Here is a 57,671-nt window from a genome sequence, read left to right on the forward strand (position 1 = left end):
ACTCATCCCCTTTTATTAAAATACAAATTAAGTGCAGTAAAAGTGTTTACTTACGGGGTGTCTTTGTGCTACCTGTTAGCAGTCTGAAAGGTTTTTGATATAATAATAATTATTTCCATATTGAGAAATATTAGAATTTTCACTTGAATTATTTTAAATTTTAACTTAAGATTTGTACTTGAAGGAATAGATAACGACGTTCACTAAATATTAATAAATTTGATGCTCAAAGAGGAGGTAATTTTGTGACAGATAATAAGCGGGTATCCTATGGTAATGTTTCTCATGCATTAAATATCTTATTATTTTTTAGAGAACATGAAGAATGTAGTTTGGGTGAGCTGGCAGAAATACTTGATCTTAGAAAAAGTTATTTGTTGAAATTGTTAGATAATTTGAAAGAGAAAGAATTTATTACTCTAGATACCAATACAGGCAAGTACAGGCTAGGGTTATCCTGTTTAGAGTTAGGCAATGCATATGAAGAAAGACTAGATATACGAAAAGTTTCCCATCAAGATCTAGTTCAATTATCGTCAGCAACTAATGAACTGGTTCACCTTGGAGTAATGGACTCTAATATAGTTGTCTTGTTAGAGCGAATTATGAATCAAGAATCAGGATTGCGTTTACAATTCCATCTGTCTTTAACATCGCCTCCTTATACGACAGGACTTGGAAAAGTTTTGTTGGCTTATAGTAATCAAGAAATGGTTGAAAATTATCTATCTACTGCAAACTTGAAACCATATTCTCCTCACACTACTGTTGAACCTAACATTATTCGTGCGGAATTAGAGCAGATAAGGCATAAAGGTTATTATTTATCATTTGAAACATTTGAAAGTGGTGTATCTTGTGTTGCCGCTCCTGTTTTTTCACGTCAGGGTAAAATTGCAGCGGCCATCAGTATTTGTGCACCAACGGTACGGATTATGTCCAATGAGAAAGAGTATGTTAAGCATTTACTTGATACAACTTCCAAGGTATCTTGTAAACTAGGATATAACTCTCAAATTGAAATAAAAGAATCATCACCACATTTGTGATTTTACCCCGAAAAATTAGAACACTCACAGATCCCTAGCAATAATGTTAGCGCCGATGAAAGTGTTTACCGTACCACTAGATTTGCAAGCGTTTGAAGTTGTTAACAATTATTTTCTTCTAGTCATGTCCATAACTTGGGGACAAGAAAAATTCGTGAAGTATCTGTAGTTGGTAGATGGTGCCGTTACCACATTCCCTTTTTAACCTGTTGGTTTATCGTTGGTATGGAAGCAGTAGATTTGTTAAACCACACTAGAGAGAAATTTCAGATTGAATAAAGGGCTTAGCAAATAAAAATACTGGATAGGTTAGGGTGTTTTTACAGTACGATAAACCTGATTTTCTGAATTCATTCCGTTAGCAGGACTTTTTCTTATACCCCGCCACCTTCCATTGTTTTTACTCTTGGAGCCGGGGGCTCTTTTCCGTCTGTATGGGAAACATCAAACACATTCAAATACCGAAAGCTATAGAGAACCTTTGTTCTTTTCTCTCTTTAGTACTTTTTTCATCTTTCTTTTTTCTTCCCTATTACAGGAGCAAGTACTTTAATCGCTTTAGCTCATTTTTGGACATATCTGCCGTATCCTTTCCAATCATGGAACCCTTTTTGAGGATATTGCATATAGATAAGAATCGTATTATTAAAGTTGTAGCTGTGGAATAGGAAAGAAAACACAGCTACTCCTGAATTTCCTTGTCTATTTGTTCTTTGATTTCTTCCAATGCTTTGTTTTTGGCCCTATTTTTCTTTTTCTCCCTAGTTTTTTGCGCTGTGAGCGATCCTCTCCCTTAAAAAGGGGTTTTTTTACATTTTACTGTGGAGAACGAACAAGGTAGGCATAATGATGTTTTAAAGCGCTGTTAAAAAAGTTTTCTGCCCCTTGACTGGCTGGTATACTTGTACGATTCGCAGGCACAAAAGGGTAGAAAAACCAAAATAAAAAGCAGCCGTTCGGCTGCTTTCATTTGTTTTCAGTCTTTCGATCTTCAGGATCGTTTACTCGTGAAGAATTCAATATTACAACAAGGTTCTGCTTTTTGTGTAACTGGCAGTCCCATCATTCGATTCGCTTAAAAGAGGAACGTTTCTTAATTATGTGTTTCTGATATTATGTCACAAAGTAAAGCGATACCTTTTACTATCGTATCTGATCCCAAACACGTTGTATATTTAAGGGACTATATACCGTGTTCCCATTTATCTCCCTATGTATGATAGGGTTTAAAAAACATTGATCCAAATCCAAATCTTTCACAGCTTTTTTTCTCACTATATGATTCACTCCAAGTAAACTTTCTAAGCTTTCTCCGGAATTTTTCATATTCATTCTCCTTAAAAATTGTTCTTTTGAAACGATAAGTGGCCAAAAAGGCTGGGCAATTCTTATTTTATAGGAAAATCTCATTTCATAGAAACAATTTCCATATTCAAAGGATAGTTAATGATATGCGGTCAATCCAATGCAGCATATGATCACATCCCTACCAGGTAATTTGCCACGTGCCTACCCCATCAGATAAATTATTTTAATACAGACAAATGATATGCTCCTAGCCTTACAAATTTTATTTTGTACTTATATGTATCCCTTCATTCTTTCGATAATCCGTGTAGAATAACTGGTTTTGATGACAAAGTTTTTAACATTGATAATTTAACAACGCTGATGGGCTTGCGGAAAACCATCACGTCCTGCTTTACTGATAATGCATCATCATCCTTTCAAAATAGGCATCACTTTATCAATTGCTTTTTGCAGTTTTTCACTATTTTCACTATACATCTGCTTAGCTTCTTTTACTTCGGTTCCAAGAGCAAACAGCTCTAAGTCTGCTTGGCATTTTTTCAGGGTCGAAAGAATTAGGGCTCTATCCTGAGGTGATGGGACTTGTAATTGATCGTCAAACAGGTCTACTGTTAACTCTCCATAGGAGTTAACTTGTCCCAGAAACACATTTTCGACCGTTACACCAAGCTTATCTAATTCAGTGTATAACCAGGCCCGGCTTCGTCCGATCGTGGCAAGCGGTTCATCCATTATAACACCATCCATAATGACAGTCTGAGGCTCTTTGATTGGAGCAATCGCCAAGTTTAGATCCTTTGGTGTTAATGGCTGATTTTCTTTCTTTAGCATGACGGACAAATCTCCAGTCGGCTCTAATACGGCGAATTCTACATCCGCCACTTGATAAACATCCTTCCTGCGAAGCAGCTCCAGTAACTCATCTGTCGTGTATCTTTCCTTTTTCATGTTATCTTCCATGATTTTTCCGTCTTTTATAAAGATAGTTCCTGTACCTTCTACAAAATCACGAAACTTTTTACTTTTTAAGGAAATTACACCAGAGATAAAGGGTATCGCTGCAAAGATAATAACTCCGATGATCCCGTGAAAAATGCTCCGTTCAAGCCCCATAGCAACCTCAGCACCTATACTCCCAATAGAAATACCAGTGACATATTCAAAGAAAGATAACTCTGATATTTGTTTCTTTCCTAACCATTTCGTAATAAAGAATAAAATTACAACAAATAAAATTGACCTTACGGCAATATCTAACCATGCAGGCACTGATTAACACCCCCAGCAAAAATAATATCTCTTAAAAACCTTTATACTGAAATTCTTCCCGTTCCATTTCACCTATTCGCTTTTTTAAATCCGTTACTACCTCATGGACACTCATCATGGTTTCATGGAGTGTACGCTTTGATTCAAAGTCTTGAGTCCTAAGTGCTAAGCTGGATAAATCGGCTTCTGCACCTTTAAGGCTGGCAAGAGTCTGCTTTACATTTGATGCAATCGTCATTTAACATCCTCCTTATCCTTTTGGCTTAAAAATAAGGGCTCCCAGCATTCCAAAAATAATGGCAGCTGAAATACCTGAACTGGTTACTTCAAACATTCCCGTGAGTACACCAACTATCCCGTGTTTTTCTGCTTCCTGCATAGCCCCATGCACAAGGGAATTGCCAAAGCTTGTAATAGGTACAGTAGCGCCTGCACCAGCAAAATCAATCAAGGGTTCATATAATCCAAATCCATCTAAAATAGCCCCTGCTACGACAAGAGAACTTAAGGTATGTCCGGGTGTCAATTTAAACACATCAAACATAATCTGCCCAATGACACAAATCAAACCGCCTACGGTAAAAGCCCAAAAATAGGTCATATGGATGATTGCCCCCCATATTCAATGGATACTGCATGGGCGATACAAGGGATCGATTCGCTTTGCTGAAAAGAAAGTGGAGATAATAAGGCACCTGTGGCCACGACTAACATTCTTTTAAATTCTCCTTTCTTCATGCGATTTAATAAATGCCCATAAACGACGGTTGCTGAACAACCTGGACCACTTGCACCTGCCAGGACTGGCTGACCCTCCCGATAAATCATAAGACCGCAATCCTGGTATTGCTCTTCACTGATGGAAATTCCATGCTTTTTAAATAAATCAAGGGAAACTTCACGCCCTATTTGGCCAAGATCCCCGGTGACGATTAAATCATAATAAGATGGATCAATGTTTCTTTCCGTTAAATGCGCCTCAATGGTATCTACCGCAGCAGGAGCCATGGCCCCTCCCATATTAAATGGATCTGTTAAGCCCATATCAATTACACGGCCAATTGTTGCAGATGTAACACTTGGTCCTTCACCAGAATCACTTAAAAGGGCCGCGCCAGCACCTGTGACTGTCCATTGGGCAGTAGGAGGCTTTTGTCCGCCATATTCAGTTGGATAACGAAATTGCTTTTCAACTGCTGTATCATGACTGGAGGCTCCAGTCAGTATATATTTAGCTCCATTGGTATTAACGATATAAGCAGCTAATGCAAGCCCCTCCATTGAAGTAGAACAGGCACCAAACAAACCAAAATACGGTGCTCCAATTGTCCGGCTAGCGAAACTGGTTGGCGTTATTTGATTAATTAAATCACCGGCAAAGATAAATTGTACTTGATCCTTTTGGATTCCGCCTTTTTCCATCGCTTTCTGACAAGCTTCTTCAAAAAGGACTTTATGTGCTTTTTCATAGGAATCTTGTCCAAGCCATAAATCAGCATGAAGAGTATCAAAGTCATCCGGTATAGCTCCATTGGCTTCAAAGGGTCCCCCAATAGTTCCAGTCGAAATAATGACGGGCTTTTGTTCGAATATCCACGTGCGATGGCCTGCAAGCATTATAAACCACCCCATCTGATTAAAATTGTCTTAATTAAGGCAATGACAAAGGCAGAAAAAACACCGAATAAAATAACCGAACCCGCCAATTTAAATATATTACCGCCTACGCCCAAGACAAATCCTTCGGTTCGATGTTCCATGGCAGGTGATATGACTGCATTGCCAAAACCAGTTACGGGTACCGCTGTCCCAGCTCCCCCAAATTGGGCAATTCGGTCATATACACCAAAACCAGTAAAAAGCATTGTAATAAAAATTAACGTTCCAACCGTCGGGTTGCCGGCCGTTTGCTCTGTAAAATCAAAATAATAAATGTAAAAATCCTGAATAAACTGGCCAATAAGACAGATGAGACCGCCTATTAGAAAGGCTTTTATACAATTTTTCACAACCGGCCTTTTGATTTCGCGCTGTTTTTGCAGTTCCTGGTATTCCTGCTGGACTGGTGAAAGCTGTTTCTTTTGATTATTTGACATGGCTTCATCCCCCACTTTACGTCTGTTCCTTAATAAGACTTTTAAGTTTTTTCAAATCCTTTTTTAAGTTTTTCTTATTCGTTTTGTTTTTTTGCAGTCTTTCTTCAATTTTTTGGAGTTCCCATAACATTTTTTTATCGGACGAAACGACAACCATGTGATTCGGATACATTTTTTCCAAGTCGGATGTTACGGTCTTCTCGATACTTTTTAAGCGAAAACGGTCGAAATTTTCTACCTTTATCGCCGCTAGAAGCTCCTTATCTGTATTCACAGCCCTAACATCCGTAATTTCGTCCTTAGTTATAATCTTTTCTTTAGCGTGGTTAGCGATAGATTGATCGATTGGCTTCCCTGTATGCACTTGCGAAACACTAGACTTTTTATTGTTATTATCCAATTGATTTTCATTACATCCAGAGCTTAGTCCGATAATGATTAGCAATAATATAAGAATTTTAAAATTAGCTATGTTGACTTTCATGAAAATCACCTCATTTTATCCATTCAAAATCGGGAAAAAGGTTGGCCGATATCCAACCAACCTTTTGTATCGTGTTAATGATTATTGTTTGTATTGAGGTTCTTCTTGTTCGATTTGCTGAACACGCGGTGAAATACTGTCCACTAAGGCTTGAGTTTGTTTAGCGGCATCTTGATACAGCTGCTTCGCTTGTTCATTATCTGTACTAAGAGCAAATGTTTCAAAGCTCGCCTGAGCACTTTTTAGTCCTGCCAGAGCTGTTTTAACGTCATTGATGACTGTCATGAATGGCACCTCCTTTGTTTTTTTAGGACCTTTTTAGAATGCTTTAAAAAACGATTTTTATGCTTAAAATTTTCCGGATAAAACCTACTTTGGCTAACCAAGCGAGAATTTATGTCAATTCTTTATTAGGGGTACTTTCCTACGCAAAATCGATACGTTTTGTAAGAGATCCACTTTTCACCCTTATGCATTCTTGATGAGATACTATGTCATAGCGATTTTTGTAAACCAATGCCATTCATTCTTCCTATTACTCTTGAAAGGGAGAGAATATAAATTCTCTCCCTTGTCTTGGTCTTAGCTGGCCATTTCTTTTTTCAATTTAAGTCCCTGCTTTATCCTAATAAAATTTATTTAGGACTTATATGTATGCCTTCACTCTCTCGCCAATCTGCGTATAGGATACGCTTTACACTATCATATCCATTGGCAGTTAATTGGTTATCTAACCACTGTTGATTAAACCCGAGTTCATGTAAATTATCCAATAGAATTTCCCCATCTATAATTAACGATGTTGGGAGGTCTGCTGGACTTTCCGGGAGATTGAAATCTTGTTTTTCTGGTTTTTGATACTTGGATTTTAATAATAAACTTATTTGTCCATTAGCTTCCAATATACCGTATTTGACTTCGCGAATTGAAAAGACATGATTTTGACGAAGTATACTCAATACTTGATTTACATCTAATTTGTTCTTTTTAAGTAATTTTCTGTTCATAACACCATCTCGAATGATGATGTTAGGATTGCCTAATAAGAGAGAACGTGCCGATTTATTTTTTAGAGTCATAAACTCTATTCCCAGCATAAGAAACGTCCACAATCCGATGGCATATAAAAAATGAAAGACCCCTACCTTATCTTGATAAATGGTATTTCCTAATAAATCCCCAAGTACTAACACAAAAACTAAGTGAAACGGGGTTAACTGATTGATGGATGTTCTGCCTGTTATGATAATGATAAAAAATAAAGTTGCAAAACCAACGATGACTTTAATCGTCAGTAAACCAATTTGAACTTCTTCCAATGTTTTTCCTCCAGTTTATATTTTACTTAGCTGTATCTTGAGGTTTCGATAAAGAGGCTAGAGAACTGGCTGCCGATACCGCTGAATATCATACGGAAAGGTCCGAGGATCTAAAGGCAGGTATGCAGTTCTAATAAACGTATTTCCTTATGATATACATTTGTCATTTATATTTATTTAAAAAGCAATTCAAACTCTTTGAACTACCTGTTTTGTATTACCGTTTTTAGTAAATGAACCATCGAAACCCGTGTTCAGAGTTCTTAAACATGGGTTTTCGATTTTTCAAAGAACAAAAAACAGGATACATCAACTTATAATAATGGAGAAAGCAGGCGGGCACCCTGTTCAACAAACCGCTTGGTCAGGGATCGCTGCATTAAGTCTTCAATTCTTAATGGTATAGAATCAGTAAGATCATTCTCGAACTGCTCTGTAAGTTCCCTTGCCACATCAGCACTGTACACGACTTGACACACTTCATAATTCAGGCGAAAGCTTCTCATATCATAGTTTGCTGCGCCTATTTCTGCAATTTCCCCATCAATGATCATCAGTTTTGCATGTAACATTCCTTTATCGTACTGGCAGATTTGGACCCCAGCTTCTATAAGCTCCCCGTAATAGGTTTGACTTGCAAAACCCACGATTTTTTTATCAATATGTCGAGGAACAAGTAATCTTACGCGTACACCACGAGCCACAGCTGTCTTTAATGCCATAATAATATCTGTTTCTGGTATAAAGTAAGGCGTTGATATATCAATGGTTTTGCTCGCTTGTGTTATCAATATAAAGTATGCTTGACGAATAACTGGTGTAGAAATTCCAGGGTTTCCATCCAGTGTATGGATATATGCTTTATGTAATTCTCCTGTCTTTGATTGGGTATTGTCTGTTCTGCCTTCTATAGACAATAATTCAGATCCTAATTCGGCAGACCATCTTGAAAGATCTGGCGGATAGATTTCCTTTGATTTATATTTTTGGATTTCAGTGGTCTTTTTCGTTGCCTCAGATTCTGCTTTTGACTTTATCCGTTCGGGTACAGCGATATTCCAATGAACGTCAAAGATAGTCTGCAAGTCTCCAGTTGCTTCCCCTTCAATTCGCAAATGAGTGTCCCTCCAGAATCCAACGTCCGGCCTTAATCCTGTATATTCATACCCAATGTTCATACCGCCAGTAAAGGATTCCTTACTATCAATAGTGACAATCTTACAATGATCCCGATAATTCCAATTGGACAAAATCCAGGGAAATTTTAAAGGAAATATTGTCCGGCATTCTACCCCGGCTTCTTCCATCTGAAGAATTTTTTGACGTGGAAATCTTTTGCTCCCCCAAGCATCTCTAATAAAACGGACCCGCACTCCATTCACTACTTTTTCTATCAGCAGTTCTGTGATAAGATTACCAATTTGATCGTTCCGATAGATGAAATATTCCAGATCAATGGTTTTTTTGGCTTTTTGCAGGGATTCGATAAGCTGTTCATATTTTGCTATTCCATTGTTTAGTACTTGGACTTTGCCGGTTCGAAGCCCGCCTACAGAAAAATTACTTAAAGCATCTGCGATTATCGATGCAGAATCACTATATCTCTCAGGCAACTTATCAGACTTATTATGAGAAAAGATCAATCTTTTACGACGAATAAGATTGGGATTTGAAATGCTAAGATACAATAAGAAACCAATGATAGGCAAAACAAGAGCGATTACTATCCAATTCAAAGCTTTGGAAGGCCGGCGAACTTCCCAAATGGCTATGTATAAGATAAATACTGTATTCAACAAGTATAGAAAATAAATCCACTCCAACTAAAACTCCTCCTTAGTTTTTCCATTAACATGTACAAACCATGCAGCAAGTATACGTTTGGAATATGGAGGAATTGGTTAGGCAGACTTTTACACATAGTGGTGAGACATCCTATTAAAAATTTTTGTATTTTTTTGTCACAGGAAAATTAATTGTTAGAGATCATTACTTCCATCTAACTAAAATCTTAGATTACTCAGCTGCTGCCAACTCTTTACTGTAATCATAAAAGATCCCCCCATTGGAAAAATACTTATCTTAGAATTTCTTATCTGCATCCAAGAGTTTGTTTATATACTTTATTGCATGCTGGAGAAAGCTAATTTTTTATTGTTCTATTAGAGATGGGTACTTTTTATTAGTTGGTAAGCAAACATCTAACAGGCCGGTTCTCAAAAAAGAGGGTTAGAGAGAAATAGCTATCATAATCAGTAAGTTTTATGTTGGTGGAGGCATAGCAGATATTTTTTCCTCCTCGAGCATAAACATCAGTATAGAGCAACAGGAAAGAGGGATAGCCATGTCCTTTATCGGATTTGAACTGATAGCCAAAAGAGCATGGACGATTTTGCCTGGCCACACTTTTTCGATGTCGATTTTATGGAACAAAAAAAAGATCCCTTCCTCCATCGGAAGAGATCTCTATCATGAACCTGGACTGATCCTCCCTGATAAAAGAATTGCAGCTACCGGGAGGATCCATCATCTGTCTGATCATACAATAAATCACTATGAACCCTTACAAACAGCACCTTGTAAGCTTATTTGCCGTCCTGATTTTCCCCTGGACGATCTTAAGATTGAACTTCTTGCGCCGATGAAAGGGATTATGGAACCCTTTCATCAAACGGCCGTTCTTTTCCTATGGAGCGAGGAAAACAATCTTTTAAGAAAAACAGAGCTCCACCTGGATCCCCAATCATTTGAAAGAATCCCTCCAGATCAATATTTAATCGACCTCTCTTATTTGCTGGGTAAAATTTAATCTTGCTGCATTACACCAATATCGGCGTTAAGAAATAAACAATTAGAAAGGCTGTCAATATACGCATGACGATCCCCAGTACAGCCGCTCCCATTGCCTCCTTTTCACTAAGGTCAGAATTAGCGGCCCATATAACCGGAACCTGACCAAAGATAGTAGACAAAGGCAAACCGGATGAAGCTAATACAAATGATCCAATGACCAATCTCGGATCCAAAGAACCAGCCACTTCAGATAACTGAGCCATAGCCAGCGCCGGGCTAGCCAATATGGAGAGAATTCCGGTCTCAGGATGAATATTTAGAGTTAACAAAACGGCTGATAAGCCAGATTCGAATTTTGACCAAACACCAATATAGTCCAGAACACCTATAGCAGCGAACACGACAGCTGCTGCCGGAATAATCAAAAGGAATAAAAGCTCTGCTCCCTCCCTGGCTGCATTAAACAGAGTGGGTAAAAAGCCAGTCTTTGGCGTAAATTGAGGCAGTTTTGCAATTTGGACAGCTTTCGTATTCCTATAAATGGTTTTAGATAGCAGGAACGGGACAATAATGACAGGCATGAAAACAGCCAGCACAACTACGACAAAGGCATTGGCTCCTACTGCCGTTAAAGCAACCATGCCTAACATAAATGTAGCAAAGGACTGCTGAGATTGAACCATGGTGGCTACCGCTATCTTCTGCTCTGCTTTTGTTGCTCCCGAACGGATTAAAATTGGTCCGGCAATTTTTCCGGCAGCATTAATATCACCAAGAATATTATATATACTTGGAATGATAACAGCCGAATTCACTTTCATCAGCTTTGTAACAGGAATGAATATCCGAATTAGTGCATCTGTAAATCCCAGTCTCTCCAGTACCCGGCCTATAATGACACTGACAATAATGGAAACCCCTACCGTGCCGGTTAAGAATATCTCTACGATGACCGGGAAAACCTGGTCGACAATGGAAGTAAATAACCCGGCTAATGTACCTGGAGTGATTAACAAAACCAGCAGTGAGATAATGACTAAACCCAGACCTACCACTTCGATTTTTGTCCATTTTCGAGTTAAAGGAATCGGGACACTTTTCTCTTCTATTTCAAGATTTTTTTGTACTAAGGATTTAACTTCGCTCATCTACCTGCACTCCTTTTTTATACTGTATGGACAGCCGTTTTTTTCAATAGATAACCCGCAGCCATTTCTTCCGCATATTTCTTTAGATGAGGAGATCCCATTTCATTTAGGGATATGCTTGTCACACGTTCCCGAAAAACCACGACTTCAACATCAGGCAGCAGTCTGTCTAAGGCATAAGCTAAAGGTAAACCATTTTCAAGTATTTCTAACACATGGCAATTTCCGATCATAAAATTTACTCCTAACTCTTTAGCTGTTTCAATAAGTGGATGTCCATCATAAACCCGGCTAATGGAAGCGAGAACAGTGTCAGCCTCCGGGTGTTCCTGAATGGCTTGACGCAAATGTTCAGGGGAAAATCCTGTATGCGGGAAAATGTGTATAATATTGTTCACGGGACTTGTTTCTTCCCCATGAACAATTCTCCCGCGTGTCACTATACTTGTTTCTGACAGAGATGAACTATTTCGTATTTCCTTTTCCGTATGTAACAATTCCTCTTCATCTCTCAGACCCATAAAATTATCCAGCCTTGTTAAGATATCTCCCAGCTTATTCACCTCAGGGATTACTTTCCCTGCATAAAAAATATTTCCGTGTACTCCTCCATAAGAAACCTCTGTCCGGTATACCTGATGGCCGTGCAAAAAAGGAATGCCAGGATGCAGCCCATGGAAAGCTTCATGCAATTCAAATGCAGCGACATTATACAAATCCAGATAGTTTTTCAAGATTACTCCACCCGAATTAGCTGCTTCAGCTATCGGATGATGAGCAACAATGGCATCGACACCAGTAGCGCCGGCAAGTTCGATACATCCTTCTGTCATGGTCATAGCAACTGCTACTTTTTTCACTTCATTTTTCATATCGCCATAAACGAGACCAGGCGTTTCAATGATCTCTTTTCCGGGAATGTTGGAAGATTTCATGATGACAAAAGGATGCTCACCTCTCGTAATGTCATTTAGAGATTTAATCACTCTTCCTCCTGTCAGCTCATCCAGCGCAATCAATACATCTTCTACTGTTTTCATAATGTTGCTGCCTCCTCTATTTTTTTATAAAAAAAACCGTCAGCACGAAACAAACAGACACTAGTCTGAAAGCTTGTACTGACGGTTTTTATGCACTCGTAAGAGTTCAATGGACCAGTCACCAGTATTTAGTTACCTGGAAATATAGGCATTTGTTTCCCGATCCAGGGTAATGATCGTTCCTGAGAGTTCTGTAACGGGATCATAATCCTTTAATATGGAAAGTACCTTCATTCCATATTTTTCTTCCAGGACATTCCTTAAATGTTCCTTATAACTATCTATGATGGCAATGTCAGTCATTCGGGTTACAAAGCGATTAATCTCGTCCAAATGTTTAAGAGATGGAATTCTCTTATGATAGGCGAAAATTAATATCTTATCCCCCAAAAACTCGACTCTTTGACTTTTGACACCAATGTTAAACAAAAGAAGATTGATATTGTTATAGTCCTTGATAAGCTCCTGTTTAAATGGGCCAGCCGTCCAACTCATTCACTCACACCATCTTTTTGAAATTTCAGAATCATTCGATAAATAGAATTTATCATAGTTAATTCTATCTGTAAAGTGTTTATATTGAAATTATTTTACTAGTAATATCAACCTTCAGACACTAGTGCCTGAAGACAGTTTATTTCTCCCTGCTAATCAAGGTTTTTATTGTTACGCTTCATAAGCAGCTTCTCCCCTGATTACAACCATCTTTATACTTTCTAAATTACTCAGGCACTCCAGAGGATTTCCTTTAAGCAAAATCAGATTTGCGCTGTATCCCTCTTTAATTTGCCCAACGTCTCGTCCTAGAATTTTTCCGGCATTAACTGTGGCTGTTTTTAGCACCTTTTTCGCATCTGAAACAATCTCATTCATGGTGTACAATTCATCCAGCAGCGCCCGGTGAGGAGTGCATGGTGAACCCGCATCTGAACCGGCCCCAATTAAAATATTCCGGTTAAAATAGGTTTCAAATGCATTCCGGTGAACGCTGACGATTTCCTCTGCTTTATCTCGTGCATAAGATGGAATTCCTTCCTGTGTTGCAATTTGCTTATAGACGAACAAGGTTGGAATCCAGGCAGTATTCCGTGCTTCCATTAAGGCAGCCAGTTCATCATCCATGTAATGACCATGCTCAATTGTATCCACACCAGCAAGAATTGAATTAAGTATGCCATCACGTCCAATCGCATGGGACGCCACTTTGAGTCCAAAACGATGTGCCTCTTTACAGATGACTTCCTGCTCTTCCAGACTTAGCTCCGCATTGCCGACCTGTTCTCCTTCTATTCTTCCATAGACCCCGCCAGTTGCACTTACTTTAATGACTTCAGCACCCTTAAAAATTTGTTCGCGTACACCCTTTAAAGCCTCATCCTTCCCATCGACAAACCTTGCCCAGAACGGATCATGCCCGCCTGTCATGGTTAAGGTTTTTCCGCTCGCAATCACATCTGGACCTGAAATCAGCCCCCTCTTGATCCCTTTTGCTACATGCAGAGCAATGTCATCAATGGAGCCAATATCCCTGACAGTCGTTATACCGTGCTTGAGATATGTTTGACAATTGGCAACAGCCCTTATAAGCATCTGCTCATAGCCTTCTGTTTCAGAGGTTTGAACTGGATTTAATGAGCCGTCCCACATCATGTGAATATGTAAATCTATTAAGCCTGGAGCTAGAAACCCTTCTTTTCCATCAATGACCTTTACGCCGGCTGGCAGTTTAGATTCACGAATAATTTCCTTGATCAAACCATCTTTTATCCAAAGTGCTAACCCCTTTTTACAATCCAATTCTTCCCCACACAATAGCTGCACATTCGATATCACAAACTCCATCACATGTTCCTCCTATCATTTTAAAAGGAAGAAGTGTGACACTTCTCCCTTTCAAGTTTGATATATATGTTAATAAAGCAGGGACTCCATATCACGCGGATATTCTGTGATTAATCGGCATCCATCAGATGTGATAAGAACAGTATCAGAGTGTCTGAAACCGCCAACTTCCGGTATATAAATCCCCGGTTCAATCGAGAATGCCATTCCTTCTTCAACCACATCATGATGGTCATAACGCAAAAAGGGCTGCTCATGTGCTGATACACCTATTCCATGTCCGGTACGGTGAATCGCATATTTTTCAAGTCCCGCCCTTTCAAACACTTCACGGGCAACTCCATCTACCTCTGAATATTTCACACCTGGCTTAATAAAATCAATCGCACGCTGCTGTGCTTCTATAGCAGCTTGAAATGCCTTTTCCTGTTCTGATGTTGGCTTCCCGACAATGACGGTTCTCTCTAATTCAGCACGATATCCATTTAGGCCAACCTGCCTGCTGTGAATAATGACATCTCCTGCTTCAATTTTTCTTGTGTTGGAAAAGACATGCGGCATAATGCTTCGTTTTAACCCGGAAGGCGACATCACTACAATATCAATAACCGAATCCGGATACTGTGCAGCAGTTGCTTTAAACAGTGCTGCATTTCCCGCTGCATCAATTTCCATTTCTGTTATACCCGCTCGAATTTGCGCTAATGACTTGCTTACTGCCAGGTTCACTAACTGTCCAGCCTGCTCCAGCATGTGAATTTCTTCTTCATCTTTAATAAATCGCATTTGATAAATGAATTGTCCGACATCAACTACCTGATAGCCTGATTCCTGAAGATAAACGAGAACCTCACCTGGAATGAAGGCTAGATCTACACCAATTTTTGAGGAGTCAGGACTTTGTTTTAGCAATGCACGTATATGCTCCATATGCGATGTCTCAGCCCTGCCAGCACAAGGATGTTCATAATAGACTAGGACATTATCTGCCTGTGAATGTTCCAGTGCATGTGTTTCTTCAAGACCAGGAACAATCATAGCTGTCTTGTCCCTTAAATGAAAGATAATGGGACGTGAATAAATTAAAGCCTTAAAATTCGTTAAATAAAATTGATGGTCAGGATTAAATACCAATACGGAAGATATTGCCTGTTCTTTCATATACTCTTTTAATCGATTGATTCGTTTCGTTGAATCCACGTTTACCAACTCCTTTTAAGTCCTATTAGCTTGTATGATCAGTAGTGATGTCTGTTGTGACGTTTTTATTTCTCGTTGCCAAACTGACTATAATGAGTGTTAAGACTGATAAAGGAAGGGCAAACAGGACACTATTCCAATCTAATGGACGGTTAAGACCAATTTCCCAAATCATCGTTGCCGAACCACCCACAATCATGGAGCTGATCACTCCTGCTTTTGTTGCATTCTTCCATAGTACAGTTGCAAGAATGGCCGGAGTCAAGGACGCGCCATACATCGTATAGGAATACATTTGGATGGCCAGTACGCTTGGGAAGAATTGCCCCAATACATAGGCAAGGACTCCTAATACCACGACAATGACGCGGTTGTACCAGAGAAGTTTACTTTCTGACAGCTTGCTTTTACTGGAGCGCCGGATTAAGTCACTGACAATATTCCCTGATGCTGATAGAAGATAGGAGGTAGCTGTTGTGATAATAAAAGCAACGGCTGAACAAAGAATAAGCAATCCGATGACAAGGGGTACACCATCAATCGCAAGGGATAAAATGGCTGTATCAGGCTTGATTTCTGGAAAGAGTACAATGGAAGTAGTTGCTAAGATGATGGTTAAACTAATGACAATAACACTGCCAGCAAAAAAGCCGATAGTGGATTTGCGGGCTACGTTCGGATCTTTCGCTGCGGAGAATCGCTGATACATGTTTTGATCACCCAGAACAAGTAAAAATAATGGCAGGAAGAAACCGAGAAGCTGAGGAAATGATAACCCGCCATTCCAGGATTTATTCACTTCAGGCAAAGATAGAGCTAATCCGTCAAATCCCCCAACAGCATTCAATGCAAAAGGAACCCCGAAAAGAAAGCCAATAATAATTAAAATGGCACTTAGTGCGTCAGTATAAGCAACTGAAAATAGCCCGCCGCTTACAGTTAAGAAGATAACCAATGCACACATAATGATGGCTCCTGTTTCCAGTGGAATGCCTGTAGTTAATTGCAGCACATATGCTCCACCTGTAAACTGGTAGGCTGTTATTCCGACAAAGGCAAAGATGATTATAACGGATGATATATAAAGAGCAGCTTTTCCAAAACGCCTTTCCAAAAGATCTGGAACTGTATAGATTTCAATCTTTCGAATCTTGGAAGCTATAAAATACAAGATGATAGTCCCAAAAATCCCGCCTGACAGATTAAAAATAGCGGCAAACGGTCCGTATTGGTAAATAAAGCTCGCTCCGCCCACAACAGTTCCAGATCCAACAAATGTTGCCAGAAGGGTTCCCATGACGACGAATAGAGGCAGGCTTCGGCCTGCAACCATAAAGTCGTCGCTGTTTTTCACCGACTTTTTTGCGAAATACACACCAATCAACGCCATGAAAACAAGATAAATCACAACTGCAACTAAATAAATGTTCAATAAGCTCACTCCCTTTTCCTATTTTTATATAAGGCTGTGTGGCAGCTTAATGCAGATTTAAAATTGGAACAGTAATCTATGTCTCCTAATTAAAATTGGTATACAAGGGAGACTCAGCAACCGCAGAGCCCCGTTACAGTTAACAGAATCATGACGTTTGAATTGTGAAAGTTAACTGACCAAAACACCATTTTTCATCACAAGCTTATCACCCCGCAAACTATTTAAATCATTCAGAGGATCGCTGTCTGAAATCAGCAAATCTGCGAACTTTCCAGGTGAAATACTGCCTCGCTGAGCTTCGATTCCAAGACATTCAGCCGCAACACTCGTTGATGCTTTTATGACTTCCATTTCTGACATTCCGGCTTCATGCATAATCGCTAATTCATCATAATAATAGCGGGGCGGGGTTAATGGAGAGCCGCAATCAGTTCCCGTTGCAATCTTCACTCCGATTTGAACAGCTTCCTGCAGCATCGAGAAATGCGGCCCCACTACTTGCTTAGCTTTTTCAAGAGCATATGCAGGAATGTCCGGACTGCTTATAAGCTGTCTCATGACAGCCATTGTCGGCACTAAAAAGGTTCCCTGATTTTTCATGATTTCAAGAGCCTGCCGATCTGCGTAAATTCCATGCTCGATTGTGTCAATCCCAACCTCTAAACAATTCATGATCCCTTCAATTCCATCTGCATGTGCAGAGACCTTCTTGTTTTTCTTTAATGCCTCTTCTTTTGCTGCACTCAGTTCTTCTATTGTTAATTGAACTGAGCCGGGTTCTTCCCCTTTTGTATAAATACCGCCCGTTGCCATTACTTTCACGAGGTCTGCCCCTTCTTTCAGTACCCTTCTGGTATTCTTTCGAACTTCGTCAGGCCCGTCCGATTCATAGCCTAAATAATAGACATGTCCCCCTGTCATACAGATAGGTGCACCAGATGCAATAATGGTAGGCCCTGAAAGCAAGCCGGAATCAATGGCATTTCTTACATGCAATACAGTTCGATCCGGTGCACCCAAATCTCTTACAGTAGTGACGCCTAATTTCAGGGTATCCAATGCATGTTTATAGGCTTCCAGAGCGATTCTGTCATTTTCTTCATTTTTTATGACGGATTGCGGGTCTGCGCTGCCATTCCAGACGAGGTGCACATGGCAGTCGATCAGTCCGGGAAGTATATATTTTCCGGTACAATCAATGACTTCAAACCCTTCTGTATCACCTGGCTCCCCTTGCTGGACCTCCGTTATTCTTCCGTTTTCAACCTTGATATACGAATTCTCCAGCACCTCATCATTTAGTCCGTCAATAATGCTGCCGCCTTTTAATATCCAATTCGTGTCTGTTGGCATTTTGAAGTCCTCCTTTTGTTTGATTATTCAAAATCATAACAATAGAAAAATAATTTATCATTGTAACGTGCAAACAAAAAAGAGACAGTAATTTGTCCCCAGTAAACAATTCTATTGGAATTGATTGGCCTTTTGTTTAAATCTGTATATGGAAAAGGCCAGCATCAGCATTGAATAATTGGACGGGTTTTGAATATCCATCTGCATTAATTCGGTTATTTTCTGCAATCTGTACTTTACCGTATTAGGATGCACGAATAATTCACTGCTTGATTTTTGCAGATTAAAAAAGTGTTTTAAATATGTATATAATGTTTCGGTAAAGGACGCATTCTTTTCCAGATCATAGGCAATCAATGGACCCAGTAATTCTTCATCAAAGTTTTGAAATAAATGATGGGATTGTAAATTATAAGCGATTTTTTCGATCCCCATCTCATCCCAAAACACTAATGGTGAATCATGAATCTGACCATGCAGCAGCCCCATTGATGATTGATCAAACATAGCCTTCAATTGGCTGCAATGCTTCACTTCTTCTATCGCACTTACGCCGATGAATATTCCTGGGGAGTCTCTCAGAATAGCCGCTAACCACTCTCTGTCTAATATTGAATCCATCACCCCGACAATTCTTCTGTTATAAATCCATAATCGGGAATTTGTTTCATCCTCTACTAAACTCTCTGAAAGCCTTTGAAGTTTTGACTGAAGTGCTTCAGGAGATGAGGACCGCACCTGGAAAGTACATCTTATTTTCTTTAGGTCCATATAAAAATCTGATAGATTTTTTTCGCCAGATTCTCCTTGAAAAATACTCTCCAGCATTTCTATATCCTTGCTTTTTTGATAGTGGAGCATTGTATTTTTATTATAGGCTGCTAAGCTTAAGGCACGTATTCCGTTCTTAATGACCTCTTCTGAAAACTTATCCGCTGTTCCATCTTGACAAATGATCAGGTAGCCAAGAAAGTTCATCTTAGAAAACAGCGGGGCTACCTTGAAATCCTGGCAAGAACCAGAATGGATTTTCACCGCTATATTTGATTCACGATTGGTAAATCGGGCCTTTAATACGTTCTCTTTATGCTGATTTATGATTAAATTAATCAAATGCTTTATCTCATCTCTGGTTTGCTTTTTCGTTTTCCAAAAAGCAATCAAGTCGAAATACGGGTCTAACACGCACACAACATTGTTTATATATTCTCCTATCACTTTTACAATGGAATTCAAATCCTTTTCCAGGAGAACAATTTCCATCAGCTTTTCATTTAACCTATGTAATTTCGAAGCCTGTTCATTTTCTTTCTTATTTACCAGCTGATTATATTTCTCGTGTATGATATAGTATGGGACCTCTTGGGGGATTTCAAAAAGCGGGAAAGAATGGGCATTGGAGTAGTCAATAAGTTCTTTTGGTATTGCTTTCAAAGCGGCTGTATGAAAACCAATAGCACTTATTCCGATTTCCTGCATCCATTCTAGATGGCTAACCATTTGATTCACATCTTTAAAAGCGTGAAATGTAGTCATAACAAAGCCTTTTTCTTTCATGCGGGAAGTTTTTTCAGTAAGCTCCATGCTTGTTAAGTAGGCAATCTCTTTATTCATATTTTGCCTGCCGCCGCCCACCAGCAAAATATTTTCCCCTTCTAACACATCTGCAAACTCGTTGACTGTAATCATTAAGAATCCCCCCTTTGAAAAAAAACTTATCTATCAATTTCTTATATGTATCCAATAGTTTGCTTATATTATAAAGGCAACTTCTGTTAAATAAAATGAATAAAACTAATGATTTAAACAAGTATGGGGTACATATTGGCTGTACCCCATTATTAAGACATTTACCGAATAAAATACCCCACAAGAACTGACCCGGCACTATACACCAAGAGCAAAGCCATTATGACATTAAACTGATTTCGATACTTCACCAGGAAGGATTGAAAAATAGAACCAAAAACACTCCAGCAAAAGGTACTTAGAAAACCTACAAAAGCAAGGAGGATGGAAAAGAAAATCAGGCTCGCATGGGAAGTGTGATACGGGAGGATGAAGGTGGATATAACGGTAACCCCATATAAAATCCCTTTTGGATTAATAAATTGCAAAAGCATCCCGATTAAAAAGCCGTTATGCTTCCCATCATTATGGTTTGGATCATCCGATTTACTGGTCATGATTTTAAATGCCAAAAACAGCATATACATAACTCCAATGATGGTCATGACCAATTCAACCTTTGGAATGTATTGATGCAGAAATAGATTAAAATAGCTGCAAAGGATCATAATGACAAAGAACCCTGCACCGACCCCTAAACAAAATTGGATCGTATTTCTTAAACCGAACCGGTTGGCGAATAGCATGGCCATAATATTGTTTGGGCCTGGTGTAAAGCTGGTCACAAACACATATAAGAAAAATGATAATAAAGACACAGCTGTTTTCCTCCTCCTCATGTATGCTATAATGTACAGAAAAGACAATATAGCGATTTACTACATATTGTATATTACGGACGTTATATTGTACAGATGAAAGGAATGCAGCAATGGAGGAAATTCATTTAATTCTTGCAAAAAATCTAAAAGCATATCGGGAAAATAAAAAATTAAGTTTAGAGAAGGTCGCCGAATTAACGGGAGTTAGCAAAACGATGATAGGCCAAATTGAACGGGGTGAATCAAGCCCTACCATTACAACGATCTGGAAGATTGCGAACGGTCTTAAGATCTCTTTTACCTCACTGATCAATAATCCCCAGCCGGAGACGCAGCTTGTTTTAAAGAAGGACATTCAGACATTATCAGAAGATTATGGCAGGTATCGGGTATATCCTTACTTTCCTTTCGAAAACGAGAAGCGATTTGAAGTGTATACTGTCGAAATTGACAAAGGAGGTTACCTTAGCGCTGAACCGCATATCGAGGGAACCGAAGAATTGATCGTGGTTTTTGATGGGGAAATAACCATCCGGGTTAATAACGATGAATTTACGTTAAAAAGCGGTGACTCCATCAGATTTAAAGCTGATCGGCCCCATACCTATCATAATTCAGGGAAATCAATGGCACGTGTCAGCATGATTTTATATTATCCGGCAGAATGATTGGCATTGCTATGATTGGTTGCGGTGAACTTGATTACATGCCCAAATTAACAATGACATTATAATTGTCGAATGTAAGGTCCAGCCATATTTCAAACTAAACCTCCGCTGTAAAATAAAAGAAATCAATAATCAATTTTTCAGTCCATTGACTCTCCTTATTTTTCTGGAATTTTGGTATATTAACAGATGAGAATATTTGGAAGGGGAGAAAAGAATGAATGAACTAGTGTTTAAACAGTTTGAGAAGACAAGAGGTTATTTTATTAATAAGATCGAGTCAATATCAAAGGATGTAGCAAGTATCCAGCCAGACGGGTTTAACAACACGATCCATTGGCATATTGGCCATGTATTAACGGTCTGTGAACAGTTTATGTTTGGCTTTCCCCGCAAAACGACCCATATCCCTGCAAACTACATTGAACTATTTGGGAACGGGACAAAGCCGGCTGATTGGAAAGGTGATATTCCTGAAGCAGATGAGATCATTATTCAGCTGAAGGATCAATTGGTCCGAATACAGCAAATTCCGGCAGAACGGTTAAATGAAAAGCTGGATAAACCATTTTTGGGACTTGAAACCTTTGGAGAATTAGCAGAATTTGCGTTGTTTCATGAGGCAAACCATTTGGGGCATATTCAAGCGATGGAACGGGTTATTCATCATACAGGAGTAAAGAACTAAAATAGGAAGATCAACTTTATTTAGTCTTAATAAAGGATGCCCATCGATACTACGAACAGTACCATTGGGCATCCTTACATATCTATATCTTGTCTCTCCTCCCGGAACATCTGTATTTTTCAACGACGAATATCATCTGTATATTATCATTAATAATTCAGTTTTATTTTTCAGTGGTAGAATACAACAGAAATAGAGCATGAGATCCACTCCCATGCTCATCTCTGCCTCAGGCACTCTTACCACCTGGCTGGCTGTGACCTCCAATTGTTTCAGGGTGATGATTGCAGCGTCCTGTGTCCTGCACTCCGTCTGGATGGAGAAAACAGCTTCAAGATATTCGTACATTTCTTTTAATTCAGTATCGAGTCTTCCACCAAGGCCAATAATCTTTTTATTGTGAGCCTGGCGTATGTGGCTGCTGTAACCGGGCCTACAGAAATTGCTTCATCTGTTCCTTCTCCGCCAACAGTCTTCGGGCAAACTTGACTGAAGCATCGGGTCTTCCATTAAGGCCCTTTTTAATTACCACACCTGCCTATATTGAGGAAACATAAACACAACACCTTATTTGAGAATCCAAACAAATTCATATGGCTGTAAAGTGACTTCACTATCCGTTTGTTCACCTGTAAGCAGGTTAGTGCCTATTAGGTCACATGAAAGTTTCACCGGTTCCGCTTTGACATTAACGGCAAACAGTATTTCTTCACCCGTTTCTTTATTGAAGCGTTTCAGTGCAAAGAGATCAGATCCCATGTCAACTACTTCCTGTTCGGCAAACGGTGAGAAGGCGGAATGTGCCTGGCGAATCTCAATCATGTTCTTCAGTCCGCCAAAAATGGATTGTCTGCGCGGACTAGTAGTCAATTCACGTGAAATAGTATTGAAATCGAATTTTTCCCTGTTAATCCGGCGATTGATTCCGGACTCCTCCACTCCGCGCTGGTCATTTTGCGATCCAAGCAGAGAATGATAATAGATCGCAGGGACGCCTATGAAGGAAAGGAGAATGGAATGTGCCGCAAGCATTTTCTGCACCTTCAGTTCATCCGTGAGATCTTCGCCTTTATTCACGAGTGCATCACTATAGTTAATATTTAATTCATAGACTGATTGACTGCCATCGCTATTATTTTTATAGGAGACACGGCCCCCATTTTCAACAACCTTATCGACCAGCAGCTGTTTCTCTTCTTCAGTCAGAATCCCTTCAGTCGGACGCATTCCGATTCCATCATGACTCGCCAGGAAATTAAAGTAGGTAGCTGTGTCGGTAACCTTTCCAATCGTCTTTGCCCATTCTGTCAGCTTGCCGGAATCATGTGTAGTCAACGTATACAGAACAAGCGGCGGCAATGAAAACTGGTAGACCATTTGAGCTTCATCTGTACCATCGCCAAAGTAGCTGATATTTTCCTTGTGCGGCACATTTGTCTCGGTAATAATCTGCGTTCCCGGCTTGAAATGATCCAGCAGTGTACGCCACATTTGGATAATTGTATGGGTCTGCGGCAGGTGCATGCAGCTTGTGCCGGATTCCTTCCATAAGAACCCAATGGCATCAAGGCGGATGCTTGTACCGCCTTTATATGCATACGTGAGCAGGATGTCCGTCATTTCCAGCAGCAGCGGGAAGTATGCGACATTCACATCCACCTGGTCTTCACTGAAGGTGGTCCAGGCTGTTTTTGTTCCATTCTTCCCCTCATATTCATGAAATAAAGGAGAAGTTCTCGGCCTTACGACACTCTTTGTATCGAACTCGGAATCAGAAGGAATGAAATATTGATTATATTCAGGGTCATCCTGAAGGTAGCGCTGGAACCATTCACTTGACTTAGAAATATGGTTCGCCACAAAATCGAACATCAGGCGATAATCCTTTGACAGACTTTCTATGTTGCTCCAATCCCCCAGCTCCGGATGGATTTTCCGGTAGTCGGTTACGGAGAAACCATCATCAGAGGTATAGGGGAACATTGGCAGCAAATGCACATCCGTAATAATCCCCTTAATGTATTCATTTAAAAATCGGTGCAGTGTATCAAGGGTTGGCTGCCCTTTTTCATAGATGCTGTCACCATAGGTGATCAAATAAACATTTTTTTCGGAGATAAGGTCATTTTGCTGCCAAGCAGCTTCAGACCACTTCCGGATAAGCTCTTTGGTCATCTCCATGTATCGTTCTTCATACTTATTACCGTAAATTTGTTTCAATTGGTGCTGAATTGTTTCAAAGAGAACGGCCGTCATCCTTATTCCCCCATTAATTTTAATGTCATATACCCTTTTGCCGGAACGGTGATTGAATGCAGATTAGTATCCAATCCTTCTTTTTCATACAGATCTGTTTCCACTGCTCGTGTAAAATGATCACTTGCGATTGAGCAGGTTTCATCCCTATCGGAAGGATTGAACATTCTGATTAACAAGCTATTATCCTCATACGCCCTCTTGCAGGTGCTGACAAAGATCCCATCATGATCCAGTTCAAACAAGGAAAAAACTTCTGGAGCCTCTTCAATCGGCTGAGGCAGCTCGAAACGCTCGAGTCTTTCCTCAAATGTGTTGTAGGATTGCAGCTGGTATGTGGCATAACGTCCACGATAGTTCTCGACTTCCTCAAACAATACCTTCTCAGAAAAAGCTTCATCAAGGAATACAATTCCATATTCAAACTCCATTTTCAGCTGCATTTGCGCATCAGGAGTATAGACTGTCTTGTTGTTAATCCCAGATGCACGCCCCGGACGCCAAGCCAGATTGTCACGGCCCAGCAGGCCAACACTCCTAAAAAGCGTCAAAGCCAGAGTTCCGGATTTTTTGATCAGTTCATACTCTTTGATTCCCTTCGTGAGTACGGCAAAAGTCGTTTCTTCGTCAGCAGCGACTGCAAAGTTTTCAATTGGATAGTAAGGAACCGGCGCCTCTGCAAAGCCACGTTCTTTCCAATGGGCCAGGTGGGCGTTCTCGGTCGGACGCTCCAGTACGCTGAACGCTTGATCCCCATAGGAAACCGCCGGATTTGCGACAGGTGTATCCAAAAGAACTCGCACACGATGGTCAGATACATGATTATCGATTTCATGGGTCACTCTGACCGTTTTCTCGCCTTTTCGAAGTTCAAAGGCACTGATAATCTTCAGAGCTGTGGTGGCCTTGCCCGTTTGTCTTTCCTCCAGATTTCCTGGAATGAGTGCTTCATGAACCACCATCATCTTTTCCGCCATTTCCGCTTTTTCAACACCAAGAAGGGATGCGTTGTCAATGATATGCTGCTCATCACCCTCGAATGGCGAAAAGTCATAAGAATCACCGGCATCGGCGACATTCTCGAACTTTAGAAAGTCTTTTAGTGCCATGCCTGATTCTTTATTCAGCAATTCAAGCCTGCCGTCATTCAAACGCAATGAATAGAATCCATTTTCAATCTGAGCATCTTGAGAAGGACTCATTCCCGGACTGCCACTTAGCCCTTCTTCAACCAATAAGGTTTTGTATCCCATTGGAGGGACGCCTTCCAGGTCAATTAATACAGCATTGCGGTAATATCCAGGCTGTTCTACTTCCTTCTCACCCTCAGCAGTGACAACAATCATCTTCCCGCCGCTGATGTATTCCTGCTCAGCCACAGAAACGAGAAGTTTATCGCCGTCTAAATCAGTAACAGCAAATTCCTTTTCTTTCGTGAAAATAACACTTTCAACTGGACCGGCATATGGCTTTGCCTGTGTATTAAAGACAATGTTCAGGTTATCTTTCCCAAGCTTTTTACTGATTGCCCGGGTCAGCTGCTTTTTCAAAATATTGATCAGTCCATCCGCAATTCGGCCAACCTTTGTAAGGCGCTGCATGATGTCTGAATTGGTATCATCCGAGTTGCAGCCGCCGATGCTGTCATGAGCATGAACATCAAATAGCTGCTTCCACATTTGATCTAGCCATCTCTGAGGATACTTCAAGCCAAGCGTCAGTCCGATCATGGCGAGCGGTTCAAGCGTGTGAAGGATATTTTGTTCAACCTCATCATTTAGCTTTTTAATGTCATATCGCTGGGAGCGGATGGTATTATGAATGCGTGATTTTTGCGGTGCGATAAGCTCCCCTTCAATCACATTTTCGAAGCTCCCGTTTTCCCAGGCAGCCTTCATGAAACTTTCAAAATCAGAAAGAATGAACTCGTGTACCGGATCCATTTCATTCAGCTTTTCAATCGTTTTCGGGAAATGTTCCCTCACCAGCACCTGGTCCCCTCCTGCAGGCAGCAGCAAATGTCCGGTATTCCCATTCAGATCAGCCAATTTTTCAAGCATAGGCTGCAGGCGTTCTTCGTAATAGCTTTCATCCGCTGCAAGGAATTTTCCAGGGCCATAGCCGAAATACATATTATTCGCTTTGACCGTTTTCCCGTCCGGTGACTTCCAGGTGAAATTCAAGTCTTCTCCCAGCTGATCAGTATAAATCCCTCTCTGCAAAATACTGTTTTCTATTCCGAATCCGGTAAAAATGGAAGGCAAATACGCATTTTGCCCAAAGATGTCAGGCAGATAGCCTACCTCCATACTGTGTCCAAATTCATTGGCAATGCGCGTTCCATATAAAAGGTTGCGGATCATGGATTCCTTATGGACCAATAATGAATCGGTCTGCGTGTACCATGGTCCGATGAATAATCTTTTAGCCGTAACTAGCCTTAGAATCCTCTCTTTGTCTTCCGGATTGATTTGTAAATATTCCTCAATAACTGAAACCTGAGCATCAAATACATAGCCATGATAGTCTTCATCATTTTCAAGTACTGTCATAAGGTGATCAAGATTCTCGGCAAGCAGGACGTTGGAATCCTCTATAGTGAAATACCACTCCCGGTCCCAGTGGGAATGCGGGACCACATATACATATTTTTGTTTTTTCATCAGACTAGCCTCCCTGCAGAATGGTGTATCGTTCTATGAAAGTGATGAAGGTGCCTGTATAAACAGACACCTTTTTCGTTTTTTTACTTAGCTGCTTCTTTTCGTTTGATAAGAGCGAAGCGTATGAAGATATTGCTTAGTGCGATGAATATGGCACCGGCAAGCAATCCGGCGAAATACGCCCAGAAATTTTCGACTAACGGCCAGCCCCAGACGGCAGGCAGCGGATACCATTGAACGGCTCCCAGTGCAACAGCAGTGATAACACCGACGATGGCTCCGATAATGTTAAGCGGAATGGTGATCAGCGGGTTGCGTAGCATGAACGGAATCGCTCCTTCACTAATCGCGATAAATCCCAGCAATAGTGATGTATTACCTGTGACACGAAGATTCTCATCGAAGACTCTTCTGCCAACAACATATTTATCGATAATCGTCGCAAGACCTAAACCAATTGGCGGAATGACAATCGCCAGAACCCTTGCAGTCAGCGGGAAAATCTGATCTGCGGCAAGGCCAATCGCAATCGCACCTGCCGCTTTATTGATTGGTCCGCCAAGGTCAAATGCTGTCGCCGCTGCGATAACAGCGGAAAGGAATAAGGTGCCTGAGCCTTGTGCTGATTCAATATAATTTCTGATGGTTGTATTCAGGGCTCCAAAAACAGGATCCACAAAGTAAAAATTCAGGAAGAAAATCGTCAATACGCTGATAGCCGGAATGATCAGCATCGGTTTCATGGCCTGCAGATTTTTGTGCAGTTTGATTTTTTCATTCAGGAATCTGGAAACATAACCGGCAACCAATCCAAGAATCAATGCTCCAAGGAAACCAGACGGGATTCCATCTTCTACTCCCCAGAACGTGTAGTGAAGGCCTGCTGCGAATGCTCCGCCAATAAGACCTGATACAAGTCCTGGACGTCCTGCCAGTGAATAAGCGACAAACGCTCCGAAGATCGGATACATGAACTTAAAGATCAGTCCCCCAAATTTATCAAGGTGATGCAGGATAACTAATAATTCATTCGAATGCTCAATATATTTTGCATCGTGGATCTCTCCAGACAAGCCAAATGGCATGGCTCCGAGCTTGGCAATCCCGATCATTAAACCAGCCGCAACAATGACAGGAATCATGTAAGAAATACCGGTCAGAATCGCCTGTGACATTTCAGACCATAACCCTTTTTTGTCATCTGAATCCATGCCGGAATCTCCATCTTCACCTGAAGCTTGTACCACACCATCCGGATTGTTCAATGCACGATTGATCATGTCCCCGGCGCTCTTTAAAGGTTCAGCAACCTTTGTTTGTACATAAGGCTTGCCATTGAATCGCTCCATTCCTCTTGGAGAGATATCAGTTGCAAAGATAACAGCATCCGCTTCAGAAATCAGGGCTTTTGTATGCTGGTCCTCAAGCCCATTGGCACCTTGCTTCTCGGTAATGACACGGATGCCCATTTCTCTTCCTGCCTTTTCCAAAGCCTCTGCAGCCATGTAAGTATGGGCAATGCCTGCTGCACAGGCCGTGATGGCCAGTACCGTTTTTGTATACTCTTCTGAATGTGCTTGGTTCTCCTCAACCTGGTCAATTGCTCCCAGGAATTGATCAGCATTATTTGCACTCATTAAACGCTGATAGTAGCTTTCATTCATTAAACGCGTGCTTAACTCAGATAGAAGGCTTAAATGAGTAGATCCTGCTTCAGCGCTAGGAATCGCCAATAGGAACACAAGCTCAACTTCATTATTCGGGTCAATGCTTTCCCATTCATTCAGTTTATTTTTTAGACGGGCAACGGCAAAGGCAGCTTTTTTTACAGCTGCAGACTTACCGTGAGGAATCGCAAGCCCTTTTTCAAAGCCAGTAGGTGAAATCTGTTCCCTATCCATTACAGCCTGATAATACTCTTCTTTTGAGCTAAGGCAGCCATTTCGGTCAAGTGCGTCCACCAGATGGCGGATGACTTCTTCCTTGGTTCCCCACTCAACATCGAAAAAGAGCAGACTTTTGTCAGTCATGTTCTTTAATTCCATGTCTTTTCACTCCTCATCTATTTCTCTATGAATAGCGCTTTCAAATCAACTCAGTTTCAAGAAAGCCTTTTCTAAAATCGCTTACATTACAGTTTTAACATGAATCCGCTGCTTCTCTTTGTACATTCAGCGTACAATTGTACAACATTTAATAAATCTTAAAACATCAATGGGTATAGATTGCACTGTACGGTGTGATATAATCAGGAAAACAATGCAAAAGAGGAGCTCCAATGGGAAAAGTCACAGAACACTTCGCTCACGCCATTCCCTCACTTACACATGCCGAGAAGCACGTACTCTACTATATTGAATCCAGCCTGGAAAAAGCAAAGCACCTGCCCCTGACAGCAATGGCTGCGGAAAACAATGTCAGTACTACGACCATCGTACGAATGTGCCATAAGCTCGGCCTTGAGGGGTTCACGGAACTGAAGTATATACTTAGAGGAATGGATGATGAAAGTCTGCCAGCAGAAATGAATCCTCTGGCTCGCTACAGGCATGATTTGAATGAGACCCTGGAATCCATCCAGCTGGAAGAAATTGAGAAGTCTGCTGAGCAAATGGTAAAATCAAGCCGCGTAATCATCGTGGCAGTCGGCCTTTCCAAAATGATGGGTGAATACTTCAGCAAGCTATTCATGCAAGTGAACAAGACGACTGTATATGTCTACGAATCACATATCATTGACATCCTGACGAACATGCTGGAACCAAAGGACATGGTTATCTTCATCTCCTCTAGCGGCGAAACAAAGACGATAACCAAAGTCGCCGAAAAAGTTAAATATAAAACGATGCAGACACTCTCTATCACAAATACACCGGACAGCACACTCTCGAACTTAACAGAATATTCTCTAAGCGCGAACGTCCAGCGGGTAACCTATGCCGGATACGACTTAACCGCCAGATCGACGCTTGTCATGCTGATTGACCTCCTGTTTGAGGTTTTCTTGAAAAAAGAGTTAATGGAAAAGAAGAAAAGAAAATGAAGCAGCAACGGAAAAAAGCAGCGGACCCTATCGGAAATACGATAAAGTCCCGCTGCTTTTTAATTTACAAATGAGAAACGATCATTTCGGCATTGCGATATGAGCTGTTGCTGCACCCGGTGCCAAGAAAAGCATCCCAGCCTTAGCGCCCGCCGCGTTCCCCCAGGTTTATCCCAAGTCCCATATACAAAACGGCCATAAGCAGCATGATTGAAATCGGCAGGAGAATATCACTCCAGCCTGCACCAAAAAGGGCCACATCCATCATAGACTCGACTGCATACCCCATTGGGAACCAGCCAGCTGCAAAGGTGAATACCGGATTATCCATTACCCCTGGCGGCACATAGACACCGCTGATTATCGGGATAATCGGAATAACGGACGTATAAACCATATTAAACTTTTCCGGTGTTTTGGCCACACCCGCAAGAAGCATAGCCAGGCTGACACTGCTTAAGGTAAAGACAGCTGCGATCACCAGAATAATGGGAAACGGGCCAATTTCAAAGTTCATGACATAATCAAATAGTAAAAACACTACCGTCATTTGGAAAAATCCAATGATAAAGCTATACAGCAAATGACCGGTATACAAATTAATTTTACTCACAGACGATAAGTTCAGGCGATTCCAGACCCCGCTGACTTTATCCGCATTAATGCCATTCACCTTAAAGCCAATCGTGATCATCGCTAAGAATAAAGTGAACCCGAACAGGAGCTGTGTCCCCATATCATGGCTCGATAATTCCCCGCCATCCAGGCTTTTTATTCCAACGGCCATAGGAGGATTTTCCATAAAGCGATCCACTGATTCTCTTAATTCAGCTTTTTCTTCTGTGCCCGCCAGAGCTTTAAGCTGCGCCTCTTCTGTAAAAACTTTATGAACCTCCTGCTCAATCAGATGAATGTTGGGCATATCTGAAGCTGTAATGACACGATAATCCTCTTCCATTACATGAATGGCCGCATCCCTTTTTCCCTCTCTTACCTGTTCGCGCGCCGTTGCTTCGTCCGAGATCTCATATTTCGTATCTGTATTTTTATTTAATAACGTGACCCACTTTTGTTCAATTTCCCCGGCATTTGGCCCGGAAGCAAAAATGCTGACAGAGGTTTTGGAACCCCATGCTGAATTTCCAAAGATAAGGGTAGCCACTATACTGAGTCCAATAAATAACAGAATGAGAAGCGGTTTTCGTTTGTCCTTTAAGAATTGAGCGTAAAACACTGGATACATTAGCTTCGCCCCCTTTTTGGAAAAATTGACAAACTAATGGCAAAACAAATGATACATACAGCTGCAAGAAAAAGAATCGGGAACAGTAAATCATGGAATTCTGTATACTGAACCCATTCAATAATCGCTGTCTGAGTCAGGCCATTAGGTGTCCATTCACCGATTTTCTGGATCGGCTCCGGCAATCCATCAAGCGGGAAAAAGCTTCCGCCCAGAACACCACATCCCATAATGATCACCGTAGATACTCCGCTAGCTGAATTACTATCGTTCAAATGGAGTGTAAGGGCTGTTAATAGGGCTGACAATCCCCCGACCGTTAAGGCAAAGACTATCAGGATCAGCGTGACTCCAGCCCAAAAGGTGAAGGATTTACCCGGAAATACATCCAGCAGCAATTGAACAGCTGTCAGGGTGATGGCGAACTGCATAAGAGCCAGAAGAAAGGCCGAGACCGATTTTCCTAGTAAAAAGAACAGCGGGTGACGATCGGTTAAAATAATCCGATTGAATACCTGTTCCCGTTTCTCTGTTACTGTTTTTAAAGCGACTGTTTGGGCCATGAATAAAGCAAACAGCGTCCCAATGGCAATGGTAAAGTATTGGGCAAAGGTATAAGCGGAAGCGCCATCCACGCCTTCAACCACTTCCCTGCCGCCTTTCGGGAGTACCGGTTCTGCAGAGGTTTCAGCCTCTTGCTTCCCGAGAGCAAATTGCATATTAAGTGTATTGACAAAGTTCTGCATGATCTCCTGCAGTGAATTGACCTCTGTCGATTGTTCCTCAGCCTGAATATGAAAAGCCCCTTGGGACGCTTCCCCTAAAAACAGGTGGGATAACGTTGCGTACGTAAATCCTTCTGGAATTGAAACAAGGGCATCCAGTTCCCCGCTTTTCACTTGTTCGGCTGCTTCCTGTCGGGGTACGTCCTTCACCGTTACCCATTCCTTCAAATCCGAGCTATTCAGGAACTCCTGTAAAAGCTCAACAGGATCAAGACCCGATGCCGCTGCCAAAATGGCTTGTTTTTCTTCCGCAGGAATCCCCTTCTCTTCGACCGCAGCTGCAAACTGCTCCTTCCCCTTTTCAACATCATCCTCCTGAATGAACGAAACATCGATCTGAATGGCTTCTTCATCCTTCAAAAGGCCGGAAAAGGTAAAATTCAAGATGACAATAATAAGGACAGGAAGCAATAAGGCCAAAAGGATCTCTTTGCGGTCTCTCCAGAAAACCAGCAGATCTTTTTTAATAAAAGTACTCATGATTTCATCTCTCCTTAATCCCGTAACGTCTTCCCTGTCAGGTGCAGGAAAACGTCCTCCAGGCTAGGAATTTCCACTTGATAATTCATGATTTGCATGCCCTCCTGATCAGCAGCATGGACCAGGCTGCTTAACAAACTGTGATTCTTTTTCGCCAAAATGCGCAGACCCTCTTTCGTTTGTTCCACTTGAAGGACGTCCGGCAAGGCTTTAATTTTGTCTGTGAATACATCACTTCTTTTGCTGAGCTGAACCCTGATCGTATCTTCACTGGATAAAATACTGAGCAATTCTTCCTTGCTGCCTGTGGCGATAATTTTTCCATGGTCCATAATGTAGACCCGATTGCATAATTGCTCGACTTCCTCCATGTAATGGCTCGTGTACAGGACGGTCGTGCCATGAGTCTGGTTTAACTCCCGGACGGTCTCTAAAATATGGTTTCTCGACTGAGGATCAATGCCGACAGTCGGCTCATCAAGGATGAGAATTCTTGGATTATGCAGCAGGGCAGCGGCAATATTGATTCTTCGTTTCATGCCGCCTGAGAACGTTTTGATCAATTCCTTTTGGCGATCCTTTAAACCGACCATGTCCAGTACTTCCTGTATGCGGACCTCCAGGGTCTCCTTCTCCACCCGGTAGGCTTTACCGAAAAACTTCAGGTTTTCATATGCTGATAATTCCTCATAGAGGGCAATTTCCTGCGGTACCACCCCCAGCACTTTTCGAAGTTCTGAAGGGTTTTGAATCGTGCTTTTTCCATCAAGCTTCACATCCCCCGATGTCGGCCGGATGAGGGAGGACATCATGGAAATTGTGGTTGATTTGCCGGCTCCGTTCGGTCCAAGCAGACCGACTGATTCCCCCGCGTTCAGGTATAGGTTAATTTCATCCACTACTTTTTTATCTTTATAGCTTTTCGTCAGTTTGACTGTTTCGAGCATGGTTTCGCACTCCTTTTGCTGAGTTGATACATTCAGGATATAAAAAAGGAAACAGCTTCACTACTGTCTCCCGTCACGAGTTATGTATTTCACCATTACTTTAATCATTTTAATTAAAATTTAAACAAGGTTATGGCGGATCGCATAGATGGCGAGCTGCGTCCGGTCTCTTAAATCTAATTTCGCTAGTATCTGGCTTGTGTTGTTTTTCACGGTGCCGACTGAAATGGCGAGCTGATCCGCAATTTCGTTATTGCTGAGACCTTCCCCGATGCATTTAAGGATAGCTCGCTCTCTTGGTGTTAGGGATGGATCAGGTTCCTTGCTGTCCTGCTGTTTCATTAGTTGGGGAACGACCTTTGCAGCAACCCCTTCTTCTATGGATAAGCCGCCCTTTTGTGCACTCCTGATTGAACGGAGCAGTGAGTCCGTGTCACCGTTTTTTAGGATGTAGCCGCTCACGCCAATCCGGAGTGCCTCCATGACATAATCATCGTCATCGAAGGTTGTCAGCATGAGGATTTTTGTCTGGGGCCAGCGGGATTGGATGATCTTCGCCGCTTTTAGTCCATCCATGACAGGCATGCGGATATCGAGGATGGCAATGTCGAATTGACTATTTTCACAGAGGGCGATGGCTTCTTTGCCGTTGTCTGTTTCTCCTGTTACTTTGAATGCTTCTTCGGTTTCGATCATCATTTTTAAGCCTTGTCTGACCATTACCTGGTCTTCGGCTAGGAGGATTCGAATCATGGCTGTCACCTCTATTCATAGAATGTCTTTGAATGTTTCCCGTTGACTTCCGCTCCACGCACTCGCTTTCCACGAGGCGGGCGCTGAGCCTCCTCGACACTTTGCGTCTGTGGGGTCTCAGCTGTCCCGCTGCTCCCGTTGGAGTCTCGCGCCTTACGCTTCAATCAACTCAGTGATAATACTTGATTAACCTCTTAAGAGCCTTTACGAGTGCGAAATTATTTTAATATATCCGTTAACTATGAAGTGTCCTTCGGTTTGGTACACTTTTAATCCGCCATTATGTTTCTCTAAACGCTGCCGCATCTGACTTAGTCCGAAGCCTTCGTGATAGGTATTTTTTCCGGTTACCGGGTTCCGTATTTCGAATCGGAAGATGCTGCCGCCGGGTGCTTCGAAGGTGATGTCTGCTTCTTTTGCATCACTATGCTTCATGATGTTGGTTAATGCTTCCTGGACGGATCTGTAGATCACAAAGGATTGTTCACCCGTCAGCGGAGCGGAAAAGGCCCCGTATTTGACAGAGAAATGGATGTGCATCATGTTTTCGAGCTCAAGCTTACGAATTAAACGCAGGATGCCTGGAAGGCCGCCGGTGTCGTTAGCTTTCAGGGATTTGACAGCCCTGCGTGTTTCATCAAGGCTTTCATTCGCCAGTTTCTTTAATGATTCCACTCGTTCCTGTTCCTGCTTAGAGGCTTGGAGCCGAAACATTTCCAGCTGCATGATGAGAGCTGTCAGCTTATGGCCAACCGAATCATGGATTTCATGGGCAATCAGCACCCGCTCCTCCTGCCTGGCCAGCTCCTCCTCTGAGACTGCTCGCCTCTTTACATCACGAAACTCACCCAAAATGGCCTCATACCTTGCGGCCAGATCGATTAGCTGGTTCTTCATTTTTTTATAATGGATGAGGGCTAGGAAGAAAAAAAGAATGTAAATAGCTATAAAAATTTGATGAGAAATATCAAGATTACTATATATAGCCGTGATTTCTAAACTCAGTACTCCAAGTATCCCATTCCCTATGCTGTACCGAAGCGGCAGGCGATAAAAGCCCTCGGCGATTAGCATGGATATAATCAGAATGAGAAAAGGGTTAAAGTCGTGATTGTAGGGAAATAGGATTGCTGCTGCTATGATCGTATTCGTGCATAGGATGAGCAATAATAAATTAAGCTTTTTTTGAAACATAGGAACGATAAAAAAGAGCAGGAAGTAAAGGGCTGCTCCCAATATGTATGCTGGTAATTGATTTACAGGAAGTTGTAGATAGGCGATGGCAAATGGCCACACAATTAAGTTTAGTAAGATCCATAGCCAGTAGGATTTCATGGTATGACCCCGTTTCTTGAGGGTTTACAACTGCTTATTTTATCATTTATTAACTAAATTAACCATTTTCTGTTTCTTACAAGCAAAAACAAAATCTATACGAATTCTTTTAAAACAAAAAAGAACACCGGATAAAACCGGGCTCTGATATAGTAATACTATTAATGGAATATAGTTGAGATGAAAATACTTACTTATCTTCGTCAAATTTAATTAATGAAACTTCATATTTTCCTTCAGCAAAATTGACCATTGCATGAACCCGGTTGTCTTTATTCCCTTCTCATATCCGAAAAGAAATATTTCTGACCCATATGTACGATCTGTGAACTCATGCTCATTGATTACAACGTCCCACGCTTTTTGCTCCTTAAAATAGAACTGCAGATTCTGTGGACTTTCCTACGATCTCTTCTTTTTCATCCATAGGCATATCATTACATTCCTGCAGAATTAGCGCTGCCAAAACCAGTAAAAGGACCCTCCTACCCCTTCGGACCGAAATTAATCAGCTCGCATGAGCGAATCCAGCCTCTTTCTTGTTTGGATTATATCATACCGTTTGCCTGCCAATCGATGGATCTTTTTAGAGGTTCCAGGAAGAAATCTGCCGACCATTGACTTGCGCGTTCTTTGGCTTCTCCCTTCCAGTTATACAATTGAGTCATACTATCCCTGATCGTTTCTGAGCGCTCACCATTTTCGATCAGCTTGTGTCTGATGTCAATTACCACATCAGGTATCTCATCCATAATACTTTCATTAATTTTTCCTACGCTTTCGGCAACATCAAGCAAATTGAGAAGGAGAATCACTTAATTTCAAGTTCACTTACGTAATGCACATATCACGTGGCTATATCTTCTCCTACTTGTAATTTGTGCTTTAGCTTCCCCATACTTAAAAGACCCTAATAAAGTTAATAAACTTTATAGGGTCTTTGTTATTTTATGTGATATTTAGAATTTGAACATGACCTCTTCAATCTCTTGATTTCTTACTATTAAACTATCAACATCAATATCTTTCAATTTAATATCCTGATTGGTTACTGCGGTTTCCAAAATAAAGATAATATCTTTAGCAAACTTTTCTATAGTTTCATGCTTAAATAATTTTTTTGCATACTCCAATTCAAATTCAATGTTTTCTCCTATGTCTACATAGAGTGAAAAATCAAATTTAGATATTTTATGATGGTATTGAACAGGTGTTAACTTAATATCACCTATAAATCTGTTAAGCCCAGCATCATCTTGCAATGCCAGCATAGTAGAAAAGATAGGGTTTCTGCCATTTTCCCTCCTGATATCTAACATATCTAATAACATATCAAACTGAACGTCCTGGTTGTCGTATGCTTTGATTAGTTTGTCTTTCACCTCTAATAAGATTTTCTCAAAGGTCTTATTCTTTTCCGGAAAACTTCTCAATACAATCGTATTTGCAAACATACCAATCATATTTTGTGTATCAAAATGGCCTCTCCCGATAATTGGTAAACCAATTACAATTTCTTCCTGTGATGTGTATTTCGATAGCAGAATACTGTAAGCAGCAGATATTAACATATTCATTGTGATATCTGCATTGTAACAAAATTCTTCTAATCGCTTCTTCAGAACTATCCCCGTATTAAATGACAAACTCTCCCCTTCGAAATTCTGAAGCTCCGGTCTCGGGTAGTCTGTTGGAATATTTAATACTGGTAACTCTCCAGAAAGATCGCTTAACCAGTATTCCTTTTGCTTATTCGCTTCAGGAGACTGGAGGAATTTATTCTGCCAAACAGCAAAATCCTTATATTGAATGGTCTTATCCTGCAGTAACCTACCTTCGTACAAGTATGCCAGTTCCTCTAGCATAACATTCACTGAATGCCCATCTGATATGATATGGTGCATATCTGTAAGCAGAATATGGGTATCCCATGATAATTGAATCAATTTGACTCTAATCAAAGGGGCCGCGTGTAACTCAAATGGCCGTATGAAATCCTCAAACCAATGTTCCAGACTAGAATTAAAGCTTTGTGGGCTCTCTCCTGCTTCTATTACTTCAATTTCAACCTTAACTTCATCTGTTATATGTTGTTTCGGTTCCCCATTAACTATTTTAAAAGATGTTCTGAGAGCTTCATTTCTACTTATAAGCTCATTTAAAGCTCTTTGTAACTCAGTGAGAGAAAGTTCTCCTTCTAAAAGTGTAGCCCTAGGCATGTTATAGGCTGTCCCAACACCTTCCATTTGCTGCAGGACGTACATTCTCTTCTGTGCAGATGAAAGATCGTAAAATCTTTTATTTTTCACAGGTTCTATCGAACTATAAGAATTTATGGGCGAGTCTTTTATAAACTTGCCCATTCCTGCAATGGTCGGATTTTTAAATGATTCTCTAAGCGGTATATTCACTCTAAATTCTTTGTGAATATCGACTGTTACTTGCATTAATTTTAGTGAGTTCCCACCAAGTTCAAAAAATGATTCATTTAATCCTGTTTTATCCACATCCAAAATCTTCTTCCAAATATCTGAAATTTTTAAATCGACCGGATCTGTTGGTTCAACACTTTGTAAAGGAATTGATGTCATTTCAATTTGCCGTGAAAGACCACGGACATCAACCTTTCCATTCGGTTTTAGTGGTATTAAATTTACCCGGATATACTTAGAAGGCCGCATATAATATGGCAGAGATTGAGAAAGAAACTCTCTGACACCGGTTCCGTCCTCTTCTTCTGTCAATACCATGTAAGCGACAAGTTCTTGTTCCCTATTATCATCCTGTAACATCGGTACAACTACTGCATCTCTGACAGCAGAGTGTTGTTTGAGAACGGTTATGATTTCCTCAAGCTCTACTCGATACCCTTTAATTTTTAATTGGTTATCCATCCTGCCGAGGTATTCAATTTGACCATCATGAGTTAACCTTCCAGCATCCCCCGTCTTATAGAGACACTTCTGTTCTCCTTTTTTATTCAACTTAATAAATTTTTCTGTATTTAACGAAGAATCATTGATGTATCCTTCGGTCACTCCGATACCAGCTATACATATCTCACCCTTTACTCCCAACGGCAACACATTTCCGATTTTATCAAGCACATAAATTTGAGTATTATCAATTGGCTGTCCAATAATTCCTTCAGCTGATTGATCTTTAGTGTGCTTAAAATTAATGATCCTTGCAACAGAACCTATTGTACTTTCTGTAGGGCCGTAATGGTTCATTATATGTGTATTCGGATAGAGATTGTTGAATTTAAGAACATCTCTTGAAGATAACTTCTCTCCACCTAAGACGACCATTTTTAAGTCTAATTCACTTTGATATTTATTAAGAGAATTACTATTTACCATGTGAGTAAATAGTGAAGGAGTAAGTTTAATATAGCTAATATTTCTATCGGCTAAATACTTTAAGAGATTGTCAGGGATGGAATACTCCTCTCTGGTCAGCAAGTGAAGTTCACTGCCATTCAGTAACGAGCTATAAAGACTTGTGTAGCCTAAATCAAATGCAAACGATGATAATAGTATGGTCTTATCTGTAAAAGACAATGACGCGACTCTTGAGAACCAGGTTATATAGTTAACAACACTTTTGTTCTTTATAGGTACTCCTTTTGGCACCCCGGTAGTACCAGAAGTATAAATCACATATAGATTGTTATCACTCGTACTTCGATTTGCCGGATTTGAACTATCATTTGTATATATGCTTTCATCTTCTAATTCCAAAACCTGATATTTACTATCTAACGAATTTAGCAAGTGAGACTGAGCCAATATCACTTGAGGTCGACTTTGGTCCAAAATAAGTGAAATGCGGTAATCCGGAAACTCTGGGTCAATTGGAAGATAGGCAGCACCCGTTTTAATAATGGCTAGTAAGCCCACCATCAACTCAACAGATGGCTGAGCATAGAGGCCAATTACTTTGTCTGGGCCGAATCCTTTACTAATTAAGGTATGGGCTAGTTTATTAGCCTGTTTATTTAATTCACTATATGTTAGTTCACCTTCGCTAGTAACAAGGACTACACGAGAAGAATGTTTAATCGCTTGTTCTTCAAACAGCTGCTTCACCGTTTTTTCAGACGGAAAATTATATTCTGTATCATTAACCCTTTCTATGACATGGTTCTCTTCTGGTGTAACTAAATTAACCGCTCCTATTTTCTTTTTAGGGTCATCTGCTATTTGGTTTAAAATGATCAATAAATGATTAGCCATTCTTGATATACTGCTGGCAGCAAATAAGCCTTTATTGTATTCCAAGACAAATTGCAATTGCTTATCTTGTTCAGTTACCTTAAGCTCTAAATCAAATTTGCTTGACTTACTAGAAATATCAAATGGCTTAATTTCAAAATCTTTCACATCTGCTTGTGCGTTATCAACATTCTCAAACGCAAACATCACATCAAACAATGGATGATGGTTCAAACTTCTTAAAATATCTAAATCGTCAACTAACATCTCGAAAGGGTAATCCTGATTCTCTAAGGCCTCAACAGTAGATGCAGCAACCTTCTTAATAAATTCACCAAGTTGCAAGTTGTCCTTTGGGTTAGATCTAAGTGGCAAGGTATTTACAAACATGCCCACAACACTTTTCATTTCAGCCTGTGTCCTTCCAGCAACTGGAGTACCAACGACAATATCATCTTGACCGCTGTGTTTAGCAAGAAGAATAGTAAATGCAGAAAGTAAAAGTGTGTATAAAGTTACTCCGTTTTCTTTTGAGAACTGCTTAAGTCTCTTGCTTAAATCTGAATCTAAGCGGAAACTTATGCTATCTCCTTTAGACAATGCTGACTCTGGTCTAGTAAAGTCTGTCGGCAGATCTAACAATGGTATATTACCTGAGAAGGTTTTAAGCCAAAAGTGTTTTTGTTTGTCAAAATAACCAGATTTAATTAGTTCATTTTGCCATGATGAAAAATCCTTATATTGAATATTTATAGGAGGTAATTCCTGATTTTCGTATAAGCTGGCAAATTCCCTTATCAGCACTGCAACTGAAAGTCCGTCTGCTATAATATGATGCATATCATATGCTAAAACGAATTTAGCAGATGACACCTTAATTAAGCCTACTCTAAATAAAGGACAATCATTTAAATTAAATGGCCTTATAAAACTTTCAATAACCTCTGAGATGTTCTCTTCATCGGAAACAAAGTGTTCCATTGACCAGGAAACCTCATCATGAACTCTTTGTACAACTTCCCCGTTAACTTGATCAAATGAAGTTCTTAAGCTTTCATGACGGTTTATTAACATTTGGAAAGTCTTTTCTATATGAGATGCGTTTACATCCCCCTCAAGAACTACTGCCCCGGAGATATTATAGCTGATATTCTTATCAGCCAGCTGATCAACTATATACATTCTTTTCTGGGCAGGAGAGACTTCATAGTATGCTTTTTTATCCACTAATGTAATTGGCAGATATTTATTATCAACCTTTTTAGTTTTCTCAATAATTAGCGATAACTCTGCTATTGTAGGAGACTCAAACACATCTGCAAGAGGCAGTTCAACCCCAAATTCCATGTTGATCTTTGACACTAGTGTAATCGCACTGAGTGATTGTCCGCCAACTTCAAAGAAGTGATGATTGATGCCTATTCCTTTAATCCCAAGTATTTTCTCCCATATATCGAGTAACCTTTTTTGAATCTCATTAGTTGGTTTTTGAACCTGCTCAGCAAAGTCGACATCAACCTTCATAGCAGAAAGTGCTTTACGGTCAATCTTACCATTAGGACTTAAAGGGAACTTATCCATTTTTAAAAAGAATGAAGGGATCATATACTCAGGTACCTTTTTAGCAAGTAACGTCCTAATACTAGCCTTGTCAATATCGTTAGAAGACGTTACGTAAAACATGACAAGATACTTTTCCCCAGTATCACGCTCTTTAGCAACTACTACTGCTTCGGTAAATTGTTTATATTGACTAAGAGTTGCTTCAATTTCTCCAATATCAATTCGATGGCCTCGTATTTTTAATTGATCATCTTTTCTGCCCAATACTTGAATATTGCCATCAGGAAGAACTTTACCAATATCACCCGTTTTATATAATTTGGAACCATATCCAGTATGATAGGGATCTTCTATAAACTTATCCTGTGTCATTTGCGGTTTATTCAGGTAGCCTCTTGCTAATGGTATGCCCCCAATATGAATTTCGCCCTTTACTTCTGCTGGAACAGGCTTTAATTGATCGTTGAGAATATAAATTCTTCTGTTTGCCAGCGGTTTTCCGACAGGGATAAATTTTAAGTCTCCACTCTTAGTCCCATTGCCAGATACTTTATATAGTGTACTTGTCATAGCCGTTTCTGCAGGTCCATAAGCATTTAAAAGGTTCACATGCTCTAACTTCATTTGTTCCCATAACTTAACTTTCTCTGCTGGCATTTGCTCACCGCCAACAACTACTATTTTTAAGTTACAGTCTGGAATCTCTTGTGGTCTGGAATGCCAGGCCTGTACAATTTCTGCCCAATAGGAGGTTGGTAGATTTATAACAGATAAATCCAGTTCAGCACACCTTTTTGAAAACTGGCTTGGTGTCCATAAATCTTTATCCCTGAATACCAAAGTACTTCCTGCAGCGAATGTGGAGAAAATTTGCTCCAAAGATATGTCGAAGCTTATAGATGAAAACTGAAGCACCCGGTCTTCTGGTACCAGATTAAATTGGTTTATTATATCAATTGAATGACTAACTACCGCTTCGTGAGGCATCATCACCCCTTTTGGCTTCCCAGATGAACCTGAAGTATAAATGACATAAGCCAGGTTATCAGGCTTCACTTCAGTGTTTGGCGTATGTTTCGGTTCTAGTTCTAATGTGTCCCATTCTTTGTCAATCAATATAGTGTTGCCATCATGCACTGGCACCTTTTCCACAAGGGAGGATTGACTTAATAGAATCGGTACCTTTGCATCAGTTAGCATTAGATTCACTCTGTCACCAGGATAATCAGCATCAATCGGCAGAAATGCTCCCCCTGCCTTTAAAATAGCCAGTATACAAACAGCCATTTTCGGGGATCTTTCAAGGTAAATTCCGACCGGACTATCAGGACCGATACCTTCCCTTATCAATTTATGTGCCAGTTGATTTGATAAAGTATCCATTTCTTTGTAAGTAAGTACTTGATCGCCTTGTATCACCGCAGGCTCGTTATTTCTCTTTTTTACTTGATCTGCAAATAAATCATGAAAGCATGCATGAGGGTAATCTAAATGAGTTTGATTATTCTCTTTTAACAGAAATGATTTTTCATATTCAGAAAGCATGGTTATGTCATCCATTTTTATGTCATGCCCTCTCATCATCTCCCATAAAATATTGGTTAAATGCGTAATAAGTTGACGCGCCTCTTTTTCATTTAAGAACTTTGTATCATAAAGAAGTTTAAAATGTAATTCTGGCTGCAGGTTACAATATAATACAATCGGATAGTCCATTTGCTCTTCCACTCGGACAGACTCTACTTGCAATTTGCCAATACCATCTTTTAAAGCCTCATCAAAGGGGTAATTCTCAACAATCACAATACTCTCATAAAGGTCGTATAGAGCAGAATTTCTTGGAACTTCACTCCATCTGCGAATGTCAGCAAGCGATGCATGCTCATATTGCCGCATCTCAACCAGTTTAAGTTGTAAATCTTTTAACCATGAAGTGAGACTCATGATCTGATGGAGATTTGTACGGAATGGCAACGTGTTCATAAAGCACCCAATCATCTGATCTGACCTGTTCAGGTCAGCAGGCCTTCCTGATGATGTCACTCCAAAGACTACATCACTTTCATTCGAATATTGATTTAATAAAATAGCCCATGCTCCCTGGATCAAGGTACTTAGGGTTAACTTATGATCTTTAGCAAAATTCTGTAATTCCTCTTTCTTTTTACTTGATATATTAAAAATAACGTCACCATATGTTGGACTGTTCGTTACTTCTGCTTTTTTTGTGAAAATATCACCAAAACGCAGCGGAGTTTTAAAACCTTTCAATTGTTCTTTCCAGAATATTTCCAGATTATGATCATCTTGCTTGCATAACCATTTTACATACTCTTTATATGGTACTGCATCACCCAAGTCAATTTCTGCACCTGCACAGTATGCATTATATAACTCTCCGATTTCCTTAAGAAGGATGCTATTGCACCAACCATCCAGCTGCAAATGATGATGAGTCCAAATTACCTCAAAAGCCTGGTCCCCTTCTTGAATAACGGTTATTCTCATTAAAGGCGGGTTTGAAATATCAAAACCAGTTTGGCGATCTTTTTCTATATATTTTTCTAATAAATCCGAGCGTTCTGATTCAGTATACTGGCTCCAATTAAAGAACTTATAAGGCACATCCAAATCTTTGTGTACAACTTGGACAGGTTCTTCTAAATCTTCCCAATGATAGGACGCTCTAAGGCTTTCGTGGCGATTCAATAATGTTTGCCAAACCTCTTTAAAGACTTCAACATCTAAATCGGAATTAATTGAAAAAATAGTTTGTTCCACCGCGACAGAAGAATCCGGTGAATAGATATTATGGAATACCATGCTTTTCTGCACAGGGGATAATGACAAGATATCCTCAATAGAAGAGAACTTATCAAATAAGTAATCGATTTGTTTTTGATTTATTGAGACTAATGGAAAATCGGTTGGAGTAAAATGAGTGTTATGAACACTTTTACAGAAATGAATGATTTCTCTCAATCGATTAATATATTCGTTAGCTAACGTATCAATTGTTTCTTTTTTATGGGTATTTTCACTATACTTCCAATCTATGCGCAGCTGTCCATTTACTATCATACAATCTATATCTATCAGATGACTTCTTAGTCCATTCAGATCACGCGCTATGCCAGAGTTCACATCACTAATCTTAAAGGTGTTTTTGTCTTTAAAAATCTGTCTTGATTGGCCGAGATAATTAAAACTAATTTGTGCCTTAGGCTTTAAAAGAATTTCACTGCGAATCTCTCCACTAGATAAATATTGCAGTATCTCAAAGCCGACACCACTATTTGGTATATTTCTATACCTCTCTTTAGTTTGCATGATCAAGCCATCAGTCTGATTATTGGAATGTAAATCTCCCAGCACCATAGGATATACACAAGTGAACCAGCCAACTGTCCGAGAAGTATCATGTTCTTTAAGTAATGGAGTTCTGCCGTGCCCCTCCAAATCAACGAGTGTTTTCCCACTCCAATTCCCAATTGTTTGAGACAAGCCGGAAAGAAGGATGTCATCAACTCTTGTATTAAACGAATCATGTATTTTATGAAGGAGATAATCAGTATCATTTGCAGTTAATGTATAAGAAAGAGTATTAGCCGATTTCTCATCGTTAGGTCCATTTTTGAAATCAATCGGAATAGGATCTAGAGAAGATGGGATTTGCTCCTTCCAATATTCAACTTCATTTTTCAACTTTGTTGAATTGGCAAACTCATAAAGTTTTTCAGACCATTCCTTAAAAGAGATGCTTTTCGCCGGCAGTTGAACTTCTCCTTTGACATCTAATTGACCGTATATATTATGCAAATCTTCTAAAATAATTCTCCAGGAATAACCATCTACTACTAAATGATGTGCAGTAATAAACAGCTTACCTTCTGTCTTACTGCCATATTTAAAATAGGCTGCACGTATTAATGGGCCTTCAGTTATATTTAATCCACACTGCAATTCGTTAATAACTTCTTCCATGTTGACAGCTTGATTTTCCATGTCATATTCGTTGAATAGTATATGACTCTGGCCTTCAGCGTACCATTGTACCCACTTATTCTCTTTTTGCTGAAATCTAAGTCTGAAACTATCATGATATTCAGTAAGCTTTATTAGACTTAGCTTAAGTTTTTCAGGCTCTATATCTGCACCTGTTTCCAGCAATATAGATTGGTTCCAATGGTGCCAGTTCCTTATATTTTGATTGAAAAACCATTTTTGAATGGGTGTTAGGGAGACCTCTCCCGATATAGCAGCTTGGACATCTTTTTCTTCTTTTCCCACCCAATTTACAGCATTGGCTAATTCTGAAATAGTAGGATACTGAAACATTTTACTTACAGACATCTCTATTCCTTTTTGTATGCACCTGCCTGCTATTTGAATGCTTAAAATCGAATCTCCCCCTAGTTCAAAAAAGTTATCACTTGTACTGATTTCTATTTGATCGATGCCAAGGACGGACGACCATATTTCCACCAGCTCTTTTTCTATATTAGTTATAGGAGGAGTAAATACTTTATTTATATCCATAGCAGGTTCGGGAAGATTTTTTCTATCAATTTTCCCGATTGATGTTAAAGGTATTTTATCTATTTGAATAAAATAGTGTGGCACCATATATTCAGGTAATTTTTCTTTTAATTGTTCTTTTATTTCTTGTACATTAACTTCCTGATCTGACACAACGTAAGCACAAAGAACCTTATTCCCGTATTGGTTTTCCCAATCAATTACTGTCGCATCTATAATATTTTTCTGTATCAGGAGTGAATGAGTGATTTCCCCAAGTTCAATTCTGTAACCTCTAATTTTAACCTGCTGATCTGCCCTTCCAAGAAATTCAATCTCTCCCTCTGGCAGCCACCTTGCTATATCACCTGTCTTATACATTCTTTCATTGGGATAAAAAGGATCAGTATAGAAACTCTCTTCAGTCGTTTTTTCCAGGTTCAGATATCCTCTGGCAACACCAGATCCAGCAATATATAATTCCCCGGATACTCCGATAGGATTTAAGTTCCTGTCTTGATCCATAACATAGCATCTAACATTAGATATAGGTTTACCTAATGTTACTTTTCCTGGTGTACACTTTTTACTTAAGGCATCAACTGTTGTCTCCGTTGGACCATAATTATTATATAAATCGTAACCCCTTTGAATTAATTCATCCTTTAAAGACTCTTCAAGTGCTTCACCACCTGAGATGACTGTCTTCAAGCTGGGGAGTTTTCGGTCATGGCACAATAAACCTTTGAGGACAGTTGGAATAAAGTTAATAATATGAATCTGATGCTTATTTACATATTCACAAAAACTATCTGTATTCTGTATTAAATCTCTTTCAGCAATATGTAATGTAGAGCCAAATAATAATGTTCCAAAAAAGTCTTCCACACTTGGATCAAACACATAATTTGTTAATTGCAAAAGGTTTTTACCCTTTCCCATTTCATACGTATTCCCAAACCACTCAACTACATTTATTACGTTTTTATGTTCGATCAATACTCCTTTTGGTTTTCCTGTAGTCCCTGAAGTGTAAAATACTGTGAATAAATCGGATCCGGTCAAATCTATAGTTGGACTTTCTGAGTACGAAGAATAGTTATTCTCATCATCTAAACACAATAAAGTATTATGGAAGTCTTCAAAAATATAATCATTGCCTTTTACAGAATCCGTATCTGTTAATAAAAAACGGCAATTAGTATCCAGAAGCATATGCTTTGTCCGATCCTCCGGATTTTGAGGATCTATAGGCATGTATGCAGCTCCAGACTTAATAATAGCCAGAATTCCTGCAATCATATTTATTGAAGGATTGGTCATTATTCCAATTATGTCACCTTTTGAGACTCCATTACTTAACAAAGTATGTGATAACTTATTTGTTAGATGATCTAATTCTGAATAGGTAAGAGATTGGTCCTTATATACCACTGCTGCTTGATCCGGTGTACGGTTCACCTGTTGTTTAAACATTTCGGTTACAGTTAAGGCTAAATTCGCAGGTTTTGAGGTATTATTAAAATTCTTCAAGATAACATTTTTTTCTTCCTTAGATACAGTTTCGATTTCATCTAATGGTTTATTTTGCAAAATTTGATCAGTGATTATTTTAAAACTATTAGATAAATTTTCAATGAAATCATCTTTAAACAGTTGCTCATTATAACTAAAAGTAACCTCAATATCTTCTAAAGAAATTACACTTATTGTTAATTCATAATTGGTCATTTCAAATGCTGAATACGAGTGAAATGAAATAGCAGATTCCTTATTTAAAACCTTTTGATCCAAAGGATAGTTTTCAAAAACAACAATAGAATCAAATAGTTCTGTACTATCATTTATCTGACTATATCTTTTAATATCTGGTAACGGTGTATGTCCATATCTTTCCCAATCAAGAATCGTTTTGTTAACAGACTTAACTAAATCAGCAGAAGTGTCACCAGATTTCTTGGTCACCCGCAACGGTAAAGTATTAATGAATAGTCCCACCATATTTTCTATTCCTGAGAATGTTCCTGCTCTGCCTGATAATGTGGTCCCGAAAACAACATCATTCGTCCTGTTATTCTTTTGCAGAACCAATCCCCAGATTGTATAAATTAAGGATGCAAGTGTAACTTGATTTGTTTTCGAAAACTCATCCAGCTTTTTTTTCGATAAATTAATGCTGATATGTCTATCACTGCGATTAACGTCTGTTCTAGCTCTTTTTTGTTCTAACATCGATGGGCTATCGAATCCATTCAGATACTCTTCCCAAAACACCTTCTGCTCATTTTTGTCCTGACTAGTAATAAATTTAACAAAGTCTTTATACTTCTTTTTATTTGGAATATTTATTTCTGTTAAATTCGCCAGGCTCTCATAAGCCTGTAAAAATTCTTTAAGAATAATTCCATTACTCCAACCGTCATATAAAATATGATGATTACTTATAATCAACTCATAAACATCTTCTTCTAATTTACAAAGTGTGATCCGAAACGGTACATAGCGAAGGTCAAATTTCTTTTTCATATCCTCTTTTTTGACCGCTTGTACATTACTCCTATTATTTAATGGCTCTGTCTTCCTAAAATCATAGTAGGAAATTTTCGGCTCATGCTTTTTTAGCACGACTTGAATCGGCTCTTTGACTTTATCCCAGCGAAAAACTGTTCTTAATTGTTCATTTGTCTGAACCACTATATTCCATGCCTTTTTAAACATTTCTACATCAATGGATCCTTCAATTCTTAAAGATATTTGCTCAAAATATTCATCACTTTGGGGTTCTTTTAAATAATGAAACAAAATCCCCTTTTGAATTGGGGTTAAACTTACTATGTCCTCTACATTTTGTTTATCCAATTTAGCCATTAGCAAGTTCCTCCTTTTGATTGTAAAAAGCTTCACTCCTAGAGTTGTCTGTTAACTCAATCACCTGGCCCCTTTCCATCTTTATTATTTGATCAGCGACATAGAAGTAACGATCGTCATGAGTTATGGCTATGATGCATTTACCTTCCTCTTTCAATTCAGGGAGTATCTCCATATAAAAAAGATGCCTGAATTCCGGATCTTGATCTGCTGCCCATTCATCAAATAGATAAATCGGTTTCTCGTCTAAATAGCTTATTAATAAAGCAAGTCTCTTTCTTTGGCCGGTGGATAATTTAGTTGTACTTAATGTCCCATTTTCTATACTTACCTTTTGATCCATACGCAGCTTTTTTAAGTATTTTTCAATCTTCTGTCTTTTCTTTGAGCAATCTACTCCATACACTTTTTTAAACAAGTAATAGTCACTAAATATAGCAGAATATAATTCTCCTAACTCGTCACTGCCGATTTCCTTATCGTTCACGAGAATCTTTCCTTGATCCGGGACATATAAGCCCGTTAATAACTTTGCAAACGTCGATTTCCCACTGCCATTTCCACCTGTAATAAATGTGATTTCATTAGACTTAAATTCACAATTAAACGGCCCTACATGGAAAGAATCACGATTTTTTTTATCATACTGGTACCCTACTTCACTTACTTTTATATTGATGCTATTAGTGTTATCTACACCGAAAGGAGTGTTTGGATATTCCCTCTCCATTGAAGATAAATTGTTTTGAAATTCGTTTATTCTTTTCCAGCTTATTTGCATTTGAATGGCATTAGGTATTGCATGAAGGATACTGTTTATTGGTCCAGTCATATAAAGGAACACGAATACATAACTTTGTAAAAACTCACTTTGAATATGCTTAAACATTAAAGGAAAAAGGAATGTAACAGCACCAATTACCAAGACAAAAAGAAGCTCGCCGATTATGAAAACATTAGCAAATTTCAGTCCGCCTTTAATCCTTTTCTCTTTATATTCCTCACAACTTTCCTTCATATCGTCCTCAAATTCGTTGCGCTTTTTCTCTCCAATACTTAACTCTTTGTACCCGCCAATTAAATCATTAATGTATCTGAAAAATATGTTCTGAATGTTTCGGGTCCTCTCCCACAAATTGTTTGCTGACCGTCCTGCTATATAGTACATACCTGCGGCAAGTAGGATTACCCCAATAGAAATAAGAAGGCCGTAAATATTTATAACCCCCAAATACACGAGACAGCATATAAGGGTAATGGAGTCAGTCAACCCTGTAATAATAGTAGGAGCATGATTGCTTATAGCTTCTGTATCATTATTTAAGGTAGTTTGTATCTTTTCAGTATTCATTCTTTCCATATTTTCATATGGAGTGTTGAGTATTCGATTTAATAATGTAACCCTCTTTTGATAAATAAGATTATTTGTAAGAGTAATTAATTGTGTACGTACAAGCTTCTGTGCAAATACATATACAAGGATTCCAATAAAGAAATACAAAAACAAATCTAAATTGGAGTTATTGGAACGATTTAGGGCCTCATTAATGATAAATATTATCATCGCGTTCCCAAATCCACTTGTTACACTTAAGATGAATAAAGGGAATAGGTTTTTGTTATTATTCTCCATAGGAAACACATAGATAAGAGATAAGTACAGACAGAATAAAACAATTGCTGTTAACACAGTCCATGCAGCAATCAACATTGTTATAGGCGCCCAAACTTTAACAAATCCCCAATCTATGTTTGTTAGAAACACAGAAGGAACATTATATATTCCATAAGCTAAGACTGCTGCTATCAGTATATTAATCAATGGCACAGCATATCGTTTAGCCTTGCTCTTTTGAAGAACCCTTTGTCCACGGATCAATTGAATAATTGTTCGAGTTATAAAGAAAAGAGTTATACATATAAAAGGAATCATGAATATAATCAGGGTAAAAGAAAATGCGTCTATGCTTTTATACATATCTTTAGAATTAGCCATTACTTCCCTGTTTAATATCATATCAAGTACCCCTCGCCCTATATCCTCGGTAATAGCAGTATTTAAATTGGCCATAACTGCAACACCAATTTTATCTTCCGGGCGAAAAATAACAAAAGAAGAATAGTTTGGATTGCTCCCTGAATGGGAAACCTCGCCTGAACCTATCTGATAAACTTCCCATCCACCTGAATATGATGAACCATCAGAAGATGGGGGGACTGACCGATTAGGTATGTGAGAATCGCGAACAGCCTCGTTAAAAGCTGAACCAGCTTCATGCTCCCCCATCTGCAATCTCAGCCACTGTTCCATATCATTTGCATTTGAAATAAAGTACCCCGCAGGAGTATTCCCCCTAAAAATAGGTGCTTTATATTCCATGGGTTTTAAAAATGCAAGTTTGTATCCCTTTGCCATACTTGAAGATGTTTCATTACTAAAAAGAAAAGTATTATTCAAATCTAATGGAGCAAGTACATTTTCATCCATATATTGTTCATATGAAAGGCCAGTAACCTTTTGAATTACCAAACCTAGAATGTCATAATTAATACTGGCATATTCAAATTCCTCACCTGGAAATGCATTTAGCTCCTGTTTCATTACTCCTTTAACTGTATCTTCTAGTGCAGTATCACTTCCTGATTCAGGTATATTTTTAATTGTGTGAAACGGTATACCGCTTGTATGATGGAGAAGTTCTTCAATGGTTATATCAGCATTCACTTTTTTGTCGCCATTGTGAAACGCCATTTTAAACCAGGGTATATATTCATTCACATTTGAGTTCAGCCCTATTTTTCCTTCTTCAACAAGCTTGTAAATTGCAAGAGCTGTAAATGCTTTACTATTGGATCCAATTTCAAATAACGTTTCCTCTGTAACCGGCTTTTCGTCCTCTAGATCTGCATACCCAAAACCTTTTTTATAAACAGACTCGTTACCATTCACCACTACTACAGATAATCCAGGTATCTTTCCTTTGTTCATTTGCTCTTTAACAAATGACTCCAGCTTTTCTCCATCATCAAAGTTATCCGCCAGAACTTCATTTGATGGATTTATTTGGAATATTAAAAGAATTACATATAACAAGATAACCAGCTTATGTGTCTTCATTACTTTTAGGTCACACCTTCCTATACTATTAATCAAATATTTCTTCCAGTTCTTCACTTGAAAGGTCTACCGTATCAAAATCAGAAGGGGTGAATTCAGTTTGATCACTTAAGCAACAATGTTTTATTAACTCTCTTAATTTCTCCATATAATCTTTAACAAGCTGTATAACAGTTGCAGATTTAAACGTTTTTCGGCCGTAAGTAAAAGAAACCATTAATTTGTTATCAACAATATAACTATTGATTTCAATTAAACTATCTAATTCGTTCATCTCACTTATATCTCTTCCGGAATTCTCTTCTGCTAATTGAAACAAATTATTAGAAAAAGAAGAGTTAAAATCACCAAGGTAATTAAAACGAATTAGTCTTGGTTGTTCATGTATGAATTCTTGAGTAATATATCTCAAAACTCCATAATGCAGTCCTTTGTTTGGAACATTCCGCATCTGTTCTTTAACATTTTTGATGTTTGAAGATAAAACATCACCCTTAATATTTAGCGTAATCGGGTATAAGCTAGTAAACCAGCCAATTACATTTGATACATCTATTTCTTCAGAAATGTTTTCACGTCCATGGCCTTCTAGCTCTATCGTTACTTCATTGCTTTTGTAATATTTGCTTAAAACCATGGCAAGTGCAGTGATCATTAATTCGTCAGCCTTAGTACGATAAGTTTTATTTGCATTTGTTAATAGTTGTGAAGTTTCCTCTTCTGTTAAATTCTCTTTTAAAGATTCACATTCTTTTAGCTGGTCCTGACCTGGTTCATAGTCAGAGAAGGATTGTGTTCTGGATTTCTGAATTACCTTGTTCCAATATTGCTTTTCTTCAATTGATATTTTCTTGCTCAAATCCTGTAGTACCGCAGCCCAGTCTTTTATCGATTTATTCAGAGAAGGAAGGTATAAATTGTTTTTCTTCTCTTCTAGCTGGGAATAGGTTTGATTTAACTCTTCAAGTAATATTCGCCATGAAACCCCATCAATGGCCAGGTGATGGGATGTAATCAACAGCCTTCTTCCGTTTGTACCCATTTCAAAGAAACTTGCCTTCAATAAGAAATCGCTGTTTATATTTATACTCGCTTTTAACTGTTCTCCGGTTCTCTCAATCTCTTTCAGCTGTTTTACTCTGAAGTGTCCCGATAAATCATGCGTTTTCACCTTTATTTGTTTATTCCGGTGGCTCTCATTAAAATAAAGACAATGATCTTTATTTGAAAAATTCAAACAAAAAGAGTCGTGTCTCTGCACTACATATTGCAATGCCTTTATTAGTAATTCAGAATCTACATCATCAGATAGTTTAAGCAATAATGATTGTGTATAATGATTTTTGTTATAAAAATCCTGTGAGAAAAACCAATCTGCAGCAGGTAAACCTTTTAATGTACCCTCACATGGCTGATTAATATTGTTTGAGCCATTGTGATTTAATTCTAGATATAAAATCATGTCAGCCATTACGGGATTCGCCAAAATATCTTTTGTCTTAATAGTAAATCCTTTTTCATTCAGTCTGGATACCAGCTGTATAGCCTTGATGGAATCCCCCCCAAGATAATAAAAATTATCTTGTATATCCACATCTGGTGTATTTAATACGTCAGAAACCACACTTAACAACTCTTCAGTTTTATTTGCATTGGAAATAGAACTCTTATCGAACTCAGGTTCTGGCAGTGCACTCCGGTCTATCTTCGCGTTAATAGTTAAAGGTAGTTCTTCAAGCTGTATAAAATAAGAAGGCACCATATAATCTGGTAAGAAATCTCTCAATAAATTCATTATTTCCTTTGAATCTATTTTTGCATCTCCTGTATAGTAGGCACATAAGTATTCCGAACCATTAACATATTGTTTCTTCACAACTACGGCTTCCTTAATACCAGGATAACGTTCAATACTCCTTTCAATCTCTGCTAATTCAATGCGAAATCCGCGAACCTTTATTTGGTCATCCACTCTTCTTATGTACTCCATCTTATCCACTTCTATAAACTTGCCTAAGTCACCTGTTCTATACATCAGCCCTTCAGATGAAAATGGATTATTTATAAATCTCTCTGATGTTAACTCAGGGTTATTTAAATAACCTTTCGCCACGCCCGCTCCTGCAATAAATATTTCTCCTGCCTCTCCGACGGGTACTGGGCTATGTTTGGAATCTAACAAATAGATTTGTACATTTTGAATAGGCTTCCCAATCGGTACGGTCAGTCTGTCATCCTGAACAGTATTAAATTGGTGTATCATACACCCAACAACGGTTTCTGTTGGACCATATTCATTGTAAATTATAGTCTTCCCCTTTGTTTTTTCCTGTAATCTATTCGCCAGTTTGACCGGGAAACTATCCCCCCCTACTATAATTTTGCGGATTGCAGTCATGTCTAAATCTGCATCTAACAGTATGGACAAATGAGAAGGAGTGAGTTTTATTATTGTTGCCTTTTGCTCCTTTATAATCTTATATAAGACATACTCATTTTTGTCTTGAGGGTATATAACGATTTGACTTCCTGAAATTAAGGGGGTAAAAATGGATGTTACTGTCAGATCAAAAGCAAGGGATGAATATAAAGGAAAAACTTCTTCTTCGCCTGCGCCTATATATTCTTTTTGAGCCCAAGTAATATAATTGACTAAGCCCTGTTGTGTTATCATCGCTCCTTTAGGTTTACCAGTTGAGCCAGATGTATAAATAATGTATGCCAGGTCTGTATACCTTACATTTTTATCAAAGGCTACTGCAGTATTTTCGTATATCGCGGAAGATCTCAAGTCTATTATTTCCACCTGATCTGTAATCTCCGAATACTCCAAACGGATGTTCGATAATAATATGGACACATTTGCGTCCTTCATCATGTAATTAATTCTGTCCAAAGGGTACTGAGGATCGATTGGTAAATAAACCCCTCCAGCTTTCAAGATACCTAATATTCCAATAATTGTTTCGAATGAGTGGGTCATTGCAACCCCTACTGCTGTATTTGTGGTAACCCCCTTCCTGACTAAATAATTTGCAATCTGATTCGACTTGTTATCTAAATCTCGATAGGAGAGAGCGCTGTCACCTAAAGTTATGGCAATCTTATTAGGTGTTCTCTCCACTTGATCTTTAAAAAGCTCTTGTATCGTTTTTTCTTTTGGATATTCAACCTGCGTATCATTGTACTGTTCAATTAATTGAGATTTCATTCTTTTTGACAATAGCTGTATATCATCTAATTTTTGATCTTCTCCTTCATCTAATATTTGCTCAATGAGAAACATCATACATTCGAAGATCATTTCAATCTGTTTGACTTCAAATTTATGAGTCTTATAATCAAAATCTAAATTAAATTCATGCTCCGACCATTCACGAATAATGACCTGAAGGTCGTATATTTGTGTTCCATTGTAAAATTCTTCATTTGAAACTTTCGCTCCATCTAGTTCGGCAGGTAAATTCGTGTTGTAATAATTAATACAGGCAGAAAATAAATCCCCAAAATCCTTCTTTTTCAACTCAAGATCTTGTACGAGTAAATTATAGGGATACTTTTGATGAAAGTAACAGTTTGTTAGCTCGTTATTAATACCCTTTACAACACCCGCTGCTGTCATTTCTCCGTTCAAGATATACCGAAAAGGCATTGTACTCGTAAACATCCCAAATATATTTTTTTCCTTTTTACCAGCTCTATTAAGTACTGGCATTCCAATCGTTAGGTCCTTGTGATTCGTAACCTTATATAAATACATATAATATAACGCTACAAAGAAAGAATATATTGAGACATCTTGTTCACTAGTAAACCTTTTTACCCTTCTAGTAACATGACTTGAAATTTTAAAGGATTTTCTTTCCCCAACCGAACATTCTAATTCAGTTTTTTCTGTTCTAAAAGGAACAGGAGTGAATTTTTTCATCCAGTACTCTTTATTCTTAAAAAAGCGTTTAGAAGATAAATAGTTTTCTTCTCTATTCAGAAAATAATCATAAGTCTCTTTATTAGAAACAGGTACTGCTCCACCCTTAATAACCTCTTTATAAACGTTAAAGACTTCGGAAGCTAATATATTAATAGACCAGCCGTCAGAGATTATATGATGCACCTTAACTAAATAACCACTTTCGCCGGAATCAGTTAGTTTAAAAAATATAAATCGGTACAAATCCTCTTCATAGAGATTAAAAGGAGTCTTTGCTTCTTCTCGAATCCATGCTTGCAGCTCCTCTTCATTGTTAAATTCATAAAGAGCTATATTCAGCCATCGATATTCACAAATATATTGCTTTACATCATTTTTAGTTTCTGTAAAACGATGTCGGATACCAGAATTATTCTTTATAAACTCATTAATAGAATATTCTAATGAGGGAAAATCTACATTCCCAGCAATTCTAACAACCCCGCCAATATTATGCATGGGCTGACTTGGATTAACTTTTTCTATAAGCCATATTCTTTTCTGAGGATGAGAAAGTGGAAAGTACTCTAGTTTCTTCACGGAGTCACCCCTTCTTTGTTTTGGAAATAGTTAACTTCCTGGCCATATTGAATCATTTTCTTAATTAATTGATCATCAATTTTTCTCCATTCAAATCCAATGTTCTTTAATTGTTGATTCGTTTTATCAGATTTAATATGAAATACAGTTTCTTCTTCATGAATTACACGGGATAAATCCTCCCCAACGCTGTGTAGTTGTAAATTATATATGTTAGCCGCATGCTGCTGATGCCGTTCGTCATCATAGATATAATAAATAAACTCCTGAAGTGTCATTTTGCTGATTTCTATATTAAGACCTGGCATTGTTAATAAATCAGAAAAACTAACATGTTCAGGATTAGAAATGTGGTAGGTTTCATTTCTTAGTTCTTTCTTATTAAATAAGCATGTAATTGCTCTGCTCACATCATCAACACAGCTGAAATCAGTATCACGTTCCATTTCAGGAACAAACCCCAGCGCAATATAGGACCTTAACATTGTATAAATAGCGTTCTGTTCAATATTCTCTTGGAACCTTCCACTTTCGGAATCAAACACGATATTCCCCACTCTAAAGATGTTTACGCATACTCCTTTACTTCTAACTTCTGTCAAGACCTTTTCTGCTTCCAGTTTTGTATTTGGGTATGGATTAGATATAGATTGTCCTAAATCATGATCATATTCTGTAAACAATATATCCTTATAGCCATCAATATTCCCGGAGGCTACCGCTAAAGTAGAGATATGATTAAAATCCTTTTTTACATTCCGAAGAGAGAATTCGACTAAATTTTTAGTAGACTTAACATTCATGTTAAAGGAATCTTCATACTTACCGTAATGGCTAACATTACCTGCAGAATGGATTATACATTCGACACTTTTACTGAGCTTTTCATATTCATGTGGATCCAGTCCTAAATTTTTCTTTACTAAATCACCAGCGTAAACAAACAACCTATGGCTGAAATCATTGTAGAACGCTTCCCCAAAATATGAAATAACTTTCATTTGTAACCGTTTATTAGCTCCTTCCACATTATTGCCTCTTACAATAAGGTGAACAGCAGCTCCTGTATGAATAAGAAGATCACGTAATAAATAGATACCAAGATATCCAGTACTGCCTGTCAATAAGATATTTTTATAGACTAGGTTTTCTACTGCATGTTCTTGCTGAATTGAAATCAGCTTCTTCTCATACTCCTTCTTTTTTTCAATATACTCTTCTTTATTT

At 39.0% G+C, this 57,671-nt stretch carries 36 protein-coding genes (1 of these 36 running past the window's edge); 5 read left to right on the top strand and 31 right to left on the bottom strand.

Annotated elements, in window-relative coordinates; translation table 11 throughout:
- Positions 1-245 precede the first annotated feature (245 nt).
- A complete protein-coding gene (locus AC6CHU_RS16355) occupies positions 246-1,049 on the top strand; it encodes an IclR family transcriptional regulator (protein ID WP_498122339.1) in 804 nt (267 codons plus the stop codon).
- Between the two features lie 1,719 nt (positions 1,050-2,768).
- On the opposite strand, the gene AC6CHU_RS16360 is transcribed toward AC6CHU_RS16355, so the two are convergent.
- The 9 genes from AC6CHU_RS16360 to AC6CHU_RS16400 form a co-directional block, all read right to left on the bottom strand.
- The gene (locus AC6CHU_RS16360) at positions 2,769-3,629 is read right to left on the bottom strand and encodes a DUF421 domain-containing protein (protein ID WP_335689909.1); all 861 of its coding nucleotides are present in this window, start codon (positions 3,627-3,629) and stop codon (positions 2,769-2,771) included.
- Between the two features lie 31 nt (positions 3,630-3,660).
- On the bottom strand, positions 3,661-3,867 hold the full coding sequence (locus AC6CHU_RS16365) for a DUF1657 domain-containing protein (protein WP_061791255.1): 207 nt from the start codon (positions 3,865-3,867) through the stop codon (positions 3,661-3,663).
- Positions 3,868-3,879: 12 nt separating this feature from the next.
- On the bottom strand, positions 3,880-4,230 hold the full coding sequence (gene spoVAE, locus AC6CHU_RS16370; protein WP_019382211.1) for a stage V sporulation protein AE: 351 nt from the start codon (positions 4,228-4,230) through the stop codon (positions 3,880-3,882).
- Positions 4,227-5,246 (bottom strand): stage V sporulation protein AD, encoded by a 1,020-nt coding sequence (gene spoVAD, locus AC6CHU_RS16375; protein WP_159864454.1) that lies wholly within the window; start codon positions 5,244-5,246, stop codon positions 4,227-4,229. The genes spoVAE and spoVAD overlap by 4 nt, the downstream gene beginning before the upstream one ends.
- The gene (gene spoVAC / locus AC6CHU_RS16380) at positions 5,246-5,725 is read right to left on the bottom strand and encodes a stage V sporulation protein AC (protein ID WP_019382213.1); all 480 of its coding nucleotides are present in this window, start codon (positions 5,723-5,725) and stop codon (positions 5,246-5,248) included. The genes spoVAD and spoVAC overlap by 1 nt, the downstream gene beginning before the upstream one ends.
- Before the next feature lie 16 nt (positions 5,726-5,741).
- The gene (locus tag AC6CHU_RS16385) at positions 5,742-6,209 is read right to left on the bottom strand and encodes a YhcN/YlaJ family sporulation lipoprotein (protein ID WP_061791253.1); all 468 of its coding nucleotides are present in this window, start codon (positions 6,207-6,209) and stop codon (positions 5,742-5,744) included.
- An 81-nt stretch (positions 6,210-6,290) separates the two neighbouring features.
- Positions 6,291-6,494: a DUF1657 domain-containing protein gene (locus AC6CHU_RS16390; RefSeq protein WP_061791252.1), complete on the bottom strand. Its 204-nt coding sequence runs from the start codon at positions 6,492-6,494 to the stop codon at positions 6,291-6,293.
- 350 nt (positions 6,495-6,844) lie between these two features.
- The gene (locus AC6CHU_RS16395; RefSeq protein ID WP_498122342.1) at positions 6,845-7,528 is read right to left on the bottom strand and encodes a DUF421 domain-containing protein; all 684 of its coding nucleotides are present in this window, start codon (positions 7,526-7,528) and stop codon (positions 6,845-6,847) included.
- 314 nt (positions 7,529-7,842) lie between these two features.
- Entirely contained in the window at positions 7,843-9,351 is a 1,509-nt protein-coding gene (locus tag AC6CHU_RS16400; protein ID WP_159864460.1) for a phospholipase D-like domain-containing protein, read from the bottom strand.
- A gap of 521 nt (positions 9,352-9,872) precedes the next feature.
- Here AC6CHU_RS16400 and AC6CHU_RS16405 point away from each other — a divergent pair.
- Positions 9,873-10,337 (top strand): hypothetical protein, encoded by a 465-nt coding sequence (locus tag AC6CHU_RS16405; protein WP_159864463.1) that lies wholly within the window; start codon positions 9,873-9,875, stop codon positions 10,335-10,337.
- 10 nt (positions 10,338-10,347) lie between these two features.
- Here AC6CHU_RS16405 and AC6CHU_RS16410 read toward each other — a convergent pair whose 3' ends face one another.
- The 9 genes from AC6CHU_RS16410 to AC6CHU_RS16450 form a co-directional block, all read right to left on the bottom strand.
- Positions 10,348-11,469 carry a hypothetical protein gene (locus AC6CHU_RS16410; RefSeq protein WP_159864466.1) on the bottom strand — a complete coding sequence of 374 codons (1,122 nt, stop codon included), beginning with the start codon at positions 11,467-11,469 and terminating at the stop codon, positions 10,348-10,350.
- 17 nt (positions 11,470-11,486) lie between these two features.
- A complete protein-coding gene (locus AC6CHU_RS16415; RefSeq protein WP_159864469.1) occupies positions 11,487-12,509 on the bottom strand; it encodes a Nif3-like dinuclear metal center hexameric protein in 1,023 nt (340 codons plus the stop codon).
- Positions 12,510-12,641: 132 nt separating this feature from the next.
- On the bottom strand, positions 12,642-13,004 hold the full coding sequence (locus tag AC6CHU_RS16420) for a Na-translocating system protein MpsC family protein (RefSeq protein WP_159864472.1): 363 nt from the start codon (positions 13,002-13,004) through the stop codon (positions 12,642-12,644).
- A gap of 171 nt (positions 13,005-13,175) precedes the next feature.
- Entirely contained in the window at positions 13,176-14,351 is a 1,176-nt protein-coding gene (locus AC6CHU_RS16425; RefSeq protein ID WP_498122345.1) for a metal-dependent hydrolase family protein, read from the bottom strand.
- A gap of 69 nt (positions 14,352-14,420) precedes the next feature.
- Positions 14,421-15,551, bottom strand: coding sequence for a M24 family metallopeptidase (locus AC6CHU_RS16430; protein ID WP_498122347.1), 1,131 nt, complete (start codon positions 15,549-15,551; stop codon positions 14,421-14,423).
- 25 nt (positions 15,552-15,576) lie between these two features.
- Positions 15,577-16,983: a sodium:solute symporter family protein gene (locus tag AC6CHU_RS16435; protein WP_498122348.1), complete on the bottom strand. Its 1,407-nt coding sequence runs from the start codon at positions 16,981-16,983 to the stop codon at positions 15,577-15,579.
- Between the two features lie 171 nt (positions 16,984-17,154).
- A complete protein-coding gene (locus AC6CHU_RS16440; protein ID WP_498122350.1) occupies positions 17,155-18,339 on the bottom strand; it encodes a metal-dependent hydrolase family protein in 1,185 nt (394 codons plus the stop codon).
- Positions 18,340-18,450: 111 nt separating this feature from the next.
- A complete protein-coding gene (locus tag AC6CHU_RS16445) occupies positions 18,451-20,028 on the bottom strand; it encodes a helix-turn-helix domain-containing protein (protein WP_498122351.1) in 1,578 nt (525 codons plus the stop codon).
- Positions 20,029-20,189: 161 nt separating this feature from the next.
- Positions 20,190-20,786 carry a LysE family transporter gene (locus tag AC6CHU_RS16450; protein WP_159864487.1) on the bottom strand — a complete coding sequence of 199 codons (597 nt, stop codon included), beginning with the start codon at positions 20,784-20,786 and terminating at the stop codon, positions 20,190-20,192.
- Between the two features lie 113 nt (positions 20,787-20,899).
- On the opposite strand from AC6CHU_RS16450, the gene AC6CHU_RS16455 reads away from it, so the two are divergent.
- Positions 20,900-21,457: a helix-turn-helix domain-containing protein gene (locus AC6CHU_RS16455; protein WP_159864490.1), complete on the top strand. Its 558-nt coding sequence runs from the start codon at positions 20,900-20,902 to the stop codon at positions 21,455-21,457.
- Between the two features lie 217 nt (positions 21,458-21,674).
- On the top strand, positions 21,675-22,145 hold the full coding sequence (locus tag AC6CHU_RS16460) for a DinB family protein (protein WP_159864493.1): 471 nt from the start codon (positions 21,675-21,677) through the stop codon (positions 22,143-22,145).
- 567 nt (positions 22,146-22,712) lie between these two features.
- On the opposite strand, the gene AC6CHU_RS16465 is transcribed toward AC6CHU_RS16460, so the two are convergent.
- From AC6CHU_RS16465 to AC6CHU_RS16475, 3 genes are all read right to left on the bottom strand, one after another.
- Positions 22,713-24,401, bottom strand: a complete 1,689-nt coding sequence (locus AC6CHU_RS16465; protein WP_251284142.1) for an alpha-amylase family glycosyl hydrolase — start codon at positions 24,399-24,401, stop codon at positions 22,713-22,715.
- Between the two features lie 2 nt (positions 24,402-24,403).
- Positions 24,404-27,064, bottom strand: coding sequence for a glycoside hydrolase family 38 N-terminal domain-containing protein (locus tag AC6CHU_RS16470; protein ID WP_498122354.1), 2,661 nt, complete (start codon positions 27,062-27,064; stop codon positions 24,404-24,406).
- A gap of 83 nt (positions 27,065-27,147) precedes the next feature.
- Positions 27,148-29,109, bottom strand: a complete 1,962-nt coding sequence (locus AC6CHU_RS16475) for a fructose-specific PTS transporter subunit EIIC (RefSeq protein ID WP_498122356.1) — start codon at positions 29,107-29,109, stop codon at positions 27,148-27,150.
- A gap of 233 nt (positions 29,110-29,342) precedes the next feature.
- Between AC6CHU_RS16475 and AC6CHU_RS16480 the strand changes: the two genes are divergently transcribed.
- Complete coding sequence (locus AC6CHU_RS16480) at positions 29,343-30,107, top strand: MurR/RpiR family transcriptional regulator (protein ID WP_498122358.1); 765 nt, start codon at positions 29,343-29,345, stop codon at positions 30,105-30,107.
- 142 nt (positions 30,108-30,249) lie between these two features.
- Here AC6CHU_RS16480 and AC6CHU_RS16485 read toward each other — a convergent pair whose 3' ends face one another.
- The 10 genes from AC6CHU_RS16485 to AC6CHU_RS16530 all read right to left on the bottom strand — a co-directional run.
- Complete coding sequence (locus tag AC6CHU_RS16485) at positions 30,250-31,350, bottom strand: ABC transporter permease (RefSeq protein ID WP_498122360.1); 1,101 nt, start codon at positions 31,348-31,350, stop codon at positions 30,250-30,252.
- On the bottom strand, positions 31,350-32,615 hold the full coding sequence (locus tag AC6CHU_RS16490) for an ABC transporter permease (RefSeq protein WP_159864511.1): 1,266 nt from the start codon (positions 32,613-32,615) through the stop codon (positions 31,350-31,352). The genes AC6CHU_RS16485 and AC6CHU_RS16490 overlap by 1 nt, the downstream gene beginning before the upstream one ends.
- 14 nt (positions 32,616-32,629) lie before the next feature.
- Positions 32,630-33,562 carry an ABC transporter ATP-binding protein gene (locus AC6CHU_RS16495; RefSeq protein WP_159864514.1) on the bottom strand — a complete coding sequence of 311 codons (933 nt, stop codon included), beginning with the start codon at positions 33,560-33,562 and terminating at the stop codon, positions 32,630-32,632.
- A 120-nt stretch (positions 33,563-33,682) separates the two neighbouring features.
- The gene (locus tag AC6CHU_RS16500) at positions 33,683-34,315 is read right to left on the bottom strand and encodes a response regulator (protein ID WP_251284135.1); all 633 of its coding nucleotides are present in this window, start codon (positions 34,313-34,315) and stop codon (positions 33,683-33,685) included.
- Between the two features lie 204 nt (positions 34,316-34,519).
- On the bottom strand, positions 34,520-35,650 hold the full coding sequence (locus AC6CHU_RS16505; RefSeq protein WP_251284134.1) for a sensor histidine kinase: 1,131 nt from the start codon (positions 35,648-35,650) through the stop codon (positions 34,520-34,522).
- 548 nt (positions 35,651-36,198) lie between these two features.
- Positions 36,199-36,402 carry a hypothetical protein gene (locus AC6CHU_RS16510; protein WP_498122363.1) on the bottom strand — a complete coding sequence of 68 codons (204 nt, stop codon included), beginning with the start codon at positions 36,400-36,402 and terminating at the stop codon, positions 36,199-36,201.
- Positions 36,403-36,609: 207 nt separating this feature from the next.
- Entirely contained in the window at positions 36,610-48,816 is a 12,207-nt protein-coding gene (locus tag AC6CHU_RS16515) for an amino acid adenylation domain-containing protein (protein ID WP_498122365.1), read from the bottom strand.
- Positions 48,809-51,934 (bottom strand): cyclic peptide export ABC transporter, encoded by a 3,126-nt coding sequence (locus tag AC6CHU_RS16520; RefSeq protein WP_498122367.1) that lies wholly within the window; start codon positions 51,932-51,934, stop codon positions 48,809-48,811. The genes AC6CHU_RS16515 and AC6CHU_RS16520 overlap by 8 nt, the downstream gene beginning before the upstream one ends.
- A 28-nt stretch (positions 51,935-51,962) precedes the next feature.
- Positions 51,963-56,444 (bottom strand): amino acid adenylation domain-containing protein, encoded by a 4,482-nt coding sequence (locus tag AC6CHU_RS16525; RefSeq protein ID WP_498122369.1) that lies wholly within the window; start codon positions 56,442-56,444, stop codon positions 51,963-51,965.
- Positions 56,441-57,671, bottom strand: the final stretch of a protein-coding gene (locus AC6CHU_RS16530; protein ID WP_498122371.1) for a beta-ketoacyl synthase N-terminal-like domain-containing protein. The gene runs 3,005 nt beyond the window's last position; the window shows 1,231 of its 4,236 coding nt (coding positions 3,006-4,236); the start codon falls outside the window, past its right edge; the stop codon is at positions 56,441-56,443. Before AC6CHU_RS16530 ends, AC6CHU_RS16525 begins: the two co-directional genes overlap by 4 nt.

The sequence above is a fragment of the Cytobacillus sp. GQ23 genome, from assembly GCF_059758675.1.

Excerpts from the sequence above, each read along its gene's own strand:
- AC6CHU_RS16365 (WP_061791255.1), bottom strand. The coding sequence starts at position 3,867 with ATGACGATTGCATCAAATGTAAAGCAGACTCTTGCCAGCCTTAAAGGT.
- spoVAE (WP_019382211.1), bottom strand. The coding sequence starts at position 4,230 with ATGACCTATTTTTGGGCTTTTACCGTAGGCGGTTTGATTTGTGTCATT.
- spoVAD (WP_159864454.1), bottom strand. The coding sequence starts at position 5,246 with ATGCTTGCAGGCCATCGCACGTGGATATTCGAACAAAAGCCCGTCATT.
- spoVAC (WP_019382213.1), bottom strand. The coding sequence starts at position 5,725 with ATGTCAAATAATCAAAAGAAACAGCTTTCACCAGTCCAGCAGGAATAC.
- AC6CHU_RS16385 (WP_061791253.1), bottom strand. The coding sequence starts at position 6,209 with ATGAAAGTCAACATAGCTAATTTTAAAATTCTTATATTATTGCTAATC.
- AC6CHU_RS16390 (WP_061791252.1), bottom strand. The coding sequence starts at position 6,494 with ATGACAGTCATCAATGACGTTAAAACAGCTCTGGCAGGACTAAAAAGT.
- AC6CHU_RS16405 (WP_159864463.1), top strand. The coding sequence starts at position 9,873 with ATGTCCTTTATCGGATTTGAACTGATAGCCAAAAGAGCATGGACGATT.
- AC6CHU_RS16410 (WP_159864466.1), bottom strand. The coding sequence starts at position 11,469 with ATGAGCGAAGTTAAATCCTTAGTACAAAAAAATCTTGAAATAGAAGAG.
- AC6CHU_RS16415 (WP_159864469.1), bottom strand. The coding sequence starts at position 12,509 with ATGAAAACAGTAGAAGATGTATTGATTGCGCTGGATGAGCTGACAGGA.
- AC6CHU_RS16420 (WP_159864472.1), bottom strand. The coding sequence starts at position 13,004 with ATGAGTTGGACGGCTGGCCCATTTAAACAGGAGCTTATCAAGGACTAT.
- AC6CHU_RS16425 (WP_498122345.1), bottom strand. The coding sequence starts at position 14,351 with ATGGAGTTTGTGATATCGAATGTGCAGCTATTGTGTGGGGAAGAATTG.
- AC6CHU_RS16440 (WP_498122350.1), bottom strand. The coding sequence starts at position 18,339 with ATGCCAACAGACACGAATTGGATATTAAAAGGCGGCAGCATTATTGAC.
- AC6CHU_RS16445 (WP_498122351.1), bottom strand. The coding sequence starts at position 20,028 with ATGATTACAGTCAACGAGTTTGCAGATGTGTTAGAAGGGGAAAATATT.
- AC6CHU_RS16455 (WP_159864490.1), top strand. The coding sequence starts at position 20,900 with ATGGAGGAAATTCATTTAATTCTTGCAAAAAATCTAAAAGCATATCGG.
- AC6CHU_RS16460 (WP_159864493.1), top strand. The coding sequence starts at position 21,675 with ATGAATGAACTAGTGTTTAAACAGTTTGAGAAGACAAGAGGTTATTTT.
- AC6CHU_RS16465 (WP_251284142.1), bottom strand. The coding sequence starts at position 24,401 with ATGACGGCCGTTCTCTTTGAAACAATTCAGCACCAATTGAAACAAATT.
- AC6CHU_RS16470 (WP_498122354.1), bottom strand. The coding sequence starts at position 27,064 with ATGAAAAAACAAAAATATGTATATGTGGTCCCGCATTCCCACTGGGAC.
- AC6CHU_RS16475 (WP_498122356.1), bottom strand. The coding sequence starts at position 29,109 with ATGGAATTAAAGAACATGACTGACAAAAGTCTGCTCTTTTTCGATGTT.
- AC6CHU_RS16480 (WP_498122358.1), top strand. The coding sequence starts at position 29,343 with ATGGGAAAAGTCACAGAACACTTCGCTCACGCCATTCCCTCACTTACA.
- AC6CHU_RS16485 (WP_498122360.1), bottom strand. The coding sequence starts at position 31,350 with ATGTATCCAGTGTTTTACGCTCAATTCTTAAAGGACAAACGAAAACCG.
- AC6CHU_RS16490 (WP_159864511.1), bottom strand. The coding sequence starts at position 32,615 with ATGAGTACTTTTATTAAAAAAGATCTGCTGGTTTTCTGGAGAGACCGC.
- AC6CHU_RS16495 (WP_159864514.1), bottom strand. The coding sequence starts at position 33,562 with ATGCTCGAAACAGTCAAACTGACGAAAAGCTATAAAGATAAAAAAGTA.
- AC6CHU_RS16500 (WP_251284135.1), bottom strand. The coding sequence starts at position 34,315 with ATGATTCGAATCCTCCTAGCCGAAGACCAGGTAATGGTCAGACAAGGC.
- AC6CHU_RS16505 (WP_251284134.1), bottom strand. The coding sequence starts at position 35,650 with ATGAAATCCTACTGGCTATGGATCTTACTAAACTTAATTGTGTGGCCA.
- AC6CHU_RS16510 (WP_498122363.1), bottom strand. The coding sequence starts at position 36,402 with ATGGATGAGATACCTGATGTGGTAATTGACATCAGACACAAGCTGATC.
- AC6CHU_RS16515 (WP_498122365.1), bottom strand. The coding sequence starts at position 48,816 with ATGGCTAAATTGGATAAACAAAATGTAGAGGACATAGTAAGTTTAACC.
- AC6CHU_RS16520 (WP_498122367.1), bottom strand. The coding sequence starts at position 51,934 with ATGAAGACACATAAGCTGGTTATCTTGTTATATGTAATTCTTTTAATA.